Source organism: Nostoc sp. (assembly GCF_036919815.1).
GTDB lineage: Bacteria > Cyanobacteriota > Cyanobacteriia > Cyanobacteriales > Nostocaceae > Nostoc.
Genome location: NZ_JBALCE010000049.1, coordinates 1 through 57,671 on the forward strand (window position 1 = coordinate 1; position 57,671 = coordinate 57,671).

Sequence of the window (57,671 nt, forward strand, 5' to 3'; positions counted from 1 at the left end):
AATGCACGAGCGCAATGCTCACAACTTCCCCCTAGATTTGGCTGCTGGTGATTTTGCTCCTGTGGCTCTAACCGCTCCTGCTATCAACGGTTAATCATAATCTGATATCCGCAGCTCACGCTGATCTATAAGTAAAAAACGCTCTCCCGAAAGGAGGGCGTTTTTGCATTGGGTTAATTGGTACCTTAAGCATGGCACTGGTTTTTTAAGTGCAAAAATATTCATGGGTGTTGCATCAAAAGTAGGCCATAATTATCAAAAAGTAAATTTTACGAGTAAAAATTGTTAGCAGCGCTGATAATTGCCTCAAAGCTCAAGTATAAGGAGAAGCCAAGAATGATTTTACACCGTGGGCGTAGGATAGTAGCTGCTTTGTTGCTGTCAGTGGTACTACTGACAACAGCCTGTACTCCAAAAGCACCGGGACGTTTTGACCAAGTACAAAAAGAAAGCACTCAACAAAAAAGTGGTCAAGCGGTAACTAAGACCGCAACTCAGGGTAGCAAATTTAATAAACTTTTCCCTGATGCAGGTGATGGCTACCAGCGCGTCTATACCCAAGAGAAAAAAGGCTTTGCGGAAGCGAAGTTGAAAAAAGGCGGTAAAGATATAGCGTTGCTGTCTATTTCTGATACTACCAGCACACCGAGTGCAGCAGCAAAGTTCTCGAAGAGTACTAAAAAAATTGGCGGTTATCCCGCAGTAGAAGTTGGTAACACGCAAACTGCAATTTTGGTAGGTAAGTACCAAGTAAAAGCACTTTCCCGTGATCCGTCATTTAAAGCTAGCGATCGCGCCGATTGGCTAGAGAAGTTTAATCTGAATGGTTTGGCTAAACTGAAATGATTTGTACTACGAACATTCAGATAACAAAACCTAAATAAGGAGATTTTTGTGAGTAAATCGATTGTTGAGTTGGTTGATCAATTACCAACTAGCGGCTTGACCATTTCTATGTTGAATTCCCTCGATTTTGTTGCTCCTGGACAGTGGCAAAATACCGTCGGCTTTGTTAACACCATTAAGACTGTTACTGGCGAAACCGACGAAGATTTAATTCAGCAAATTGGTGAAAGAGCGATTTATCTATTTAACGATAAATCCCAAGGATACCAAACAGCCTTGTGGTTATATCAAACCGTTGATGGTACAGATAGAGCGATTGGTGCAGCCGCTTTAGCTAACAAAGTTGGCGAGAAAATTCCTTTGTTGGGTTTTTTAAACTCTATCACTCCCAAACCTGACAAAGCCCAAACCATCGATCTGACATTAAAATTAGTAGCTGAGTTGGTAGCCTTCTGCCAAATTAACGGCATTCCTGGAGATAGTATTGGGGATTTTGTCGCCTCTTTAGGTGAATATAGTGGTGAGTCACTGATCCGCATGGTGGCATTAGTTTGCGTTGATGGTTTAATCCCTCTGGGGCCAGACTTCATCAGTAAAGCGATATCTGGGCTTAATCAAACAAATCCCCAGGAGTTAGAAAAAAACTCGACTTTCCAAAACATTAAAGATGTGATTCCAGGCAACAATGCTGGTAGTAAACTCGCCTTTATTGGCGAAAGCTTTGACTCAGTTAAAGGTTGGATGAGTGGGTTAGTCAGCGCGAATAATTTAACCCCACAAAAGGTAGTTGGCAATTTGCAAAATTTTGTCGATATTGCCGATGATAAGTTAGACTACCTCGCGGCGTTCCTGGATGTAGCAACGAATTATTATGAACATACTGGCACGCAAACTTTAGCACGTCGGTTGATTGAACGGGCGGTGGCTGAGATTTAGGTTGATAGGGAGTGGGGAATGGGGGAGAATAACCCATGCCCCATGCCTATTGGGGTAAATGCAAATCTGCTGCGATCGCATCTAAGTAAGGTTGAAAAATAGTCAAGTTTTCCAGTTTCTCAAACTTACCTGTTTGCGTACCTGGAGCAAAGGCAGTGGTCATTAGGTAAACTTTACTACCATCAAAGGCAACATGACTGATATGTTGCTCTTGTAATCCCCCTTGTTGGTTGAGTCCGGCGAACCCATAACGGATTCCCTGAAGCTTACCAATGGGTACCGGTTGCGGTGGATAAGCTGAGAAAAGAATCTGTTTTCCATATTCACTCTGACGAGCTTTCACAAAAGCAGCGTAGTCATCTGCAACCCAAGCCTTGAGTGCTGATAATACCTGCGTTTGGTATTTGGAACTTTGGTAGTCCACTTCGGAACCAGGTGGAATACCATCTGCTACAAGTTTCTTTTGGAAATCCTCATTCTTTGCTAGTGGGTAAATGTTAATCTCAACTGTACCCAAAAGTTCCCCTTTAGAAGAGACACACAATAAAGGTGCATTTCCTTTACAAGCAGCGACTTGCCAGTTAGTTGGAGCAGCAGCATTTCCCAGGATTTTTTGCCAGATATTTCCCTGGTTATGGTTGGGAAGTTTTGCAGCAGCAGAGGATTTTACTACTTTGGGTGGATAAAATTGGGGGAGAATAAATTTTGCCACCAGTGGTATTGACACCAGCAAAATAGAACCTATTAATAAATGATAAAGTCGTAACATTTTATTTAAAATCTAGAGTCCTGAGAAAGAAGAAAGAGAAGGAAAAAATTGCTTAATTAAACGAACCGCAAAGTACACAAAGTAAAGAGATCAGTCAAGGAATTAATTATTAAGTGTAAGTTTACAGAGAATTGGTATAAATGCCCCATTAGCTATGGTCAAACTGCGCTAAAATCTTTTCTGCTTCCTCACACAGCATCTGGTGATATTCACCGTTACTAGCCAACAAACCTCCCCATTGATTGATATCACCGGTGTTATATCGCAAGGGAGTACCGTCAAAGTGGGTAAATTTACCACCAGCTTCTGTTAAAATCAGTTCTGGGGCTGCCATATCCCAATCTTTGGGCGCAGACTTGCCGGAAAGGGAAATGTAGACATCTGCCTGTTGCTCGACAATTGTGGCGATTTTGCAGCCTACACTACCCACAGCTTTCTGATTTTGACAGGGTAATTTTTGTAGTAAATAATCTAAGCGTTGGTTGCGGTGAGAGCGACTAACGACTAAGGTTAAATCCTCAACTCGTTTACCTGACGACACTTTTAAAGGAACAGAACCATCACGGGTTTCTACAAATGTACCCCCACCTTTGGTAGCATAATATAACTTTTGAGCCTCTGGTACTACTACCACTGCTAAAACTGAGCGCGTTTCCTTGACTAAAGCAATGTGAACTGCATAGTCTCCAGTTTTTTCGATAAAGTCTCGTGTGCCATCCAAAGGGTCAATTATCCATACCCAAGGGGCGGAAGGCTGTGCCTCACTAGTTGGCGATTGGTAAGTTTCTTCACTGATGTAAGCAAAATCTTCGTTACCTAAAGTTGCTTGTAGCCTCTGCAAAATGTATTGACTCACAGCTACATCAGCAACGGTGACAGGCTCATTTTCTTTATATTGTACTTCTAAGTTAGGGTCTTTTGCAGTGCCGTGGTAATACGATCGCAGTATATCTGCTGCACCCCAACCTACCTCACGAGCGATCGCTAATATTTCTTGTAAGTCTTTCATTAATTTGACCTGATCTAAAAATATGTATAACGTGATTAGAGGCGTACAGAGATGCTTACGTTAGGAATAAGAATTAAATATAGCGGTTCTCGGTTGAGTGAGGTACAAGAACCCCACACCCAACCCCCTAAGAGCAAGCGATGAGGGGGCTATGATGTACCTCATGTGATTAGGAAACGCTATAAGATACACGTCACCCTCAATCCCTCTCCGATATATTGGAGAGGGAAGCTAGAGACAGGATGAAGTTTTACATTTTATTTAATCCACGTTCCTTAGCGTAGCGTTAGCGAGTCAACAAGCGTCATTACGAATTACGTAATTATTTTAAATCCATCCAGCGCCGGGTGCCAAAAAATTTACAGGAATCGGCAGCAATATTAGCTGCCAGTGCCAGTGCATCAATAAAACTTTCCCTTAAAATGTAATCACAGAAAGCACCGTGGAAAATATCTCCAGCCCCTAATGTATCAACCGGTTGAATCTGCGGCACATCTACGATACCAGTTTTAGTGCAACTCAAGTATTCAATTGGTTTTTGTCCGTGGGTAATGGCGATGTGAGGAATCTCAAATCCACCCAGATAGGTAAAAACGTCTTCTTTAGTCTGGCAGTTCGGGGGATAAAAATTAGCCGAACAGATGGCATAATCTACAAATGGTAGAATTTGCTCAAATCCAGGCTTCCAACTACCACCATCAATTACAACTGGGATATTCTTGGCTTTAGCAATTTGGGCTATGGAATAACTAACCGTCATCTGATGTCCATCAATCAGTAGTATATTGACATTTTGCAAAATATCTGGCGGGATAGATGCGTTGCTGGCTTGAGTTTTGACAGCATTGATCGAAACCACAGCTCGTTCACCCGTGGCTTGGGTGACAATGATTGAGGATACAGGCGGTGCTAAATCAGTGCTAGGCTCAAGGTCTGCGATCGCAACTTTGTAATTTGCCAAATCACCGCGAATTAGCTGCGTCATGGGATGAGAACCCACCACACCCAAGACTGTAGCTTGATTACCTAAATGCCTGAAAGTCACAGCCGCGTTTGTAGCTGGGCCTCCTGCCGCTACAGTATAGTCAGTAGCAACAATCTTCTGATTATTCTTCGGGGCAGAGTCAGCAAGGTAAATCAAATCTAAGGTTACTAAACCTACAAATAAACCATGATCCGATTTTGGACTTTCCTGCGGAACGCTACGCGTAGCTTGCTTCCCCGGAGGGGTACGGCTACGGTTCCGTCGAGCGAAGTCGAGATGCTCAGTCGAACGATTTTGGACTTTCCTGCGGAACGCTACGCGTAGCTTGCTTCCCCGGAGGGGTAAGGCTACGGTTCCGTCGAGCGAAGTCGAGATGCTCAGTCGAACGATTTTGGATTTTAGATTATCATTTGTCATATATGTTCGTATAGGTGCATAAATTATTATTTTTAACTCCAAACTCCTGTATAGACGGGATTAATCGCGTCTCTCCAAACTCCTGTACAGACGCGATTAATCGCGTCTCTCCAAACTCCTAACTTTTACCTCTCCCTCATGCAAACCGATCCAAAACCAGGAACACTTTACGTTGTCGGCACACCAATTGGCAACCTGGAAGATATAACCTTTCGGGCGGTGCGAATTTTGCAGACTGTGGATATCATTGCTGCCGAAGATACCCGTCACACAGGGAAATTACTACAGCATTTTCAAGTTAAAACACCCCAGGTGAGTTACCACGAACACAATCGTACCAGCCGCATCCCAGAATTATTAGAGCATTTAGTTAACGATAAAGCGATCGCTCTGGTGAGTGATGCGGGAATGCCAGGAATTTCCGATCCGGGATATGAACTGGTGAAAGCCTGTATTGAGGCGGGAATTCCGGTAGTTCCCATTCCTGGTGCTAGTGCCGCAATTACTGCTTTGAGTGCAGCTGGACTACCAACGGATCGGTTTGTCTTTGAAGGCTTTCTCCCGCCGAAAACTCAACAGAGACAAGAACATTTAGAATCTCTGCAAACAGAATCTCGCACATTGATTTTCTACGAATCGCCCCACCGCTTGCGAGATACTTTGCAAGATTTAGCAGAAGTTTGGGGAAGCGATCGCCAAATTGTGCTAGGGCGGGAGTTAACTAAATTGTATGAGGAATTTTGGCGGGGGACAATTGCCGAAGCGATCGCTCACTACAGCCAACGAGAACCCCAAGGTGAATATACATTAGTAGTGGCAGGAATTCCGCCCAGTCAGCCCCAACTGACACAAGAGGAATTGAAAGCCGAATTGAAACAGTTAATTACTCAGGGAATATCGCGATCGCAAGCTAGCCGTCAGTTAGCAAAAGCTACTTTCCTTCCCCGTCGCCAACTCTATCAACTAGCTCTTTCTATAGTCCTCACTCCTGAGTCTTGAACAATTAATAAATAAGTGGCAGTGAATAATCAAAGTTTTGTATTCAGGACTTACGCAAACAATAGCCGAAACCCTTAGAGGTTGTTTGAAAAGTTGCAAAATATACTAGAAACCACGCTTCCATTCCTCTCCCCGTTGGCGTCAGCCTGCCGTTAGGCAAGGGTCGAGAGGCTTTGATGTTACCAAAAATACTTTTCAAACATCCTCTTATACCAAGTTGCCAAAGTTAGTCTTGTTTGGGGCCGCTACTGGACTAACTTTTGAGCAAATAATACTATCTATCGCAACTTGGTATTATTTTTAGATAGGGGCAATTCATGAATTGCCCCTACAGTATGTAAATTTGTACAGTGCCTAATTTCTATAATTAGCGCTTTCAAGGTGGCTCCTAAAATCTGTTTTTTCTCTCTGTGTCACGGACACTTTGTTCAAGTCGGGAAACCCGCCCACGCAAGTGTCTTCTTCTGTGCATCTGCGGTTTAAAAGTAATTTATTTAACCTTACTAGCGCAGATAACACAGAGTTGTAGAGATTAAACAGGGATTTTTTCAGCAAAATTTTTACCTACCTTGAAAGGGCTAGTTTGATAATTTTACATTGCGTAACTTAGTTTGATTTATTCTTGCCCACTTACTTATATAGTTACAGTCAAAAAACTATGATTGCCATACCAAAGACATTATTGTTACTAATTTATCTATTCATCTTCAAATACCACCTAGTGAATATTCAAATGATATCTAAAGATTTTTGATATTAGTTCTCTAGATAGATCAGAAAATTTGTCGGAAAACTTTAAGATAAAAAAGTCAAAAGCAAAGAAAGCAGATTCTCACTAAGGAAAAATTCAATGGGTAACATTATTGCTTGGCTGGTTTTAGGTTTAATTGCAGGTGCATTAGCTAAGTTATTTTATCCAGGAACCCAAGGTGGCGGCATTCTCTCCACCATTGTTTTAGGAATCCTTGGAGCCGTTGTTGGGGGTTATTTGGGTCAGACTTTGCTAGGAAGTAGTTCTGCCGCCGCCGCATCTGTAGGAGCTTTTTCCCTTGGAAGCATTTTATTTGCCGTTCTTGGTGCGATGCTACTGATTTTCATTTGGGGTTTAGTAACTCGTCGAGCTGTGTAATTACCTGAAATTAGCTGACAGTCTTGGGAATCACTTCTAGCTGCAATAAACCGATAAAATGACATTAGAAAAAGAGCGAATAACTATAGGAGTTTTCGCTAGATGTTCGGATGCAGAATTAGCACTTCAGGAACTAAAAGCTTCTAATTTTCCAATGCACAAAGTTTCTGTAATTGCACGGAATGCCGAAGAACAAAATGATATTGCTGGTGTTGAACCTAAAGATAGCACTAGCAATACATTCTCAGAATATGCTGCTAGAACCGTTAATAGTGGTACTTTAGGCGGTCTTATTGGCTTATTAGTCGGTTTAGTGGTTTGGGTAATTCCTGGTATAGGCCGAGTCATCCTAGCCGGAAGAGAAGCAACAGCGATCGCTACAACTTTAGTCGGTGGTTTGCGTGGTTTGTTGCTAAGTTTAGGAATTCCTCAAGAGCAAGCACAGGTTTACAGCGATCTAGTTTATAAAGGTTACTATTTGGTGATAGTAACCGGTATAGATATAGAGATTCGTGTTGCTAAAAGGATTTTTAATAGCCGTGATCTTCAACAGTCTGGTATTTATCAGCCATACTCTACTCCAAATAGTCGCTATAAAAATGCAGTTGGTATTTTTTCTACGCGCCAAGACACAGAAACAGCACTTACTGAACTGAAAAGTGCTGGCTTTCCGATGAGTCAAGTTTCGGTGATTGCTAAGGATACAAACACGCTAAATGGTTTTACTGAGATAGATATCAGCAGTTGCAAAGATAACTACACTATTTTAGGAATTCCTGAGGAGCTAGCCAGATATTATGAACATCAAGTGACCCTTGGCAATTACCTATTAGTCCTAAATAGTACTGATATCTACATGGCAGGTGCAAGAGCTATTTTAGAGAGTAACAAGATTCAACATTTTCGGATCTATAGCCAATCTGAACTTAATGCAGCTAGAAGCGATCGCCAGACTATTACGAATTTATAGTTAAACTACCGTGATTATGGATATCTATAAAAATTTATGTTATCTAATAATTTAATATTTATTAAATTATCTAAATTCTCTGAGAAAAAATTATTTTTTATTATTTAAAGTAACGTTACATTCTAAATGTATTAGAATACAAATGATCATATCTGACGCAATACTGCTCGGTTAAGAATATTCGTAGGTTGGGTTGAGCGATAGTGAAACCCAACAAACCCCGCTCTTAGGTTGGATTTCCTTCCTCAACCCAACCTACACATTTCTATTTTTTAGGCAAAACCTACGCAGGATTGATATCTGAGGTGCAAAAAACTAGGCAGATCAGATGTAAATTAAATATATTACATTTGTTTTGGATAATTAAAAGATCATCATAATAGTCTCAAAAACAGAAATAATTTGAATACCTGCCGGGAATAATGTTGAACAGTTTGAAGATTGGAACCAAGATTGGAGTAAGTTTTGCCCTGAGTTTGGCAACTCTGACCACCATTGGTCTAATCTCCTACCAAAGTACCAACGATCTAATCGAAACTTCGCGCCAAGAAAACCATACCTACCAAGTGTTAAGTCAGCTTGAAGACCTCAACTTGCAACTGATAAATGCTGAGACTGGGCAGCGTGGTTATATTATTACTGGAAAACAGAGCTATTTAGAACCTTATAATGCTGCCACTCAAGTACTGGCTCAAAAAGTTAATGAACTTCAGAGGTTAACAGCAGATAACCCCAAGCAACAGAGTCGGCTTGATGTTTTACAGCCACTAATCGCTCAAAAGCTGGCTGAACTTCAAGAAACCATTGACTTGCGCCAAAACCAAGGCTTTGAAGCTTCTCAGAAGGTCGTTCTGACAGACCGGGGCAAGCTGCTAATGGGTGAAATCCGCAAAGTTATCCAGACGATGAAAATTGAGGAGGATACACTGCTCAAACAGCGCGCTGAGAAGGCACAAGTAGCTGCTCGGCAAACGATCGCTAGCATTGTCTATAGTATCCCTGTATTTTCTTTGATCTTAGCTTTGATCGGATTCATCCTGACCAGACATATTTCAGTACCGCTAAAGAGAGTTTCTGATTTAGCAGAAAAAATGGCGGATGGGGATTTATCGGTGACTTTACCAGATAGCGATCGCCAAGATGAAATTGGCGTGTTGACGCGCACCTTCAACCAGATGATCGTTAATTTGCGAAACACAACTCAAAAAAATGACGAGCAAAACTGGCTAAAGTCTAACTTAGCTGAATTTACCCAGATGCTCCAAGGGCAGCGAAATCTAAATAGTGTGTCTCGGATGATCTTGTCGAATTTAGCACCACTAGTTGGAGCATCACAAGGCGTTTTTTATGCGATGGAATCTATAGACGACGATCCTGTACTGAAGTTGTTGAGTAGTTATGCTTATAAAGAGCGGAAAAACCTCGCAAATCAGTTTCGTTTGGGTGAGGGATTGGTGGGACAATCCGCCCTAGAAAAACAAAGAATCCTGCTCACGCAAGTTCCTAATGACTATATCCGCATCAGTTCCGGCTTAGGTGAAGCTCCACCGCTAAATATTATTGTCTTGCCTATACTATTTGAGACGCAGGTGAATGCCGTAATTGAACTTGCCTCTTTTGGGTCTTTTAAGGAATTGCACTTGACATTTTTAGAGCAATTAAGTGAAATTCTGGGTGTCTTTTTAAATAATATCGCCTCACAATCCCAAACTCAGCAACTACTTCAAGAGTCTGTTGCTTTAACAGAAGAACTGCAAACTCAGCAAGAAGAACTACAGCAAAGCAATCAACGCTTAGAAGAACAGGCGCACGAGTTGCAGGAATCACAATTTCTTGTGAAACAGTCTAACGAGGAATTACAACAACTAAATGAGGATCTAGAAGAAAAGGCAGAATTGTTAGAAGTTCAAAATCAGGAAGTTGCCCGCAAGAACCAGCAAGTTGAGCGGGCGAGGCAGTCTTTGGAAGAGAAAGCGGAACAACTGGCGTTGTCTTCCAAATATAAGTCAGAATTTCTGGCGAATATGTCCCACGAGCTGCGGACACCGCTAAATAGCCTGTTAATTTTAGCAAGGCTGCTAGCAGATAACTCTCTTAGCAATTTGACCGACAAACAGGTAGAGTACAGCCGGACTATTTACTCGGCTGGGACTGATTTGCTGGAGTTGATCAATGACATTCTAGATTTGGCAAAAATTGAGTCGGGTACTATGTCGCTCGATATTGAGCAAATTCTTCTTGCAGATTTGGAGACATCTCTAGAGCAGACTTTCCGGCAACTTGCCCAGAATCAAGAACTCAGTTTTACTATTCAACTGGATGATCAGTTACCCCCGACAATTTATAACGACTCCAAACGTCTGCAACAAGTATTGAAAAATCTCCTGTCTAACGCCTTTAAGTTTACCGAACAGGGAGGCGTAAAGTTACAAATTTACATAGCAACTGAGGTAGACGAAGTTGATAATCCGATGATTGCCTTTGCAGTTAGCGACACGGGTATAGGCATTTCAGCCGAGAAACAGAAGATTATTTTCGAGGCATTTCAACAGGCAGATGGCACAACCAGCCGCAAGTATGGGGGAACTGGCTTGGGCTTGTCCATCAGCCGCGAATTGGCTCAACTGTTGGGAGGGAGAATTGAATTAGTCAGCCAACCAGGACAGGGAAGTACCTTCACCCTTTACTTGCCCAGGCCACAGGAAAACAATGGTCAAAATATTCTCACCACATCACCTTCTGAGCCAATCACCTCTATCCGCACAGCATCGATCATCAAAGAATTGCCAATGGTCGAAAGCAGACCCATAACTGTAGACACATCTGCATCCGTTAAAGTACTTAGTACCTTACCCAGCGAAATTCCAGACGATCGCGAAATAATTCAACCGGGCGATCGCATTTTGCTAATTATCGAGGATGACGATAAATTCGCCCGCATCTTACTAGATATGGCACGTCAGCAGGGCTTTAAAACCATCGTTTCTTTACATAGCAAACAAGGTCTAGCATTAGCGGAGCAAGTTAAACCCAATGCGATTATGTTAGATATCCAGATGCCAGAGATGGATGGTTGGACGGTGCTGGATCGTCTGAAGCATAACCCAAACACTAGACATATACCAGTACACATACTTTCTGTTGATGAAAGACAACAACGGGGATTACAGCTAGGAGCGATTACTTATCTCCAAAAACCCGTTTCTCCAGAAGCGCTAACTCAGGTATTGAGTGAAATTAAAGGCTTTATTGATCGTCAGGTAAGAACTCTCCTGATCGTAGAAGATGACCCCGTACAAGCCCAAAGTATTATCGAACTGATTGGTAATAGTGATGTCCAGAGTACAGCAGTGGGTACGGGGGCAGAAGCACTTTTGATTTTGCGATCGCATCACTTCGATTGTATGGTGCTGGATCTCGGTCTGCCCGATATGAGCGGGTTTGCACTAATTGAGCAGATCAAGCTTGAACCTAGACTTTTGAAACTGCCGATCATCATTTACACTGGCAAAGAACTCAGCCGACAAGAAGAAACCCAACTGCGGGGACTAGCAGAGACAATTATTATTAAAAATGTGCGATCGCCAGAGCGGTTGTTAGACGAAACTGCCCTATTTTTGCATCGGGTGCAAGCAAATTTGCCCCCACCAAAGCGTCAAATGTTAGAGCAACTACATCAAACAGACCCGGTGCTGGCTAATCGGAAAATTTTGATTGTAGATGATGACCTGCGAAACATTTTTGCCCTCACCAGCTTTTTAGAAAGCTATCAAATGCAAGTGCTGTTTGCCGAAAATGGCAGAGATGGCATCGAGAGGCTGCAAGCTAATCCCGACATTAATATAGTATTGATGGATATCATGATGCCGGAAATGGACGGTTACGAAACCACCCGCGCCATCCGCCAGCAACAACAGTTTCGCTCACTACCAATAATTGCTTTAACTGCTAAAGCCATGCCAGGCGACAAGGAAAAGTGCATTGAAGCTGGAGCCTCTGACTACATCACCAAACCTGTAGATACTGAGCAACTGCTTTCACTACTCCGGGTTTGGCTGTATCGTTAAGAGGATGTTTGAAAAGTATTGGGCGAATAAAATTCGCTACTACACAAACTTTGGTCTTCCTCCGTGGACTAACGAAAAAGTAGGGCTTTTAACCCAATACGCTTGAGTTAAGAAGAATAGTAGGTTGGGTTGAGCGTAAGCGTTACCCAACAAAGCCTTGATAATCTTGGGTTTCGTTCCTCAACCCAACCTACGCCAGTTTTAGTTTTTAGCCTTAACCCAAGCGTATTGGCTTTTACACCCAGGTCGGTGGGTTTTGTCTGTATAGCCGCACCTGTGCCAGGGCTAGTAATAAATTAGACTTGTTTATTCAACCTCTAAGCTCGACTTTATCCAAAATTAATAACTTGGATCTCTTGTATCGGCAAAACCCTAGCTTTTTGGCAAAAACTTTTTCCATATCACTGATTTTAGGTGAAAACTAAAAAGTAAAACTACGGTCATACAAAGCTTTCAGCGTCAGCTAAAGCGTTGCCAAAAAATGGATAAAGTCGAGCTTAGAGGATGTTTGAAAAGTCATGATTGATGTATCAAATATTTTTTTACCCCACCCTAACCCTCCCCGATGCATTGGGGAGGGAACTGGATTTTCTTGTTTCCCCCCTTTATAAGGGGGGATTAAGGGGGGTAATAATGTGATTAAAAGCACAAAATACCACTTTTCAAACAACCTCTAAGCTCGACTTTATCCATTTTTTGGCAACGCTTTAGCTGACGCTGAAAGCTTTGTATGACCGTAGTTTTACTTTTTAGTTTTCACCTAAAATCAGTGATATGGAAAAAGTTTTTGCCAAAAAGCTAGGGTTTTGCCGATACAAGAGATCCAAGTTATTAATTTTGGATAAAGTCGAGCTAAGGAGTCATCTTTTTTATTAGCCTTTGCATTAACCTGTGCTGGTGTTCCTAGAAGTGGGGTATGAGTAGCATTCGCACCGCACGAGGAAAAGCCCACACTGTACCGGATCAAAAGGACAGCGTGGGTAATTTATGCTATAACACGAATGACAATCTAGCGGAACATACTACTTACGGAAGTATCTTCATGAATCCGCCAAATAGTTTCTCCTAACAGATTAGCTACTGACAGCACCACTAGTTGGGGAAAGCGATCGCTTTCTGCTATGGGAATCGTATTTGTCACAATCACTTCCTCAAACAAGCCACTGGATAACCTTTCTATCGCTGGTGGAGAGAACACCGCATGAGTTGCACAGGCGTATACCTGACGCGCTCCTTCTTCACGCAGTAATCGCGCCCCTTCTGCGATCGTGCCCCCAGTGTCGATCATGTCATCCACCAACACTGCCGTTTTGCCTTTAACATCGCCGATGATATTTAACACTTCGGCAACATTATGTGCCTGACGACGTTTGTCAATAATTGCCAGTGGAGCATCATTCAGTTTTTTCGCAAATGCCCTAGCTCGTGCTACACCGCCAACATCGGGAGAAACAACTACAAGGTCTGGTAGTTGTTTGCTTGCTAGATAATCCAGCAATACTGGCGAACCGTAAACATGATCAAAGGGGATATCGAAATAGCCCTGAATCTGAGCCGAGTGTAAATCCATTGCTAGAACGCGGTTGGCACCTGCTTCGGTGATCAAGTTAGCAACCAGCTTGGCAGTTATTGACTCTCGTCCTGCCGTTTTGCGATCGGCGCGGGCATACCCATAGTAGGGAATTACTGCCGTTACCTGTCGCGCCGAAGCTCGACGACAGGCGTCAAGCATAATCATTAATTCCATCAAATGATCGTTCACGGGTTGACAACATGGCTGGATTAAATAAACATCACAACCGCGAATCGATTCTTGGATTTGAACGTAAAGTTCTCCATCCGCAAATCTTTTGCGAATCATTGGCCCCAAGTCCATACCCACATAACGAGCGACTTCTTGAGACAGTTGGACATTGGCAGAGCCAGAAAACAGCCGCAGGCGATGATTGTCGTTCAGTCCTGTTGCAGATGGTTGCACTTTGAAAGTTGCAGAACTGAGCACAGCAGATCCTCTATGTGCATTCATAACAATATTATCATTAAAGATTTAATAGATTTAACCGAGAAATTGCCTAAAAAAACATCTGTGAGTTTTGTTGAAGCTTTCATACAAAATTAAAACATTTTTTCATGAAATTATCATTCGCTAAGTGTCTAATTTTCTAAGTTTACAAACTATTGATAGCTTAACGGACATCAAGACCGTCCACTAGGTCTATAGTTAAAATTTTTTGAGTTGAGGTAAATAACCCAATCTCTCAAAGATTGGTGTGCTAGATAGCTTCTGCTAACTACCTCATTTATAACTTAAGTGATATTCAACTTTCTTCTCATAACAGTATAACACTTCTATCTAAGTAGTAAATATGTAGCCTATTATTCTAAAAATTACGCATTTACAAAAAACATTGCCACCGGATTAGTCAGCATCCGTGTTGCTATTGGGATGGCATTGGGGCTATTAGGTAGTGCGCTGATTTTTGCGTGGTTGCGATCGCCCCAGTTGGATGCAGCCATAACTGCATACGCCCGGCGTTGCAGATCGCCTATAATCTGTACCTAAAAAGTTAAGTATGTTTAACCTCTGTACCTTAAAGATTTTACTCACCTTGTGGAGCGATACAAAAGTATCTATTTCTTAGTAGAACCCTATATCTTCTCCCTTCGCGTAGCGTCTCGTAGAGAAGGGGAGAGGCTGCGCGAACAGTTATCGTGGTTCGGTTGAGCTTCGTTTTCGCTATATGCTAAATTTAACACAATATGGAGTGCCTAACTCGTGACTTATAGTCATGAGTGTGCGGCTTGTAGAAATCAATCACTCATGCAACCACCCATTACAGTTGGCACTGTCTTGCAAAACCGTTACCGGATAATTCAAATTCTCGGACAAGGAGGATTTGGTAGAACCTATCTGGCAGAAGACCAGAGGCGCTTTAACGAACTTTGCGCGATCAAGGAATTGATTTCAACAGCAACGTCGGTTTTGGCTTGGGAGAGGGCACAAGAGCTTTTTCACCGGGAAGCTGCCATTTTGTATCAAATACAACACCCACAAGTACCTAAATTCCGGGAAAGATTTGAGCAAGACCAAGGTTTATTTTTGGTGGAGGACTACGTTGCAGGTCAGACGTACCGAACTCTGCTGGCTGAACGTCATGCTGTGGGTCAAACTTTCACAGAGGCTGAAGTCTTGCAGCTGATACAGTTGTTATTGCCTGTTTTAGAGCATATTCACAGTCGAGGGATTATTCACCGGGATATCTCGCCAGAAAATATTATTTTGCGAGATAGTGACGCTAAACCTGTGTTAATTGATTTTGGGGTGGTTAAGGAACTAGCAACACGTTTACGATCGCCAGAGAGTGCAATGCCAGAAACCACTGTGGGAAAATTAGGCTACTCTCCTAGTGAACAAATGCAAACAGGGGGAGCTTATCCTAGTAGTGATTTGTATGCTTTAGCGGTGAGTGCAATTGTTTTGCTGACTGGTAAAGAACCAAGGGAGCTATTTGACGAAAACCAACTAACTTGGAATTGGCAACGGTGGGTAAAAGTTAATCCGCGATTTGCCCTGGTTTTGAATCGAATGTTGAATCATCTACCGAGCGATCGCTACCAAACTGCTGCTAATGTATCCCAAGCACTGCAATCTCTGGCTCAAAGCAGTGTTTCTACCCCCGATGTATCAAACTTACAAACCATGACTGTTGGTCGCCGTCGTGACCTCGTACCACCAGCAGTTTCGCCCAAAAGACCTGCTCCTGTGATTCCACCAAGTAACACTAGCTCAATCTTGGATAATCCTTTAGCGATCGCAGCAATTGGCAGTGCTGTAGTAATCATCGCGGGATTCGGTTCTTGGACACTAGTAAGTTCTATCCGCAGTCAGCCGAAAACATCCTCACAGACGCTTCCACAAAATTTCCCTTCACCAGTCATTTCTGGTGGTACTACATCTCCATCCACACCCACACCCATCAACGAGCAACCTGTTGTATCTACTAAGCGCCTCAATCTGGGAGCATCTAATAACACAGCCACGGTTCAAGATAGGATCAAAACAAATCAAATAATCCGGTACACTTTTTTTGGGACTGAAGGTGACAAGTTAACTGCGTTTATTGACCCAGGAAGCAGCGTTTTGCTCACAGTCTTAAGTCCCAATCAACAACCAATTAATCCTAATGCCCAGCAAGTAACATCCTATGAAAGCCCATTGCTGGTTACTGGTAGATATACTATTGAGTTAACACTGGTTTCAGCAGTTGCCGAAAGCAATTACAATCTGAATGTTGTATTAGAAAAACCAGTCAAACTAACACCTACAGAAACACCGATCGCAATTCCGACAGAAACACCCCTACCAATTCCGACAGAAACACCGATTCCAATTCCGACACAAACACCCCTACCAATTCCAACAGAGACACCGATTCCAATTCCGACACAAACACCCTTCCCAATTCCTCCGAGTGGTGAAATGCCAACTTTCCCGCCGGTTGATGGAACACAACCATTTTCTGGCCAAAGAAATTAATGTTAAACACACTACTGATTACTGGAACTGATACCGAAGCTGGTAAAACTATTTTAACAACAGCGTTAGCAGCCTATTGGCAAAAATATTACCCGCAGCGTAGCTGGGGAATCATGAAACCGATTCAATCGGGAATTGGCGATCGCGAGTGGTATCAAAAGCTATTTGTACTAGAACAAACTCCAGAAGAAATTACACCTTTATACTTTCAAGCACCTTTAGCCCCTCCCATAGCAGCAGCACGGGAAAATCGCCGAGTAGATTTAGCAGTTGTGTGGCAAGCTTTGTCGAAATTGCGATCGCAACGTGATTTTGTGCTTGTAGAAGCCTTGGGAGGGTTAGGTTCGCCAGTAACTGAGGAATTAACGGTAGCCGATTTAGCCGGAGAATGGCGTTTACCAACGGTATTGGTGGTACCCGTTAGATTGGGTGCGATCGCTCAAGCAGTGGCAAACGTAGCATTAGCTAGACAATCGCGCGTCAATCTCAAAGGCATTGTTTTGAACTGCGTACAACCTCGAACGGATGCAGAAATAGCCGACTGGACACCACACCAATTGATTCAATCACTCACTAACACACCAGTTTTAGGCTGCTTACCCTATTTAGATAACCTGACTGATTTAGATAAACTTGCTCAAATAGCATCAGATTTAGATTGGGAAACACTGACATTTTAAATTGGGCATTGGGCAATTCAATTTTGGATTTTGGATTTTAAATTTTGGATTAAATTTCAATCTAAAATCCAAAATCTAAAATCTAAAATTCTTGCTCCCCCACTCAGCACTCAGTACTCAAAACTCAGCACTAATCAGGGGCATTGGATAAAAAGTAGCGTGGTGCAGTCACAGTTCTGACATAACTTGGTAATAGCTTTGTCAATAAGACGTGCAATGGTGAGGAAGAATGGAATTAACCTAACTCTAGTGACACACCAGGCAGGATTTACCTGCCTTATTTCATCTTTGGTGAGTAAAACACCACTTCATTAGCAGCTTTCGTCTGTGCCAAATAGAGCAGATTGCAACAAGCGCCTCTGTACAGATTATTGTAGGGGCACAACATTGTTCATACGTGTCAACTTCACGTAAAAACCAGTCTAGACAAAGCTTTGATAGATTCCCTCGTTCCCAGTCGGAGACTGGGAATGCCGTTCTAGAGGCTCCGCCTCTTGAAAAGCGGCAGAGCCGCCAAGAGCAGCATTTCCAGCCAGAGGCTGGAAACTAGGTTTTAAAGGGGTTTGCGCTTAAGTTGACACCAATGAACATTGTTGTGCCCCTACCTGTGTACCTCATTTAAGTAAGTGGGTCAAATTAAATATAAAACCTCACCCTGCCTCCGGCTTCCCTCTCCGATACTTTGGAGAGGGATTGAGGGTGAGGTTTGATATTATATTTAATTACGCCTACCTACTTACCTGAGAAAAGCTGTATGAATGTTTTATGAATGTTTAAAGACGTTTTTAGAATTAGCAAATGGTATTTTCTTGTCTGACGATACCCGGCGCGAACACACGATATATAAATGTCATCCAAGTGGCATATCTTAGTCACAGAAACGTCACTAGCATAAGTTAATTTGTCGATATTTGATTAAAACTAAATTGTTTATTTACGCCTGACATGATGATGCTTTCTTTTGTGGTGGCGAGTGCAGTCTGTGGCAACGGTAGCGAAGTAAATCTAGACTTTGCTAACTTTAGCTGGATTGACGTGATTATTTTAGGCATCGTTCAGGGAATTACAGAACTACTACCAATTAGCAGTACTGCTCATTTGCGGATAGTGCCAACTCTACTGGGACTGAAAGATCCGGGATCTGCTTTTTCCGCAGCAATGCAGTTAGCTAGCTTAACTGCTGTTTTAGTCTATTTTTGGCAAGACTTAAAAAAATTAACCGGAGAGACAGTTAGAGCAATTAGCAGGCAAGACTATCAATCTAGTTCTTTGCAACTGATGTTAGGCTTATTGTTAGGAACTTTGCCGATTGCTGTGGCTGGTGTGCTACTCAAACCAATTCTTAACGCCTGTAACTCACCAATACGAGGGTTAGTAGTTATCGGAGCGGCTTCAATTATTATGTCAGGATTGCTGGCGATCGCCGAAAAACGCGGAGGACGCGATCGCACTTTCGACAACCTCACTCTCTGGGATGGCATTTGGGTAGGGGTTGCTCAAGCTTTTGCCCTGATTCCTGGCGTTTCTCGCTCTGGTTCCACCCTCACTGCTGGGTTATTTTTGGGCATGAAACGGGAGACATCTGCCCGATTTTCTTTTTTGTTGGGCTTACCAGCCGTGATTTTGGCGGGTGCTGTAGAACTCCACACACTTACGAAAGCCGGACTGAGTGCAGCTGGTTGGTTGACTTTATTAGTGGGCTTAATCTCCGCCAGCATTTCCGCTTTTCTAGCAATTTGGGGACTCCTACGCTACCTAGAAAAACACAGTACCTTGATTTTTATTTTCTACCGCTTGGCGATGGGTGTATTTTTGATAGTTGCTGTGATGGCTGGTTGGTTGCAAAATTGATTTTAACTGATAATGGGGTATTAGTAACATCGGAACAGAAAACTAGGAGCATCGGTATTAAGCTGTTGGACATTTAACTTGTATATCATCTGGAAGTAAAACTCTTGTCGGGTGGGCAGCGTTCGACTGACTTGTACTGACTTGTACTGAGCGACGTCGTTGGCGCAGCCTAAGAAGAGAAGTAGCGCTCACGCCGTACCCCTCCGGGGAAGCTACGCGTAGCGTTCCGCAGGAAAGTCTTGCCCGCCCTAGTTATGCAAAATAATACAAAAGTTTTTTGGCACTGAAACCGTTGTTTTATCTTTAAGTGAAATGGACATAAACCCGATTGACCAAGTTGAGCAGGAAAACGATGAACCCGAAACGTCAGCTAACCGCGAAAAACGCAAAAGTAGTCTAAATAATGCTGTTGCAATTGCAGTTGCATTGATTGCAACCTTTATGGGAATCTGCAATGTCAAAGACGATAATCTGGTTCAGGCAATGCAGCAAGCTCAAGCAAATAAAATTGACGATTGGGCGTTATACCAGTCTCGTAATATTCGTGAAGAAATAGCTAAATCAAATATAACGCAACTGAAATTGCAATCTGTTTCTCAATCTTCTGCTGTCAGGGCTGACTATGAAAAACAGATTGCAGCTTATCAAGTCATTGCTGATAAAGAAGACCAGAAAAAGCAGGAACAGAAGGTAGTTGCCGAAAAAGATCAAACAACCTATGACCAGCTGAATTACCATGACGACCAGTTTGACCTAGCTGATGCCTCCTTATCGCTCTCTGTCTCCCTATTTGCCATTACATCTCTATCTCAGAAAAAATGGTTGTTCTACCTCGCCTTGGTTCCAACTATATTTGGCTTGGTGATGGGGTTATCTGGATTATTAAACTGGCAACTACATCCCGATGCTTTGACCAAATTACTATCCGAAAACTTCTTAGAAAAGCCAGCCGAAAAAAAAATAGTGCTTTCCACTCGCACTTCCCCAAATCCCAAAGTGTTCTGAAGTCCTATTGGCAAGCTGGCGGGATGATCAACTACTTGTTCTCTACTAAGGAATAAGAATTAAATAACATACAATTTATGTCCCTGGCTTACCTCACCCTCAATCCCTCTCCTTATAAAGGAGAGGGAAGCTAGAGATAGGATGAAGTTTTGCATTTTATTTAATCCACGTTCCTAACTGAATTATTAGCAATGTTGCCACCATAAAAGGGAACAAACTCCCCACTCCCGACGATAAACTGGGAAAATAAACTAAGTTACCTGTACTTAACTAGTTTGTCTTCATAATGGTTTCTACCTTTCCCAATCCCTCTTCTGTTGACCTATCTCGCATCCGACTGGCAATCCGTTCATTGCAACCGCAATTAGTAGAGTGGCGGCGGCGATTGCATCAACAACCAGAGTTGGGTTTTAAAGAAAAACTGACGGCTGAATTTGTATCACAAAAGCTCCAAGAATGGGGAATTGAGCATCAAACTGGTATTGCTCACACTGGTATTGTTGCCACCATAAAAGGCAAGGGGCAAGATTCAGAAACAATCCAAAATCCCAAAGTTTTGGCGATTCGGGCAGATATGGATGCTTTACCAATCCAAGAACTCAACGAAGTGCCTTACAAATCGCAGCATGATGGAGTGATGCACGCTTGTGGACATGATGGACATACTGCGATCGCATTAGGTACAGCTTACTATCTCCAGCAGCATCGCCAAGACTTCTCTGGTACCGTGAAAATTATTTTTCAGCCAGCAGAAGAATCACCAGGAGGCGCAAAGCCGATGATTGAAGCTGGAGTTCTGAAAAATCCTGATGTTGACGCGATTATCGGTTTGCACTTGTGGAATAATTTGCCCTTGGGAACAGTGGGTGTACGGGCTGGGGCTTTGATGGCAGCTGTAGAGTGCTTTAACTGCACGATTTTGGGCAAAGGTGGACACGGCGCACTACCTCATCAAACTGTTGACTCTGTTGTAGTTGCTGCCCAAATCGTGAATGCTCTGCAAACCATTGTCGCTCGGAATGTTAATCCCATTGATTCAGCAGTGGTGACAGTAGGCGAACTTCATGCTGGAACCAAGCGGAATGTGATTGCTGATACAGCGAGAATGAGTGCCACTGTCAGGTATTTTAATCCTAGTTTGAAAGGCTTTTTTCATCAACGCGTCGAGCAGATTATTGCCGGAATTTGTCAGAGTCAGGGGGCGAATTATGACTTAGAATACTGGGCACTTTATCCACCAGTCATTAATGATATTAAGATAGCAGAATTGGTGCGAACAGTAGCAGAAGAAGTGGTAGAAACCCCAATGGGTATTGTACCAGAATGCCAAACTATGGCTGCTGAAGATATGTCATTCTTCTTGCAAGAGGTTCCTGGTTGCTATTTCTTTTTAGGTTCTGCTAACCCCGCGAAAGACTTAGCATATCCCCATCATCATCCCCGGTTTGATTTTGACGAAACGGCATTGGGAATGGGTGTGGAGATATTTGTCAGATGCGTGGAGAAGTTTTTTAGTTGAGTCAATGGAAATTAGATGTTTTTAATTTAATACAGTTCAGTTAAGCATTTCTTTCTTCTCTTTCTTCTCTGCGAGACGCTCTCGCGTTTGCGTCTACGTTAAAAAAATTACTTCGATAAAGAATTAAGCCTTAACTGAACCATATTGGTTTTTAATTAAGTTAAATTTATTTGACTTTTTATGATAAATAACTATATAACAAGCCGGAGTTTTTACCTCCGGCTTTATCACTTTATAGTTGATCGACATCTGAAATTAATTACTTTCCTGCCCATCTAACCAAATAAATAAATCAGCTAGAGATGAAATTCTCAAAAGTGCCCTTCCTAATGCTTCTAACTTTTCCTTGTTTAAAACTTGAACTCTCTCAATAATTGTATTTGCCGTTATATATTAGCTGTCCGTCTTGCCAGAACATATACTCAATTTATTGATGGCTAATGTTGATTCTGACACGCTTTTTGTTGGTTATAGTGGTTTTCCATCAGTAGGTATGGAGAATGTGGCGTTGCTGAATTAGGCTATAAATAGCTTACGCAGAGGCGCGAAGAGGAAGATTGAGTTTTTGTAAATTCCGTAATGTTAAGAATGTTAACCTGAGTTCGACAAACGTATTGCCCTCGCAAAAGCAACAAATGCGACTGCTGATCTAACAAATGCCCTCGCAAAAGCAACACATGCGACTACCGTTCTAACAAATGCCCTCGCAAAAGCAACACATGCGACTACTGTTCTAACAAATGCCCTCGCAAAAGCAACACATGCGACTACCGTTCTAACAAATGCGATCGCAAAAGCAACTAATGCGACTGCTGATCTAACAAATGCGATCGCAAAAGCAACAAATGCGACTACCGTTCTAACAAATGCGATCGCAAAAGTAACTAATGCGACTGCTGATCTAACAAATGCGATCGCAAAAGCAGCAAATGCGACTACCGATCTAACATTTGCGATCGCAAAAGCAACTAATGCGACTGCCGATCTAACTATTGCGTAGGCATAGCTAGCCGTTATTACCTATTTTGTGGTTGAGTGGGGGATGATGGCGTTTGTTGTGTTGGGGAATTGGTCGGTGTTGATGGACTTGAGAAAAATCTATCAATCAATTGAACACCATTATTAAGTGCTGAAATCAAAGGTTCTATCTTAGTTGCAAGTGCGCCAGCTGCGAGGATTGCTGCTAGCAGTACCTGTAAATGTTTATTTCCCAAACTAGGAAAAGTAAATCTCCTTCTCCAACCCAATTCTTTTAACCAGTCTTCTACTGTTTGGGGACGGTTGTCGGGTTGTAGTTCCATTGCGTGGAGAATGGCTTGATTGACGCGATCGCTAATCTTAGGATTCGATTGCTTAGGTGGAATTAAACGCTTATTGTTATCTTGGCGCTCAATAGCACTTTCTGGCAGTTCTCCTGTTAATAAAAAATATAAAGTTGCAGCAAGAGAATAAATATCAGTCCAAGGCTTACGTCGCGCCTGTTGTCTAGGAGAGTTAGAATACAGTTCAATTGGTGTAAATTTATCAACCAAGTTACCACGACTTGAAACTGGGTTATCAACAAATCTTCGTGCTAAGTCGAAGTTTATCAAGACAACCTGATGCGTACCTGCCCGCAGAATGATATTTTCTGGTTTCACATCTCGATGCAAGAATCCTTGTTTATGAACTGCAATGAGTGCTTTTCCAATTTGTTGGATGTAATCTAAAGCCTCTTTTTCTGGGAGAAATCTTCGCGGTTGGACTATGTTGGCTAAATTATCTCCTAGAATATGCTCCATAACCATGCATTTTAAATCACCTGACTCGAAGGTATCAATGACTTGGACAATATTCGGATGTTTGCATATTGCTAGTTTGCGGGATTCATCTGCAAAACCTGATTTTAAGCGATCGCGGTCTTCGTTACTTAATTGATTAAGTAAATTGGAATCCAATGTTTTAATTACAACATTCTTGCCATCCCGATCCTCAGCAAGATAAGTAATAGCGAACTGTCCCTGTCCTAACTGTTGTTTAATTTCATACTTATCGCGGTGTAACTTTTGTCCAGATGCCCAAGTCATTGGTTGATTATCTCAGAGACTTGTATTAATTTTTGCATATAACAATTCTGCTGTGAATGTAATACACCTTTTTCTAAAAAATGTGCTGTAGCTTGTACCCTGATATCTAATAGTGAAGCTGTTATGCTTCAAAAAATACAAGATGACGCGATCGCAGAAGTTGTGTTATAAAAACGGGCAACTTCTGAGGATTTCTGTATTTTTGCCTGATCGCTGACGTATACTCGAATTTTTCGTGAATGCGTAATTTCTACACCAATGGAATCAAATGCTACTGTAAGCAATCAACTTTTAGGGTTTAATCATCAGTAATATGCAAAAAAATCTAAAAAATTATGTTAGCTATCCCTATTAATCTAAATTTACCTCGTACACCCAGCCTAATAACTTCCTTACCTGGGCCTCGCGCTCAAGCAATTGTACAACGCGATCGCGCCGTAACTTCCCCTTCTTACACCCGCGATTATCCCTTAGTTGCATCTCGCGGCCAGGGCTGTATGTTAGAAGATGTAGATGGCAATGTATTTCTGGATATGACCGCAGGTATTGCCGTTACCGCCACGGGACACGCCCACCCAGAAGTTGTTAAAGCAATTCAAGAACAGTCGGAACGTCTGCTGCACATGTCGGGGACGGATTTTTATTATGAACCGATGGTGGAACTAGCGGAACAATTAGCGATTCGCGCCCCCTTTCCCCACCCACAGAGTCACACCGGATTTCCCGCAAAAGTATTTTTCACCAATTCCGGGGCAGAATCTAACGAAGGAGCCATCAAACTAGCTCGATATTACACCAAGCGATCGCTAATCGTAGCATTCTTAGGTGCATTTCACGGACGCACCTATGGGGCAATGTCTCTCACTGGTTCCAAAACAGTACAGCGAGCTAATTTTGGGCCTTTGCTTCCTGGGGTGACTCATATCCCCTACGGCACTCACGCTAGCTTAGATTACTTGGAACAACAGGTATTTAGCACAATTTTACCACCGCAAGAGGTAGCGGCGATCGTCGTTGAAGCAATTCAAGGAGAAGGTGGGTATATCGTCCCCGAAGATGGTTTTTTAAAACGGATTCGGGAGATTTGCGATCGCCACGGTATTCTGATGGTAGTGGATGAAGTGCAAGCGGGAATGGGGCGGACTGGTCGCTTATTTGCGATCGAGCATTGGGGTGTCATGCCTGATATTATTACTACAGCTAAAGGGATCGCCAGTGGTCTGCCATTAGGAGCAATACTTGCTAGACCAGAGTTAATGACTTGGCCTCCTGGTTCTCACGCTACCACATTTGGCGGTAATCCCGTAGCTTGTGCTGCCGGTATTGCTACTCTGCGACTGCTGGAAAGTGGTTTGATGACTAACGCTACCCAGATGGGAGAATTATTACAAGCTAGTCTTACCACGTTGCATCAAAAATTTCCTAGAGTATCGCCGCCACGAGGTAAAGGTTTGATGGTTGCGGTGGATTTATTGGATGAACAGGGTAATCTTGATTATAAATTGCGCGATCGCATTATCCAAGAAGCTTTTTTACGCGGTTTATTATTACTAGGTTGCGGTAAAGCCGCAATTCGTTTTTGTCCACCTCTAGTTATTGACAGTGAACAAATTCAAATTGCCCTTCAGATTATCAGCGAGATTTTAAAAAATGAGGGAGAGTAGGGAGTAGGAGAGAAATGACAAATGACGAAATTGCCCTTCATTTATGGAAATTACTTTGGCAAGAATACAGCGCTAGGGTAAATCATGCCCATACCTACCAGCAAATGATTACTGCTGCGGGTGGGACTGTCGCCAACGACCACATCGCCTTTCGGTCTTTGCGTTTATTAGTAGATAGCCCACAAGGTAAAATTAACCTGGGAATTGACTATCTTGGACAACTTGCAGAAGCTTTAGGTTACGTGACGGCTGGAGAATATACTTTTGCTCAAACCCATTTATATGCCCGTTATTATCGTCATCCACAACAAGAGGAATTTAACTTACCCAAGCTGTTTATCAGCGAGTTGATTGTCGATGAATTGCCTATTAATATTGCCCAACTAATTTCTAAAACAGTATTTTCAATCCCAGACAAACTGACCTCACCCCGGACTCTTCTACAAAAAGACGGGAATATTGAAACCATCGCCAAAGAACTCCAGCAAGTCTTCACCCGCCCTTGGCTACCTCCCCAGCGTTCTGTTGTCGAAGAGGTGAATCAGGTTACTCAGTATGGGGCTTGGGTGTTGCTGCACGGATATGCAGTCAACCATTTTACAGGCTACATCAACAGCCAGAACACTCCAGAATATCCAGACATTGAGACTACCGCCGATGGTTTGGCTAACCTGGGTGTACCAATGAAAGCAGAGATAGAGGGAAATATTGCTTGTGGTTTGCGGCAAACTGCAACTCAAGCAGCAACAGAAATGGTGACAGTATTAGATGATAATAGTGGTGCAGAAATTCAGATTCCTTGGACTTACGCCTATTATGAAATTGCCCAGCGTTATTCTGTGGAAGTGGAATCTGGAGAGCAAATACTTTTCGATGCTTTTTTAGGAAGTAATGCCCAGCAATTGTTTGAAATGACTCGTTTATTTAATTAACTTTTCACGATATCTGGAAAACCTCTTTTTTTCATCTCTCTCCTAGAAGGCTACAGTGTACACACAAGTTTTAAAAACCTAGCTTGATAAGGTTTGACTCGTTCCCATACTCTGTATGGGAATGCATTCATTGAGTCTCTGACTCAATTCTGACTCAATATTTAACTGGAGTCAGCAGCCATTCCCATGAACATTTTATTTGGAAGTCCCCAACCAAACCCAATATTTGCGTGTTTGTTGGATAAAGTTTGCCTTTAATCAATACCTTAGCCAAAATGAGAGGGTTAGAGCTAGACAAAAAAGCTAAATACTTTAGACAGTAAGGGTTTCAAACTTTTGAATTTAGTTTTAAACCCATAGCCCGAAAGCTTTATTCTGCGGGCATTCTAAAAAATTGGCGAAGGTATTGTTTAATATAACTTAAATCACGATGTTTCTCATGAACATCACGATGTTTCTTATGAATATCACGATGTTTCTTATGAATATCACGATGTTTGTCATGAACATCACGATGTTTGTTATGAATATCACGATGTTTGTCATGAACATCACGATGTTATAGCGTTTCCTAATAAAAGTGAAGTACAGCTTAACCTGCCACCAATAAAACTGCGCTCCCCTCTCCTTAGTAAGGAGAGGGGTTGGGGGTGAGGTTTTTATATGTGCCTGATGCACTTGGGAACCGCTATAAGTAGGCAGGCATAATTCAATATAATATGTCATTGCGATCGCGTAGTGTCTCCTAGAGAGAAACGAAGTAATCACAGTCGATATTATATTTATACCGATCTATTTAGTCATCAAGATTACGCTTTGCCAAATATTGGTACATCTGCCAACGTGCATCTACCTCAGCTTGCGCTTGTTCTAACAAGTGCTTGGCAACGTCGGGTTTGCTCTTGGTGAGCATTTTGAAGCGATTTTCTTGATACATCGAATCTTCTACCGATTGCTTAGGCGATCGCATATCCAATTGCAATGGATTTTTACCCTGTTTGAGCAACTCTGGATTATGCCGATACAGCAACCAACGACCTGATTCTACCAGAGTTTTCTGATGATTCATCGCTGTAGTCATATTAATCCCGTGGGCGATGCAATGGCTGTAAGCAATAATTAGTGATGGACCATCATAAGCTTCTGCTTCCAGAAACGCTTTTAGGGTATGTTCATCTCTAGCGCCAAGCGCTACACTCGCTACGTAGACATTTCCGTAGGTCATGGCAATCATACCCAAGTCTTTTTTAGGTGCAGGCTTGCCACTGGCGGCATATTTGGCAACTGCGGCTCGTGGCGTAGCTTTGGAAGATTGACCGCCTGTATTAGAATACACTTCTGTATCCATCACCAAGATGTTGACATTTCGACCACTAGCGATTACATGATCGATGCCGCCAAAATCAATATCATAAGCCCAACCGTCACCGCCAACAATCCAGACGCTTTTTCTCACCAAGTAGTTTGCAAGGGATTTGAGATTTTGGATTTTGGATTTGAGATTGGGTTCGAGAGTTACAATTTCATCTAACTTTTGCTGCAACAGTTCTATCCGTTCGCGCTGTTCCCAAATGTCAGCCTCAGATTTTTGTTCAGCTTTGAGGATCGACTGAGCAAGGTTTTCATCTATTTCACTCCCCAACTGTTGCAACAATTCCGCCGCAAACTCAGCTTGTTTGTCTAAGGAAAGGCGGAAGCCAAAACCGAATTCGGCGTTATCTTCAAATAAATTATTAGACCACGCAGGGCCGCGTCCTTGGGCATTTGTTGTCCAAGGAGTTGTGGGGAGATTGCCACCATAAATTGAGGAGCAACCTGTAGCATTGGCAATGACGGCGCGATCGCCAAACAATTGTGTTAATAATTTTAAATAAGGTGTTTCACCACAACCTGCACAAGCACCAGAGAATTCAAATAAAGGTTCTTGCAGTTGTTGTTGGCGAATCTGATTTAATTTTAGCGATCGCCTGTCAGGATTGGGTAAACTTAAGAAGAAATCCCAGTTTTTCCGCTCTTGTTCTTGTAAAGGCAGCTGCTCTGCCATATTAATCGCTTTCCGCAATGGCTCAAACTTATTTTTAGCCGGGCAAATATCTACACAAATGGCGCATCCTGTGCAGTCTTCTGGGGCAACTTGAATGGTAAATTTTTGATTGGCAAAGTCTTTATCTTTTGCACCAGTTGATTTAAAGGTTTCTGGTGCATTGACTAACTCATCTGATTGATAAGCCTTGGCACGGATGGCACTGTGGGGACAAACCATGACGCACTTACCACACTGAACGCAGACATCCAGATCCCACACAGGTATCTCTTCAGCAACGTTACGTTTTTCCCACTTGGCAGTACCTACAGGAAAAGTGCCATCAACTGGTAGTGTGCTTACAGGTAAGTCATCACCTTCCCATACCATGATTTTGCCCAGAACTTCCCGCACAAAATCGGGAGCGGAGTTAAGAGAGACGCGATGAATCGTCTCTGTACAAGTAGAGACGCGATTCATCGCGTCTCTTAATTGATTCATCGCGTCTGTTAATTTGACCTGATGCAAGTTTTCTAAGGTGTTGTCTACAGCTTGCAAGTTCATGCGGACGACTTCTGCACCTTTTTTACCGTAGGTTTTGTCAATCGCTTGTTTGATTTTAGCGATCGCTTCTTCTTGTGGCAAGACACCCGCTAAAGCAAAGAAGCATACCTGCATAATAGTGTTAATTCTTCCACCCATGCCACTTTCACGCGCGACTTGGCTAGCATTGATTACGTATAACTTCAAATGCTTATCGATAATTTGCTGCTGCACCTTAAGCGGTAAATTTTCCCAGACTGTATCTGCATTATATGGACTGTTAAGCAGCAAAGTCGCCCCAGGAATAGCAGCCTTCAGAATATCTATGCGTTCCAGAAATCCCCAATGATGGCAACCAATAAAGTTAGCTTGGTCAATTAGGTAGGTGGAGCGAATTGGCTCTTTACCGAAGCGTAAGTGAGAAACGGTCATCGAGCCAGATTTCTTGGAATCATAGACAAAATAGCCTTGGGCGTAATTGTCGGTTTCTTCACCAATAATCTTAATAGAGTTTTTATTAGCCCCAACAGTACCATCAGCGCCCAACCCATAGAACATTGCGCGAACAACATTATCTGATTCTGTGGAGAAGTTAGAGTCAAAGCTTAGAGAAGTATGACTAACGTCGTCATTAATTCCAATAGTAAAGTGATTTTTTGGTTTAGCTTCAGCAAGGTTATCAAAAATGCCCTTCACCATCGCCGGAGTAAATTCTTTGGAAGAAAGACCGTAACGACCACCAATAATTTTGGGGAATGAGATAAAATTATCTCCCTCATCTCCCCACGCTTCATGAATAGCAGCCACAACATCCAAATACAACGGCTCACCGGCGCTACCTGCTTCTTTGGTGCGGTCAAGAACAGCGATCGCTTTTACACTAGTTGGTAATACTGCAACAAATCTTTGAACATCAAATGGGCGGTAAAGTCGCACTTTTACAACACCAAGTTTTTCACCACGGGCGTTAAGGTAATCTATTGTTTCATGAACGGTTTCACAGCCTGAACCCATAATAACGATAACGCGATCGGCATCGTTAGCCCCGTAATATTCATAGATTTTGTAATGCCTTCCCGTGCGTTCTCCAAATTGATCCATAATGCGCTGGACAATTTCTGGACAAGCCTTGTAGTAAGGGTTAGCGCCTTCACGTCCTTGGAAGTAGACATCAGGGTTTTGGGCAGTACCGCGCAAAACTGGACGATCTGGGGTCAGCGCCCGGCTGCGGTGGGCGAGTATTAGGTGATCGTGGATTAGCGATCGCAAATCGTCATCTGAGAGCAGTTTAACCTTCTGTACTTCATGCGAGGTGCGGAAACCATCAAAGAAGTGCATAAACGAGACTCGCGCTTCTAGGGTAGCAGCATGGGCGATGAGAGCAAAATCTTGACTTTCCTGCACCGAAGCGGAACACAGCAAAGCAAAACCAGTTGCACGAGCTGCCATCACATCGCTATGATCACCAAAAATTGATAACGCGTGGGTAGCCAGGGTGCGGGCGGCAACGTGAACCACAGCGCTAGTCAACTCACCAGCTATTTTGTAAAAGTTGGGTATCATCAACAATAATCCCTGAGATGCCGTGAAAGTGGTACTCAGGGAACCTGTTTGTAATGCTCCATGCACAGCGCCGGCGGCTCCTCCCTCGCTCTGCATTTGCACGACGCTGGGAACAGTACCCCAGAGGTTAGGACGACCTTCTGCCGACCAAGCATCAGCCCATTCACCCATCGCCGAAGAGGGGGTGATGGGATAAATCGCAATCACTTCATTTAATTTGTAAGCAACACGGGCGACAGCCTCATTCCCGTCAATGGTTGCAAAGGTTTTAGTCATAATATAATTTTTCTCTCCGCCTCTAAGCTGCATTATCAGAACGTGTGAATATAAGAATCAGAAATAGTCACAACTCAAAAGTGAGTTATATGGATTAAAGATTTATTGGTAGGATTGACTCCGTGTTTAAAGGAGAATTTATTGATGACTTTCGGCTTTTAAGTTAACTTTAAATAAATACTGCATCTATTAATATCGCATCTGCAATTCTGCATCTATTAATATCTATTAATAATGTACTCAATCACTAAAGTCTCTGTTTTATAAGACTTTAAAGCAATTTATTCTTTTTTGTGGGGTATAGGGTCGGGAATATCTGATACAAAATATTCCGCAAATCAAGAAATTACCCGAAGATAGAAAATATGATTAATTTTTGACTTCTCAATTAGCAATTGGAGGAAAACTGATGCATTATACAGCAAACATCTCCAGAAATTAAATATGCGTTACCCAGAACCCTTGTAGAGACGTAGCACTGCTACGTCTCTACATTCTTTTTCACTCCTATGTCTAATGGAGGTGAGTGCCGATCGCTACTTTTTATATTTCATCTCACTTTTTTGCATTGCTGCCATAAAGTTTAACCAAAGGTAAACCTCTGTTAGGAATACTACTAAGAAAAAGTTGCTTAATATCATTCGACTTATATGATAAAAATGAACTTAATAGTGCAATGAGCGTTGATATCAACACTAAACTAAAGTGAACACCTGTCAAGATAAAAACCAATGTTAAGAGTGCAAATATTAGAGTGCAAATATTACCAAAGCTTTCTACCTTTTCAGTAAAAATCAGAGAATTCCGACAACTGGGACAATGCTTTGTATGTCTATGCCATCGGTCATATAGTTGTTCATCATTCAATTGTTTAACACCGCCTTGTACACACCCTTGCCATGAAGGACTACCTCCAGCAAATTCGTCTAGCCATTTTCTAAAAGTTATGATACCCACGTCAGAGAGAGAAGGCATAAAGTATGCCCTTTGCCATTTTTTATCTAATGATGACTGATTCACTTCCTGGGAATGCATCGCTGATAAATCTTGGTCACTTAGCTTGTATCCCGATAAATGCTGTAACCCAGTTTGTAAATCCTTTGGTAGAATCTCAAACCAAAAATTTCTTTTAACTAAACTTTCATCAGAAATAAACTTGCCAATGTACCTACAGTAACCTGGTTGTGTAGGAACAAAATACAACTGAAAAATATTAGTTTTCCCGTTGGGGTAACTATATATCGTAGTATTAGAAGACGGTGGAGTAAACTTCCGCATCGCCTGCATATCTTTGTTGAAGAGATTGTAGCCTTGATGTTTGAGAGTAAAACCTTCTTGGGCAGATATTTCTCCAACAAATTCAAAATATTCCATAGGCACAGATGTTTTAGGTGAAAAAAGACCTATTCCCTCATGAAGAAATTCTGCATGAGAAGGATCAAAAGTACTTTCAACAGATACCGTATAACCAACCGGAACTTCTGTCATGTGCCAAGAGGTGGAAGATATATCTAGTTCGGACTCTGGTATGGTAGCTGGCTGCTTTGAGTTACAATCCTCAAAGGCTGTTGAACTGTCATCTGGCCACACCCAAAGCAATTCTTGGATAATTTGTGTAGGATATTTAGTAATTCTTGACCTTAAACTATCACAAGCAGTTACTTCTGCTTGGCTACCAGCAGCCAACATAGGAATTTTAGTGCATTTCCCCTCACCGTTAAAACACCAACCATGATGTCTACACATTAAGTTTCCATCTTCAGTGATGGTTCCCATAGATAGTCGCGCCAACTTATGAGGACAAACATCATCCATTACTATCCACTTTTGATTTTTGTCTCTCCAAATCACCAATTTTTTCCCCAGAAGAGTGACAGGAGTAGGATTCAAAATATCTAAGTAGCTTAAAGGAATAATAGGATACCACTGTTTAGCCCATAAAAACTGAGTTGTCATAAGAAAAGATAGAAACCTAATTGATAAAACTATAGCGTTTCCTAGTCTACTGAGGTACATCATAGCCCCCTCATCGCTTGCTCTTAGGGGGTTGGGGGTGGGGTTCTTGTAGCTTAGTCAACTGAGAACCGCTATATATCTATATTAATAAGCTAATTTGCCAATATAAAATAAATCTCACGTTTTTAGTTTATACCTTTAAACCCCTAGCGATCGCCGATTCAATCGACGAGCAAATAGAAGCAGCAGTAAGCCGTTGAACGATTCTTGTTTTTTCACCTGGCGATGAATAGAAATTTTGGATGAGCAAATTGGGTAAACCATTAGGTAGAAGCAATTCTTGTCTACTCAAAAAAACCAGAGCCAAATTCCTGACTTGCCTCACAAAATTAATTTAGTTATTTAAAATACAATAGTAGCTAGTGATAATACTTATGTTTTGTTTACTTACTTAATATTCATTTTACATTTTATAGCGTTTTTTAATCAGCTGAGGTAAATTATAGCCCCCCTACTCGCTTGCTCTTAGGGGGTTGGGGGTGGGGTTCTTGTACCTCACAAAGGCCAAGAACCGCTATATTTATCATTACTAGCCTATAAGTAGCTAAACTTCACACTTGAGAATATACCCTACCTCTTCACTCTTGCTTAGACAAATATCATATCCTGCTTCATGATTACTTGAAGTAAATGTCATTACTTATACCATTGTAATAGCAGTTTAAAAGATTGATATTAGAGAAGTAGTTTAAAAATATCGCTTGTCTCTCTAAAATATGAATAAAAAATGGGCTGCTAAACGACTTACAATCAATCTCACATCAAGCGAGGCACAGAAGCTTGAACAATTCTGTTCAATCACGGGGAGACCAGCAACAGATGTAATTCGGGAGTTAATTCGCTCTCTTTCTCCTCAAGAGGAAAAAGCCTCCCAAACCTAGTAAATCATACTGAACAAAAACAAAACCATGATTAGCATATCTCAATTTGTGAGGGAAATATAGTGTTTTACAGTTATTAGTTATTTTGCTGCAAACACGCGCTATAGGTGAGTCAAATCACCAGAGGAGTTTAGAGGCAGGGGTAACAGCATTCCTGCCCAAACGCCTCCAGATCCGCGAACAACTCAATAGGCTGCGATCGCTGTTGGCACTGGATGTATGCCAAATGTAGTAAAGTCAGCATAGCGATCGCTCCTTCTACTTAAGAGCTAATAATCTAATTAAGTCAAGTATGTTAAGCGGGGTTTAAATCCCCGTTACAAAACTGTACTTCCGACTTGTTTAACTGTTAATACTGTTAAAGGCTAGAATCCCACGGCTTTAAGTGGGAATGAGCGTAGCGATATTTCCGTAGCCGTGGGAGCATCCAATTGCCCATTCCATAATAAGTTAGTAATGGCTTTGCCAAAATCTACCCTTTAGATTCAAATGCAGGAGTATAGCGATCGCCTCTTCGACAGCGGAGAATCTAATGAGAGAGTGCAATCGCTTGTTCTCAATTACGACGGAAATTTCTCTTGCGTTGTTTGTGCCTTGCGACTTCTTTACGCTTGTGTTTTTCCAAAGGCGTTTCAAAGTGACGATTCTTTCTCATGTCTGGAAAAATACCTGCTTTGGAAACTTCCCTCTTAAATCGACGTAAGGCTGACTCAATTCCTTCATTCTCGCCCACAAATACTTGGGTCATTTTCATCTCCTACTTAATTGGTACTGGGCAATTTTAAGCCATCCAGTAGACCGGAGCGCAAAAAGGGCAGATAATGATTCTGCCCTTAAGACCTTAAAACTGAATTTTTTATCTTAAAGTTTAGTAGCGTCCTCGAGAGTATCCTCCGCCACCGCCACTATTGCCGCGACGATCGCCACCACCACCACCAAAGGAACCGCCTCTATCTTCCTTGGGTTTAGCCTTATTCACTTTGAGATCGCGTCCCATCCACTCAGCACCATCAAGAGCTTCAATAGCTGCTGTTTCCTCGGCTTCAGTACCCATCTCTACGAAAGCAAAGCCGCGTGGACGTCCTGTTTCACGGTCAGTAGGCAACTGAACCCGTTTTACAGCACCATGTTCGGCAAAAACAGAGGTGAGGTCTTCTTGTGTGACCTCGTAGGATAGATTACCTACGTAAATTGACATGCATTATCTCCAAAACCATAAGTGTGTAGAGATTTAGATTTCGGAGACAAGCTTGTTAAGACCAAAAGGGAAAAGCCTGTCAATACTAAAAACAAACACTGTAACCGAATTTTATTCTCACTTGATTATCTTAGCACATGATTCAGTTCTTACCCACCGTAAAAAATGAAGTACTAAGAGTCAGAGTGCTACGTGCCAAATTGGGTATTGGGCATTGGGTATTTTCTCCCCTGCTCCCCATCCTCTAGATCAGGGATTCATAGGCAACTCCGATATTGAGTAGGATAAATTTCCCAAATAATTGCAAAATAAATGCAGTTCGTCATTGTTAGTATCTGAAAATGCCGACTACACTTGCTGATGCCCAAAATTTGCTTTCTGACCTGATCGCCCGCTACTCAAAGCGTGTAGATTATCTGATGATTCGCCTTGAAGAAGCAGAAGGGACTGATATCTTGTTGCGTGGCGACAAGGTAGAAACCCTGACTGAAGGCGTCTCCATTGGTGGACATATTCGCGCTTGTTATAAAGGTGGATGGGGGTTGAGCTGCTTTAACCAACTGACGACAATTAAGGATCGTATTGAAGAAGCGATCGCTGCGGCGCGGATGGTTGGTGATGAAGAAACATTACTTGCACCCATTGACCCGGTGCAAGCAATATGCATTCTCCCCTTAAAAGGCACCGACCCCCGAAAAATCTCACTCTCAAACAAAAAACAATTGTGCGATCGCTATGCCGAATTGCTCAAAAGCGTTGATCACCGGATTACCACTACCTCGGTGCGTTACGGTGACAGCGCCCAAAAAGTGATCATCGCTACCTCAGAAGGCACTTTAATCGAGCAATCTTGGGTGGATATGGAAATGCGCTTTGCCGCCACCGCCAGAAATGGCGAAACCGTACAAACTGGACGGGAAACTACTGGCTCTCGCAAAGCTTACGAAGATTTAACCGATTTGGATGAACAGGTCAAAGGTGCCGCTCAAAGAGCGATCGCCGCTTTGTCTTTGCCATCGGTGAAAGGGAATACTTACACCGTAGTCATTGACCCAATTCTCACAGGTTTATTTGTCCACGAAGCCTTCGGACATCTTTCTGAGGCCGATATGGCTTATGAAAACCCCGATCTGCTGGAAGTGATGACCATCGGCCGACGGTTTGGCCCAGAAGAACTGCAAATTTTTGATGGTGCAGCCCCAGAAGGACATCGCGGCAGCTATTTTTACGACGATGAAGGCACGCCTGCTAGTACTACTCAACTAATTAAAGATGGAGTTTTAGTTGGACGTTTACATTCTCGTGAAACTGCTGGCAAATTGGAGGAAGCGCCTACTGGTAATGCACGTTGTCTCAACTATCACTTTACTCCCATTGTGCGAATGACAAATACCTGGATTGAACGCGGTAAAACGCCAGTCGAAGACTTATTTACCGATATCAAAGAAGGAGTTTATGCCCGTAATTGGTTGGGTGGGATGACGAATGGGGAAATGTTTACCTTTAGTGCTGGGGAAGCGTGGATGATTAGGAACGGCAAAATTGCTGAACCTGTGCGGGATGTGACGCTTTCGGGAAATGTATTTCAAACTTTAGCGGATATTGAGGCACTTGGTAATGACTTTTACTGGGATGAATCTGGCGGTTGTGGTAAGGGAGGGCAAAACGGTTTGTCAGTGGGTTGTGCTGGTCCTAGTCTGCGAATTCGAGATGTAGTAGTTGGTGGGGAAACGTGAACCAACCGCCGCTATAACCCAAAATACTGGGTATAGCGGCGGACTTAGGGACTGACAAATAAAAAAATATCCAATTATTTATTGTGGGGTGGGCATCTTGCCCGCCTTTAATTACTGGGCAGGCAAGATGCCCACCCCACAAGATTGGATAATTTTTTTCTTGGAAATCCCTGACGGCAATTAATAAAAAAATCAATTTGCTAGCCAGAAAGCGACGTTACGCACATAGGTTTTGATATCTTGTAAAGCGCGTGGCTCTTTTTTCATGCCATCTCCTGGTGGCTCATCGACAAAAGTGGGACAGCCTTTGTTAATATCCCAGTTGTAATCTACTAAATGATGGAAGCTAGAGTTAGCTACTGCTCGTCCTAGTATATTCCCCTGTTTATCTTGATGATGCTCGATCGCTACAACCAAATTGAAGTTACGATTTGTAACTAAGCTTTTACCCAGAGCAATTACGCGTGTGTTTGGATTGCCCGGAGGCACGCCAATACCGCCTTCATGCGGATGTGTAGGGAAAAACTCGATACTTCCCGAAGGAGAATTGGGATTTTTTAAAAGTTCGTGAATGGGTTCAACAATGGTAATTTTTTGATAATCGCCGTTAGCTCCAGAATGATAGTTAGGCCAGGAGATATAAGTTGTGTATGAGTCATCTCGGCTCCAGCGAGATTCATCGGGATCGGGATTTTTGGTGTTGAAATAGTTGACATCACCAATGTCAACTAAACCACACATCGAACAGCCCATATCCTGATGATCGCGTGTTGTCAAAATCCCGCCGCCACGTTGCCGAAAAGCATTAATTGCTGCAATGTCTTTTTCGGTTAAACCGTGATTTACCTCTAAGCCAAATAGCCAAAGTTGATCAAAATCTGATTTGTCGAGACTACTTAAAACTGAGTCACTACCGACTGCATCTGATTCGTAATCGCGTCCGGTAACTTCAAATAAGCAGTTTCCGGCTTCGTCTTGAATCGATGCTAAATAATCTTGTAACATCGAAAAACGAAAAATGCTCCAGTCATTTTCAGTCGTAGGAATCGTAGTCTGCAAAAGAATACGAATTGGTTTTGCCATAATCTCTGCCAGACGAACACCACAATTGAGTATAGCGATCGCTTTGCACTAATAGTTAGTTAAATTTTTAAGGAGAGCAACATCCCTCCCAAGTATGAAAGTAACTCACAACTCTAGGTAGTAGCGCCAGTAGTTAAGGATAGCTAATCTAGATAAAATTGATTAGATGTTCACTCTGGTTTGATTCACCACACCAATCCCCCGTAGCGCGGGCTGGGCATTTATTGCCTGTCTGAGTAAACTGGATGAAAAATCAAACGTTCCTAAGCACAGTGACAGATATGAAAGCAGATCAACTCCTGAAAAACTATGCCGCAGGTGTCAGAGACTTTACTGGTGTCAACTTGAGCGAGGCAAACTTAAGGGAAGCCGATCTTAGTGGCGTAATTTTAGATAGAGCAATTTTAGATGGAGCTAATTTGAGTCACGCTAATTTAGCCCACGCCAGTTTGATTGAGGCAGACTTAAATGGAGCAGATTTGAGCAATGCTAACCTCAGTGGTAGCAACTTAAGCGGCGCTATTTTAGATGGAGCGATCTTGGATGGAGCCGCAATGGAAGGAGCGAATTTAAATCACGCTAATTTGACGGTTGCGAAACTGATTGAAACTAACTTGAGTGACGCGGATTTGCACGAAGCCAGCTTGATAGCGGCGAATCTAGATGGAGCCGATTTGAGTGGTGCAGACTTAACTGTAGCCGACTTGTCCCAGGCAAATCTCACTCAAGCAGATTTGAGCCAGACAAATTTGAGTGGAGCAAATTTGGAAGGAGCCAATATAGAAGGAACAGTCCTAGATGGGAATGTATGATATCTGCCGCCGCTAAGGAACGTCGATTAAATAAAATGCAAAACTTCATCCTGTCTCAAGCTTCCCTCTCCTTTATAAAGAGAGGGATTGAGGGTGAGGTAAGCCAGGGATATAAATTGTATGTTATGGCGGTTATCAGTTGAGTGAGGCATAAGAACCCCACCCCCAACCCCCTCCCCGCTCTTCGAGAGGGGGCTATGATGTACCTCATTTGATTAGGAAAAGCTATATTTAATTCTTATTCTTAAATAGCAGTACCGACTATAGGGGCGGGATATATGGTAATTAGGTAAACTATTTACACTGAATAAAGTAAGAGCAGTTTAGGGACTTCCAACACATAAATTATCCAATCTTCTACGGTGGGCATTTTGCCATTGGTGTCAGCTTAAGCTGAAATGTTCTGACTTTATGAGTTTTGCCCTCACCCCCAGCCCCTCTCCCATTTTTGGGAGAGGGGAGCAAATGATTGTCATAATTAAAACAATTGACTCTCAACTATCAATGGTGAACTCTACCCTCGTTGTCAGACTCTATGTCAACCCTATGACAGGGAATGATACTAATACTGGTTCACGGTTGAGTCCGTTTAAAAGCCTCACCCGCGCCTTAAAAGTAATCAAAATCCGCACGATAATTCATCTGGAATCGGGGACTTACAGCGCCGCTAGTGGTGAGGTGTTCCCACTGCTCATCCCTGGAGGGGCAACAGTGGTGGGTAATGAAGCGAAAAAAGGTGCAGGGATTTTAATTTCCGGGAGTGGCAAGTATCAAAGTCCCAGCTTTTATATGCAAAATATCACGCTGCTCTTGGTAGATAATGCCAGTCTTTTAGGTGTAACTGTGACTAATCCCTCAGCCAAAGGTACTGGTATCTGGATTGAATCGGCTGCACCTACTTTAGCTAACAATACTTTGAGCAATTGTGGGCGGGAAGGTGTGTTTACCACTGGTACTGCCAAACCCGCAATTTTAGATAATATATTTGTGCAAAATACTGCTAGTGGGTTAGTGATGGCACGTCATAGCCAAGGAGAAGTACTGCGGAATCTATTTCAAAGAAACCCATTAGGCATCGCAATTAGTGACTTTGCCGCTCCAGCGATCGCCAATAACAAATTATCAGAAAATGGCACAGCGATCGCACTTTCTCGCAACGCCCAACCTGTGCTACGTCAAAATCTCATTGCCAAAAATACCCAAGGTGGTCTATTAGTCAATGGGAATGCAATCCCCGATTTAGGTAATACCCAATATCCCGGTAATAATATTTTTCGTGATAATAGTGAATTCGATTTATACAATGCCACTACACAAAAGCTGGTTTCCGTAGGTAATCAATTAAATCCTTCTCTAGTCAAGGGCTTGGTCGAATTGATCCCAAGCAATCGAGTAGCGGTTAGCACCAGTTTCTCTAACGCCTCGACAGAATCCCGCTCTCAAAAACTCCCTGCGTCTCCCCAACTAGATGGACATTGGGCAGAACCATTTATTCAGGCATTAGTGAGCATGGATTTAACTCAGGGTTTTGCTGATGGTAGCTACCAGCCAGATAAACCCATGACTCGCGCCCAGTATGCAGCTTTGGTGGCGATCGCCTTTAACCCACTTCCCAAAGTCCCGGCACCTGATTTTACAGACGTACCCAAAGATTTTTGGGCTTATAGCGCGATCCAAATTGCGGCTAGCGGTGGCTTTGTTGGCGGATTTAGCGATCGCACTTTCCGCCCCGATCAAAATGTCCAACGGCTACAGGTGATTGTCTCCCTAGTAAATGGACTGGGACTACCAGCTACTGATGGCGGTGTTTTAGAAGTATATAGCGATCGTCATCGGATTCCCGACTATGCCCGGATAGCTGTTGCCACTGCTACACAACATGGAATAGTTGTCAACTATCCAGATCCGAAAGTGCTTGCACCTTCACGTTCGGCAACACGCGCCGAAGTTGCAGCGATGATTTATCAAGCGTTAGTTGCCATTGGGAGAACACCTGCGATTAAATCAGTCTATGTAGGGTTGCATTCTAGAAGTTCACAAGTAGAATAGGAAACACTGCCTCTCGGCTTAGTAACTCGTGAAAAAAAACCATGTAGTTAAAAGCACGCTAGGCTAATATGCGATGGGTGACAATTCTGAGACCTATTGCCTAGAGCTAATAGCCCCATGTTAAGAACACTTCCAGACACATCTGCCAACTTAGCGATCGCCTTATTAATTAACTATAGTTTCGATCTCAGTGGATATAGTGCCAATGAGCTAGTTGAGCGTTGGCAAACGCAATACCCCCTTAATTGGCTACACCTGGCAGTGATTGAGGCACTATATCAAGGTCGTTATAAAGGGGTTTCCGTGCAGCAAATCTTAGTATTTTGGCAGCGCCGGGATCAGGCTACATATCATTTCAACATGGAATTTGAACGGATGATTTGTAGCAAATTTCCCCAAAGCTTAACCTCATTGGCTGCACCAGCCCTACCAGCAGCCCAGAAAAACCCGACTCTAGAAAAAATAACGAGTCCTCAATTACCACCAGCTAAGATTCACAACGGATATCAACACACTAATACTGCAACTCTACAACTGAAAAGTTCCGAACCAAAGACATCTTTGAGTGAAGAAGAGGGGAAGCAGGAAGATAGAGATCATCAAACCGTCTTGAAGTCTCCGCTTTCTGGGAAATTTGCCTCTTCGGCAACGCTTCAGCTATCATCTGCTGTCAGCCAAAGGCAAACTTCACAAGAAAGTCCACCGCCTTCTGCATCACCATTGCATCATAAACGGGCAAAGCTGCTTCCACCTGCTGCTATTCATGCGCCAATCGGACAATTTACTCCAGAAAAAAGCGATCGCTCTGAGTCTTTTACATCTAAACTCAAAGCGATGTCTGGTGAACAGAATCGAATTGTGGGGAATGAGGAGAGACACGATTAATCGCGTCTGTACTGGGGAATGGGGGTAGTAATGAATGTTTTTAGGTTTTTACTCTGCCACTAACTCCTTAAAGCGCTGATCATCGGCAATCTCATCAAAATCTAGGTCAGTTGCTGCGTCTTCTTTATACCTGGGATTAAGTTCAATTGCTTGTTGTAGAGTTAGCAGAGATAGTTCAACTTGTCTTTGCAGTGCGTAACAGGCTGCTTTGTTGTAATAGGCACTGGCATAATCTGACTTAATTTCTAAGGCTTTGTTAAAACTAGCGATCGCTTCATCATCGCGTCCCAATCTTACCAAAGTATAACCGCGTTTATCCCAGGTTTTGGGAGAATTGGGTTGGAATTCCAGGGCTTTCTCTAAGGATGCCATTGCTTCTTCGTATTCTTCTAATGCTACTAAGGAAAGACTGCGATTCAACCAAGCAACTGGATCATCAGCTTTGATTTGTATAGCTTTGTCAAATGAGGCAAAGGCTTGCTGATGCTGTTGTAAATTTCCGAAAGCAACGCCGCGATCGCACCAAGCTTGATGATAATCTGGTTGAATCGCAATCGCTCGATCATAGGATGCGATCGCCTCTTTGTAGCGTTTTAACCTTCCGAGAGTTAGACCTCGTTTTAACCAAGCCACAGGTTCATCTGGTTGGATTTTCACTGCTTGGTTGTAAGCTGCGATCGCATCTTCATAGCGCTTTTCAGAAAACAGCCCATCTGCCTGTTTTACATATTCATCAGCAGTGAGTTCTGGTTGTTGTGGCTGTTCTTGTATTTCTTGCTCAACTTCAGAATTTACAATCTCTAGGATGGATTCAGGTGTAATTTCAGTTAGTTCTTGAAGGATGAGATCCTTTCTTTCTTGGGCATCCAATTGTAACTCAGAGAGTTGAGAGACAAACTCCGTTTCTAATCTTTCTAACTTCTCCAAAATTATCATCTTTTGCTGTTGAGCATTCCATTGTAATTCGGAGAATTGCGAAGTAAACTCAGAACCAGATTTTTCTAAATTGTCAATGATTAACTCTTTGCACTTTTGAGCATCTGTTTTTAATTCTGATAGTTGTTCAGTAAACTCTGACTGCAATGTTGCTAAACTCTCAACAATTTTATTTTTTTGTTCCTGAGCATCTATCTGTAATTCCGATAATTGAGACTTCAGTTGATTATCTAATTTTCCTAAACTTTCAAATGTGATCTCTTTTTTATTTTGAGCATCCACCTGTAATTCCGATAATTTATCAGCAAATTCTGACTGCAATTTTGTTAAACTTTCAAAAGCTATATCCTTTTGCTTTTCAGCATCAGACTGCCATCCAGAAAGTTGAGATATGAACTCAGCCTTTGATAGTTCTAAATCAGAAACCGCAAGTTCTTGCTGTTGTTTCACACCTGACTTTAAATTAGACAGTTCCTCTGCCATGACGGATGCTAATTTTCCCAGATTCTCCAGTGCTATATCTCTTTGTTGTTGAGCATCAAACTCTAACTTAGATAGTCCAGAAGCAAATTTTGACTCTAAAAGTTTTATATTTTCTTGAGATTTTTTGAGTTCAGTTTCTAATCTACTTAATACCTGTGCTTTAGCTAAAGCTAGCTCCGATGTAAAAATAGATAGATTTTCTTCTTCACTTTTAATTTTTTGTTGTAAAGCAACCGTTTCCTGTTCTAATTCATCAGTGATTTTTTTAGCTGATTGAATAACATTTTCAGCATCTTGCTTAACGCTGGTTAGCTGATTTTGTAATTTTTCCATTCCCTGTAGTTGTTGCATTGCTCTTTCAACAAGTTCACGGATTATCACCCGTCGTAATAGCCAAAGTAAAGCAATGATTGCGACTGGAAATATACTTAATATAACTAGCCAGATATTGAGTAAGATAGTTGTACGGCTAAAAGCGCTATTAAAATCAGATTGGACTTGCTGTTGAATTCGCTTTTCGGCTCGTAGTCGTGCTAATTCTTGCCGTTCCTGATTCGATAAGACTGGAGCAGGAGTTATTGCTGGTTTAAGTGATGGTGCAGATTGTCCGCTGGCAATACTAGCGCATAACAGTAAGGGTAAAAAGACAATAGTGCTTTTTCCAATTAAAGCGAAAACAGCTTGATTTTTGCTCTTCATAACAACCATTTCAGTCTGTTGGTCAGTTTTTGAAGCGGCGTGCCTCTCTCCAATCTATAACAGAATTAAGTAGTGAAATGTTGTAGAGGCAGTGGGAAATCTTGAACAATCCTTAATTAATCCGCTCCTCGTCCCTTATTGTACGTAAAACTTCAGTGGGGGAATGCAGTCAAGTTTTTGACAATGCTTTTTGGCTTACTGATTATAACACGGACTTTGTTGCTACAAATGGGAGGGCGTTGAAACTAGAAGTTCTACCTGTGCGCGAACTGTCAGGTGTGGATACTTCGCACTAACATTAGATTATCTAGGGTAAGCAGATTACTTGTCCTAAAATTAACTTAACAAAGGCGGTAGAAAATGGGTCGCTTAAATCCTTATACATTGCAATTGCATATTACCCGAATGTTTGAGCAAGGTCAATCATTTTTTGCCACAACCAAGGTACAAGAATGGTTGAAAGAACACAAACACAATCCAGAAGATTATGACATTATTTTCCATAAAAAACCCGCGCCTCCTGGTTCAAAAGAAGTGATGATAGTGGAAATTGAATTACGCCGCAAAGATGGAGAGCCTGTAGATACTTGGTTACAGGAACAAGCAAATCTCCATGCCTGATTTTAGCAACTAGCAATTTTCAATTTAAATTGATTATCTTAACAGAATTCAATAAAATATAGCGTTCCCAATTGCGGAACGCTTTTTGTTATCTAGATATTCTCTGTACGATTGCCCATATCAAAAACATTAAATTCAATCCCGTCCAACTTCAGCGTCAAAGCCTCTAATAAGAGATTTACCCTTTCTTCAATAAAAATACTCAGGGCGTGTTCAGGAAGTGCATCGGCTCTTGACCATTCAAGAATAATCATAGGTATAAGATGAGAGCGTAGGACTATCTCTAAATCAGGCTGGTCATATTTTTTGGGTTAACCGAACTGGATTGGATTTTCTTCTACGTATTCTCTGGTAGTCTTTTTCAAAAATCAAATCTGATCCCCATATAAATATATTAATTATTTTGCTATGGGTAACATTCAAGGCTGTGATTATTAATAATTTTTTGGGCAATCTAAATATAGCCCTTTTTTCTAGTTAGTGAACCAATTGTTTAAGGAAGGAACCTTTGATAAGAGCCAACTCCAGGCTATCTGACACCAAAATGCATTCCTCGCACGATTTACTGATCCGATTTCTTGTCGGTGGCACTACTCTTATTGTGAGTATTTCTGCTTATTTTAGCTATCAAACAGCTCGGAAAATAACGCTAGAAGAGTTGAGAGGAAGAGCTTTTTTAGAGGTACAAAGAGGGGTTGATGAAATTGAAGAGTGGGTGCATGTTCGTAAAGTCGAGGTGGAAACCCTTGCTCATACTTCAACTGTACGCTCCTTAGACCAGTCTGTAGCAGAACCTTATTTAAAGTCAGAAGTTTACCGGATCAATGAATTTTTCGTTTTCCAAATAGCTACCCCGGATGGTTCGTATTTTAATACTATGGTTGGTCGGTCAAATAAGAATATTAAGGATCGAGACTACTTTCAAAAAGCACTAGCCGGAAAAAGCAACATTTCCGATCCCTTTATCAGCCGTTCCACAGGCATTCCTTTAATTGCGATCGCTACCCCCATTTGGTCAAATTCTTCTCAGAGTCGTTCACCAATTGGTGTCTTCAACGGCAACGTTAAGGTCGATCACATTGTTGAAGTTGTCAACTCGTTGCGTTACGGCAAAAACAGCTATGCATTTGCTCTAAATTCCCAAGGAGAAGAGATTATCCATCCTAACTCAACTTTAATGTCAACACTAGAAAAACCTGCATCCAGCCTGCTGAAAATTCCCGATCGCGATTTAAATGCGATCGCGCAGCGGATGGTAAATAAACAACAGGGAATTCAGTTGATGGAAATTGACGGCACTAAAAATTATGTTGCCTATCTGCCGTTGCGAGAAGCTAATTGGTCTGTGGCTCTGGTAATTCCGCGCGAAAATATTGAATCTCAACTGCAATTCCTCGATTTTATCGCCTTAATTTTGGGCGGACTAACAGTGACGATGATCACTGTCTTGTGGAGGGTGCAAGCGTTTGAACAGGCTCAACTGAAAAAGTCGAAAGCGGCGGCTGATACCGCAAACCATGCTAAGAGCGAATTTTTAGCTAACATGAGCCATGAACTGCGAACGCCCTTGAATGGTATTTTGGGTTGCGCTCAAATTTTGCTACGTTCTAAAAATTTACCAGAGCCACAGCAATATCATGTAAACATTATTGAACAGTGCGGCTCTCATCTGCTGACTTTAATCAATGACATTTTGGATCTTTCTAAAATTGAAGCGCGAAAACTGGAACTGCATCCTCATGATGTGCATTTCCCGTCTTTTTTACAGGCGATCGGGGAAATTTGCCAGATTCGGGCAGAACAAAAGGGCATTTTGTTTGTCTATGAACCCCCGATCAACTTGCCCACTGGGGTTCATGTCGATGTCAAAAGATTACGTCAAGTTCTCTTGAATCTGCTGGGGAACGCGATCAAATTTACAGATGAGGGTAAAGTTACTTTCAAGGTTGAGGTAATCGAGCAACTTCCTGCTGATCAGCAGACGGTGAAATATTGCATTCGTTTCAGTGTAGAAGATACCGGAATTGGGATAATTCCCAGCGAGTTGGGCAAGATTTTTTTGCCATTTGAACAAGTAGGTGAGAAAAAGCGTCAGACCGAAGGGACAGGGTTGGGTTTAGCTATTACTCAGCAGTTGGTGCAGATGATGGGTAGCGATATCCATGTTAAGAGTCAGATCGGTCAAGGTAGTACTTTCTGGTTTGAGATTGCGATCGCCGAAGCCAGCCAATGGGTGCAGTCTGTGATGGCTGTATCAAAGAGACAAATCATTGGCTTTGAAGGTAGCCCGCGCACCATCCTGATGGTAGACGATCGCTGGGAGAATCGGATAGTAATTACAAACTTACTGCAACCACTGGGTTTTAATGTGGTTGAAGCTACCAACGGTAAAGAAGGTTTAGAAAAAGCGATCGCTCTTAAACCAGACTTGATAATTACAGATTTGTTCATGCCAGAAATGGATGGGTTTGAATTAATTCAACACCTGCGTCATATCCCAGATATCCCAGATATCGCAGATGTCAAGATTATCGTCTCTTCCGCTAGTGTCTTTGAAACTGACCAAAATCGCAGTCTGGAAGCAGGAGGTGACACTTTTTTGAACAAACCTGTACAAGCAGATGAATTACTGCATCAATTAGAGTTCCACTTAGGTTTGGCATGGATTTACCAACAGTCTCAGTCTGAGGAACAGAGAATAAACTCTTTGGCTGATAGCCCATTAAATCAATTCACTCCTCCTTCCCCCGATGTATTGCAGGAACTGCTGATTTTAGCCAGTAAAGGTAACTTCAATGCAATTCTCAAATTAGCTGATCAACTAGAGGAGAAAGACACAAATCTCGCTCCATTTGCTAACAAATTGCGACACCTAGCAAGGCAGTTTGACGAAGATTTAATCCTCAACTTATTGACTCAATATGGGTTAGAAACAGTATGACAGAGACAATAGACAATCAAAAAAATTCCCTGACTTCCGATCCTGCTAGAGGAATTATTTTAGTCGTTGACGATAACGCTGCTAACTTACAAGTTTTATCTAGCTTTTTGGATCAATCTAACTTTGAAGTTTGGGCAACTCGTAGTGGTGAAAAAGCCATTAAAAAATTAGACGACGAGCATTTACCTGATTTAATTTTGCTTGATGTAATGATGCCGGGCATGGATGGCTTTGAAACTTGTAAACACCTAAAAAGCGATCCTCGTATTCAGGATATTCCAATCATTTTTATGACTGCTCTTTCAGATACTGCTCATAAAGTTAAAGGATTACAATTGGGAGCCGTAGACTACATTACCAAACCTTTTCAGTATGAAGAGGTCTTGCTGCGAATAGAGCATCAACTGAAACTGAGAAATTTGACGAAAACTTTGATTGCCAAAAACGCCGAATTACAACAGGCTCAAACCCAACTAATCCAAGCCGAAAAGGTAGCAACCTTGGGCCATCTGACAGCAGGAATTGCCCATGAGGTGAATAATCCGATTGGTTTTATAGCTGGCAACTTAAATTTTGTGGAAGAGTATGTTCAGGAGGTTGTTAATTTACTCAAGCTATATCAAAAGTATCTGCCCAACCCACCTGTTGAAATTCAAAATGCTATTAAAACAAAAGATATTAGCTTCATATTAAATGATTTATCTAAAATTATTCAATCCATGCAAGTTGGTACAGATCGCGTTAGAGAAATTGTGTCATCTTTGAATAACTTCTCTCGGCACCGAGAAGCAGGCAAGAAACTGGCTAACCTACATGAAGGTCTAGAAAGTACGCTACTCATTCTCGGTCATCGACTTAAACCAAATGCTCGTCGTCCGACAATCCAACTAATCAAAGAATATGGTGAATTGCTACCTATTGAGTGCTATCCAGGCGAAATCAATCAGGTCTTTATGAATTTGATTTGCAATGCGCTCGATGCAATTGAAGAAATACAAAAAAATCAATACTTTCAGGAAATCTCCCAATATACTGGTGTGATTCGGATTCAAACTGAATTAATTGAAGAACGAGTTATTCTGCGAATTGCAGACAATGGCTCAGGAATCAGCGAAGTAGAGCGGACAAAAATATTCGATGCTTTCTACACAACAAAAAGCATCGGTAAAGGAACAGGGTTAGGTTTATCTATTGCTTACCAAATTATAGTTAATAATCATCATGGCAAGCTAACTTGCCATTCAACACAAGGTGAGGGCACAGAGTTTGTGATTGAATTACCTATTCGATAAATTAGAATCTGTATAACCTAGATTAGACATTTCCAGAAATTAAATATGCGTTACCCAGAACCCTTGTAGAGACGTAGCACTGCTACGTCAAAACAATTCTTTTTCACCAGCCAAGATAATTGGTATAGCGGTTCTCAGTTGACTGAGGTACAAGAACCCCACCCCCTACCCCCTCCCCGCAAGCGATGAGGGGGCTATGATGTACCTCAGTAGACTAGGAAACGCTATAAGATCTGGACAGTTTTACGCGAACCGGATTGCAGTCTATCTGGTTTTTGGCTTAACCTGCGATCGCTCTTCTATCCCAATGTTACCCTGTAAACCTCCTGTGTGTACTAGTAGCAATGAATCGCCTTGACAAAAAAATCCTTGCTTTAGTAAATCCATCACTCCGTAAAACATTTTTGCGGTATATACGTAATCGAGGGGTACGCCATGTTTCTCTCTGAACTGCTGGCTAAACAGTAGCAACTCGTCGTTCACCTTTGCATAGCCGCCGAAGTGGTAATCACACACTAATTCCCAGTTAGCCGGAGAGGTATATGGCGAAGGTAAACCAGAGGCGAGATAATTTGTCAATAAGCTTTCGATTTCTTGGGCGAGAAAAGCCCCATTTTTCAATACTGGAAAAGCGATCGCTCTTTGCTTATGATCTAACGATAGTGTAATACCAGCCAGTGTGGTAGCCGTACCGCAGGCTACGCATATATGATCAAATGCGTAGGCGTAGCCAGCCGTAGGTCTTACCCTGAGCCTGTCGTTGGCGTAGCCTCTCGTAGAGAAGGGCATCGCATTACTAACTATCTCTGTGCAGCCGCGCACACCATTTAAATTACTACCGCCTTCGGGAATGATAAACACCTCACCGAAGCGTTGTTGCAGATATTCCTGTAGCGCTGGTGTGTTGCGCTGTCGATACGTCTCGCGGTTCAAGTACACAAGCTGCATACCCTGTTGTAGAGCGAAACTCAGCGTCGGGTTGAGTGGTAGCCTCTGTTCCCCACGAATTACACCAATGGTACGAAAACCAAAAAGATTACCAGCCGCCGCAGTTGCATAGATGTGATTGGAATAAGCGCCGCCAAAAGTAAGCAGCGTCGTGAAATTTTTCTCCTTAGCCTCCAAAAGATTGTATTTCAGCTTGAACCACTTGTTGCCGTTAACCCACGGGTGCATGAGATCGAGGCGCAGCACATACAGATTAACACCAGCGTTGCGGGTGATTTGGCTGTTGATTTGTTGTAGAGGAGGAGGATAAAAGATTAACGACATCCGTAAACATTGTAACTTAGAATTTACATTCTCTCACATTCATTATTGAGCAAAAAAATAATGATAAACATTGAGTAATTCAATGGTAAATCTATCAAATGAAGAATAAATCTTTCTGATGATTACCTTTAGAAATTGGCATTTTACTAATTGAGTATTTCAGGTAAACATAAGAAACATAACACTCGCTCCAGATAATATTTTTTGGGGGAAAACAAATGGTTTCACTCACACAGCTTACTCAAGTTATTCCCAATTCAGGGCGTTTGACGATTCAAACTGTTGAAATTGCTCCTCAAACGACTGCTATCCGTTGTCTCGACTGGGATAGAGAACGTTTTGATATCGAGTTTGGTTTACGCAATGGGACGACTTATAATTCTTTCTTAATTCAGGGAGAAAAAGTTGCCTTAGTTGACACATCTCACCGGAAGTTTGAGCAGCTCTATCTTCAGGTACTGATCGGGTTAATTGATCCGACTAAAATAGATTACTTGATTATTAGCCACACAGAACCCGATCACAGTGGCTTAGTGAAAAATATTTTAGAATTAGCTCCCGCCATTACTGTTGTCGGTGCTAAAGTAGCTATTCAATTTTTAGAAAATATGGTTCACCAGCCTTTTAAATCAATGCAGGTGAAAAGTGGAGAGCTATTAGATTTAGGCAACGGACACAAATTAGAATTTATCTCTGCACCTAACTTACACTGGCCTGACACAATCTTGACTTATGACCACAAAACTTCCACTCTCTACACCTGTGATGTATTTGGGATGCACTACTGCGATGACCATACCTATGATGAAAATATTAGCTCAATAGAGGAGGATTTTAAATATTACTATGATTGTCTCATGGGGCCTAATGCCCGGTCTGTTTTGACAGCTTTAAAACGGATTGAAAATTTAGAAATAGTCACAGTTGCCACAGGACATGGCCCTTTATTACAACACTATATTTCCCAATGGCTCGGACGGTATCAAAACTGGAGTTTAGAACAAGCAAAAACAGAGACATTAGTAGCTCTATTTTATGTTGAAGATTACGGGTATAGCGAACATTTAGTCCGTACCATAGCACATGGATGCGCGAAAACAGGCGTGGCAGTAGAATTAGTAGCTCTCAATAGTGCCGAGCCTCAAGAAGTTCGAGAATTAGTTGTACAAGCTTCTGGTTTAGTAATTGGAATGCCAGCCCAATCTTCTGTGATGGCTCAAGCTGCTTTAAGTACGATTTTAGCTGCTGTTCACAAGAAACAGGCAATTGGTTTATTAGAGTCAGGAGGGGGAGAAGATGAACCCGTTTACCCCTTACGCAATAAGTTTCAAGCATTAGGATTAACTGAAGGTTTTCCCCCTATATTAGTCAAGGAAATTCCTACTCAAGCAACGGAACAACTTTGTGATGAAGCGGGGACAGATATGGGTCAATGGTTGACACGCGATCGCACCATTAAACAGATTAAATCTATCAATACCGAGCTAGAAAAAGCTTTAGGGCGTATTAGCACAGGATTGTATATTATCACTGCCAAAAAAGGAGAAATTCAGAGTGCAATGTTTGCTTCGTGGGTGACACAAGCGAGTCTTGAGCCTTTAGGAGTAGCGATCGCAGTATCCAAAGATCGGGCAATTGAATCCTTGATGCACGTTGGCGATCGCTTTGTTTTAAACGTTTTAGAAGAAGGCAAATATCAAGGATTAATGAAACATTTTTTGAAGCGTTTTGCTCCTGGTGCAGATCGCTTTGCGGGAGTGAAAACATATCCAGCCACCAATGAATCGCCCGTTTTAGCTGAAGCTTTAGCTTACATGGAATGTGAAATTACTAGCCGCATGGATTGTGGAGATCATTGGGTAATTTATAGCACAGTTCAAACTGGAAGAGTTGCCAAGCTAAATGCACTTACCGCCGCCCATCACCGTAAAATTGGCAATCATTATTAAATGGGGCATTGGTTATTTCCCCCTTGCTCTCCAACAGACGCGATTAATCGCGTCTCTACCCACTCTTATACGCGATTAATCGTGTCTCCCAAAAGCTATGTATAAATCTCCTGAAAATACCCCAATTAGTATGTACGAAATAAATCGGGGGCGCGTCGTGCGCTCCTTGGAATTTATCCAAGATATAATTGTAATTTCTTTGTGTATCGGTTTATTTAGCTTCATGGTGCTTCAGGTGAGAGATATGTTTCTCTCCCTACTTCCGCCTCTAGATTTTCATGCTGTTACTGCCGATATTCTGTTTTTACTTATCTTAGTTGAGCTATTCCGATTGCTGATTATTTATCTACAGGAACATCGAGTATCTATTGGGGTAGCTGTTGAAGTCTCTATTGTTTCCGCCTTGCGAGAAGTAATTGTTAAAGGTGTTCTAGAAACTAATTGGAGTCAAGTTTTAGCAACTTGTGCCTTTTTATTAGTGCTGGGAATACTACTGTTCCTCAGAGTTTGGCTACCCCCGACCTTTGAAGGTATCGACCCGGAACAAGAAGCATCTAAACGCTATAGAAGCCGACCCAAGTCTGAATTAACACAAACCAATAGTCATTAAGAGTAGGGAGTGGGGAGTAAGAATTTTAGATTTTAGATTTTGGATTTTATTCAATCTAAAATCCAAAATCTAAAATCCAAAATTGAATTGCCCAATGCCCAATGCCCCATTATTAAGAGAGGTTATTATGTCTGCAAATACTTTAACTACCAGCCATGCTAGAGATGTACAAGTTGCTGAAATTGGTAAAAATACTCTGATTCTGCGATCGCGGACTTGGGAACGACTAAAATTTGAGGTTGAGTATTCCCGCCAAAAAGGAACTACGGCGAATTCTTATCTGATTCAAGCTGATAAAAAGGCTTTAATTGACCCTCCTGGTGAATCTTTTACCGAAATTTACCTTCAGCAACTTGCACAACATCTAGACTTTACCACCCTAGATTACATTGTTCTCGGTCATGTCAATCCCAACCGTAGAGCCACCTTGCAAGTATTACTTTCTCAAGTTCCTCAAGTTACTTTAATTTGTTCTCGCCCCGCCGCCAATGCTCTAAAAACCGCCTTTCCCGAATGGGCATCACGTATTCAAGCGGTGCGATCGGGAGATACTTTAGATTTAGGACAAGAACATCATCTATCATTTATCACCGTACCAACTCCTCGCTGGGCGGATGGACTTTGTACCTACGATCCCACTACAAAAATTCTCTACACAGACAAACTTTTTGGCGCTCATATTTGCGAAGATATCTTATTTGATGAAGATTGGAAGGGATTAGATGTGGAACGCCGTTACTATTTTGAATGTCTCCATGCGCCCCAAGCCAAACAAGTTGAAGCAGCCTTAGATAAAATATCGGTTTTGGGAGGCAGATGTTACGCCCCAGCACACGGCCCGGTTGTTCGTTACAGCCTTAGTCGTTTTACTTATGATTACCGTCAATGGTGTCAAGGGCAAAAATCTCAGGAGTTGAGTGTTGCTTTGCTTTATGCTTCTGCTTATGGTAATACAGCAACTTTGGCGAATGCGATCGCTCAAGGTTTAATTCAAAATGGAATTAATGTCGAATCGATTAACTGTGAACTAGCAGATTCGGCAGAAATTAGCCGCATTGTAGAAACCTGTGATGGCTTGATTATCGGTTCACCCACTTTAGGCGGTCATGCACCGACTCAAATTCAAACAGCTTTAGGAATAGTTCTCTCCGCAACGGCTAAAACTAAGTTAGCAGGGGTGTTTGGTTCCTACGGTTGGAGTGGAGAGGCAATTGATTTACTTGAAAGCAAGCTTAAAGATGCTAATTATCAACTAGGGTTTGAAACAATTCGGGTGCGTTTCAGCCCTACTCCTGAGATTCTCCAGCAGTGTCAACAAGCAGGTGCTTCTTTTGCTCAAAACTTAAAGAAAACCAAAAAACTGCGTACTTCCCGGCAGATTGTCACAGAAACCCATGTAGATCGTACCGAACAAGCTGTGGGGCGGATCATTGGTTCTCTATGTGTTGTGACAACTCGTGATCAAGAAACTCACAAAGGCGTTTTAACTTCTTGGATATCTCAGGCAACTTTTAACCCGCCAGGAATTATGATTGCGATCGCTAACGAGCAGAATGCAGATTTAATGCATCATCCTGGTGATAATTTTGTGCTGAATATCCTCAAAGAAGGCAGAAATGTGCGACGCTATTTTTCTCGTCATAGCACTTTAGGCGATAATCCTTTTGCAAATCTTGCCACACAAACTGCTCTGAATGGTTGTTTGATTCTAAATGAGGCATTAGCCTATTTAGAATGTACGGTGCAAAATCAGCTTGAATGTGGTGATAGATGGTTAATTTATGCCGTTATCAATCACGGTGAAGTGTTGGAAAATGATGGTGTCACTGCTTTGGAACATCGGAAATCTGGCAGCTATTATTAACAGTTACCAGTAAAGGCTAGTGGGGACTGGGGACACTTGTTGAATCCAGTTCCCAACTAATTAAATTACGAATTACTGTTTTCTTAGCATTAGCGAATCTTACCTACAGCACGTTGCGCGTAGCAAGCTTTAAGCTGATTAATTTTGAAAACATCCTTTCTTAATTTTACTAAAAATAAAAGGTCTCTCAAAATATTCTCCTAACCTAGACTTGCAAGCAGGTAGTCCTAACTTGGCGCGAAATTTTTCGTCGTATACTGCTTCTTGCCAATTTTCTGCCGATTTAATTTGCTCGGTGGTCATATTTTTAGCATGACGAAAATCTGTTATATCTACATTACTTTGAGTCAAGTCAACATCACGGAGGTTAGCACTTCTTAAATCTACTCCCTGTAATTTTGCAACATTTAATCTAGCACCACTAAAATTCATATTTTTTAAGTCTAAAAAGGTTAATTCACTATATGTTAAATCAGCATTTTGTAAGTTTGCTGATTGAAGATTGACATTACTAAAGGTGACATAAGATAAATTAGCGTTGTTGAGATTTGCTCCCGCTAAATCTACATCTGCAAGGAAAGTACTTTTTAAGTTAGCACTACTTAAATTCGCAGCACGTAGATTACTATCAGAAATAAATAAGCCAGAGAGATTAGTATCAGCAAAGTTAGCTGATTGTAAGTTAACTTTCTCTAACGAAACTTTATAGTCTGCATTACAACTAAAATCAATATCACCGATTTCTGAGAATCCAGATTCTCCATGATCATCAGATTTATCATTCCAAGTCCATCGCATCTCTGCTTGGCGTAAATCAGCCCCTTGTAAATTTGCACCATCTAATTTAGCATTTGTCAGTTCTGCTTCTCTTAAATCGGCTCCAGCTAAATCAGCATTTGTTAAATCTGCACCACCTAAATCACACTTGGGACATTTTTTAGTTGTCAGCAACTGCTTTATGTGATTGGGATTTGAAGTTCTTTTAGCCTCACAATCTGTACAAGCAGAAAGAAAACTTATTAATATAACTGATGCACTTAGTACTTTTAATTTTATATACATACTCAATAATTAGTTGTAGTTATTTTTATGAAAAAATTAAGATATATAGCAATCTTACACCGACAGACTCAGATCCCCGACTTCTTCAAGAAGTCGGGGATCTTTTTGTTCGTAAATCTTTGAAACTCAAATTCCAAATTCTGAAACTCAAGTTCCGAGTTTTGAGGGCGATCGCAAGCATTTGGTTAAGGCAAATAGCCCTTAGACTATTGAGTTACCCATCTTCTTGCCAAGCTGATAAAAATGTTTAGCTCTGTGCTTGAATTGCCAAATCTTCTACTTGCCTAATTTGATTCCAGTCAATGACAGCAACCCACATAGTTTCCTTCTGAGAATACTTCACTACTCCATCTACCTCCAAATCTTCGCTGTAAAAAGTGAGTAACTGACCGTCTTGCAACTCAATACTTTGACTAGCCAAATCCTCAATAGTACCGATGCAATTCAGACGTAAGCGACCTTCGACATCAGCATTATGAAAATCTGCAAAGACTCTGAGTCTGCTCATGTGTTTCTTTCGATTATGAATTTTGCCTTGCTGGGTTAGCAATTGTGGGCGTAAGCAGGCTGTTAACTTGCTCTGGATTTAAGCCAATTAAGGTGGCATGATTTGGACTTCTGCCAGATGTTCGGATTACATCTCCACCTAAAGAGCGAATTTCACTCACTGTTGTTACTCCAACCAGCCCATGAGGAATGCATACTGCCAACTGTGCTACTGACAATCCTACTGCACATTCCACCGAAATTCCTGTGAAGCCACTGGGATGGGTTCCTATTCCACGTTTAATATCTTCTGGAAGATTGCGACCCCCTCGAACCACTAAAGCTTCATCTGGAATTTTTTCCACAAGTGTAGATTTATTTGAATCCAGTAACCGCTATACTTTACCAGAAATAAACGAAAAATCTAGGTTCTTGGCTTTAGGTTCTGGCCTCATGTTCCATACCCAAAATCGTGATCTAAGATTGTTGGATATCCTATAAAGTGCGATCGCCACTATACCGATGATTGAAGTTGAGCATCTAAGTAAAATATACGGCTCTACCCCAGCGATTACTGATGTCACTTTTAGCGTCGAACCTGGGGAAATTTTAGGGCTTCTCGGCCCTAATGGGGCTGGTAAAACCACAACCATGCGGATTCTGGCTGGTTATTTACCGGCAACAAATGGTAATGCGCGGATTGCTGGTTATGATGTCCATGAGAATTCCCTCGCTGTACGCCAACGAATTGGTTATTTACCCGAAACACCGCCGTTATATCCAGAAATGACGGTGGAGGGATTTTTGCATTTTGTCGCCCGAATTAAGGGAGTATCAGCAGGCGATCGCACCAATAAAGTCACAGCCGCCATCGAACGCTGTAATTTAGAAGATAAGCGGCGAGTGATTATTCGCAAACTCTCTAAAGGATATCGCCAAAGGGTAGGAATTGCTCAAGCGATCGTCCACGATCCACCAGCGATCATTTTGGATGAACCCACCGTCGGACTCGATCCTCGACAAATAATTGAGGTGCGGAATTTAATTAAAAGCCTCGCTGGGACTCACACAATTATTCTTTCCACGCACATTCTGCCAGAAGTAAGCATGACTTGTAGCCGCGTCGCCATCATCAATCGCGGTAAAGTTGTGGCAACTAATACACCCGAAAACTTGATGACCCAGTTGACAGGTGGCTCAGGGTATGAATTGGAAATAGAAGGAGAAGCAGCTCTAGCGAAACAGGTATTGCAAAAAGTCGCGGGTGTGAGTCTGGTAGAATCAATTCCGACAGCCGGAATGCATAGTCATCAACCCCAGGAAAACCGCGCTTATCTGCGGGTGATATCGCAACCGGGAAAAGAACCAGGACGCGATATTGCCACAACATTAGTACGTGCAGGATTCGGTTTACATGAACTGCGGCGTGTTAACGCCACCTTAGAAGATGTATTCTTGCAACTGACCACAGAAGAAAAGAATTTCGAGACTGAGGTAGACTTAGCAGCAGACAACGAAGGAGAGGCAGCGTAAATGGGTGTAGTGCTGAGTAATATTATTGCCATTTATCGCCGAGAGTTACAGAGTTATTTTGTATCACCTTTGGCTTATGCGATCGCAGGCATATTTTGGTTCATCGCGGGGTTATTCTTCGTGATGATTTTGCTGGGGCCAGATGGCATTTTAACCGGAGTCGCGGCAATAGATTTACAAGGACAACAACAGGGAGTACCAGTACCACTGATAGATGTCCCCTACGAATTTGTGCGAGCATTTTTGGATCGTATGGGGTGGCTATTGTTGTTTATCTTGCCAATTCTCTCAATGGGACTCTATGCCGAAGAACGTAAGCGCGGCACTTTAGAACTTTTAGCCACATCACCAATCACCAATTGGGCGGTAGCTTTAGGTAAATTATTAGGCGTGATCACATTTTTTACCACGATGGTTGTACCGATGCTAGTGTTGGAAGCGATCGCAATCAGTGGTTCAAATCCACCAATGACGCTT

At 42.1% G+C, this 57,671-nt stretch carries 45 protein-coding genes and 2 pseudogenes (1 of these 47 running past the window's edge); 28 read left to right on the forward strand and 19 right to left on the reverse strand.

From position 1 onward, the window contains the following. The 3 genes and pseudogenes from V7K15_RS12370 to V7K15_RS12380 form a co-directional block, all read left to right on the forward strand. Nucleotides 1-94 (forward strand): annotated as a pseudogene (locus V7K15_RS12370) (photosystem II protein D1); the annotation flags it as partial. 242 nt (nucleotides 95-336) lie between these two features. After that, a complete protein-coding gene (locus V7K15_RS12375) occupies nucleotides 337-846 on the forward strand; it encodes a hypothetical protein (RefSeq protein ID WP_334905796.1) in 510 nt (169 codons plus the stop codon). Between the two features lie 48 nt (nucleotides 847-894). Beyond that, complete coding sequence (locus tag V7K15_RS12380) at nucleotides 895-1,782, forward strand: hypothetical protein (protein ID WP_334905797.1); 888 nt, start codon at nucleotides 895-897, stop codon at nucleotides 1,780-1,782. Nucleotides 1,783-1,828: 46 nt separating this feature from the next. Here V7K15_RS12380 and V7K15_RS12385 read toward each other — a convergent pair whose 3' ends face one another. From V7K15_RS12385 to V7K15_RS12395, 3 genes and pseudogenes are all read right to left on the reverse strand, one after another. Then, entirely contained in the window at nucleotides 1,829-2,551 is a 723-nt protein-coding gene (locus V7K15_RS12385; protein ID WP_334905798.1) for a hypothetical protein, read from the reverse strand. 148 nt (nucleotides 2,552-2,699) lie between these two features. Next, complete coding sequence (locus V7K15_RS12390) at nucleotides 2,700-3,560, reverse strand: 3'(2'),5'-bisphosphate nucleotidase CysQ family protein (protein WP_334905799.1); 861 nt, start codon at nucleotides 3,558-3,560, stop codon at nucleotides 2,700-2,702. Between the two features lie 322 nt (nucleotides 3,561-3,882). After that, nucleotides 3,883-4,740 (reverse strand): annotated as a pseudogene (locus V7K15_RS12395) (sugar kinase); the annotation flags it as partial. 360 nt (nucleotides 4,741-5,100) lie between these two features. Between V7K15_RS12395 and rsmI the strand changes: the two are divergent. The 4 genes from rsmI (at nucleotide 5,101) to V7K15_RS12415 (ending at nucleotide 12,127) form a co-directional block, all read left to right on the forward strand. Further along, the gene (gene rsmI / locus V7K15_RS12400) at nucleotides 5,101-5,961 is read left to right on the forward strand and encodes a 16S rRNA (cytidine(1402)-2'-O)-methyltransferase (protein ID WP_334905800.1); all 861 of its coding nucleotides are present in this window, start codon (nucleotides 5,101-5,103) and stop codon (nucleotides 5,959-5,961) included. Between the two features lie 850 nt (nucleotides 5,962-6,811). Then, the gene (locus V7K15_RS12405; RefSeq protein ID WP_334905801.1) at nucleotides 6,812-7,090 is read left to right on the forward strand and encodes a GlsB/YeaQ/YmgE family stress response membrane protein; all 279 of its coding nucleotides are present in this window, start codon (nucleotides 6,812-6,814) and stop codon (nucleotides 7,088-7,090) included. A gap of 58 nt (nucleotides 7,091-7,148) precedes the next feature. Next, on the forward strand, nucleotides 7,149-8,060 hold the full coding sequence (locus V7K15_RS12410) for a hypothetical protein (RefSeq protein WP_334905802.1): 912 nt from the start codon (nucleotides 7,149-7,151) through the stop codon (nucleotides 8,058-8,060). A gap of 422 nt (nucleotides 8,061-8,482) precedes the next feature. Beyond that, entirely contained in the window at nucleotides 8,483-12,127 is a 3,645-nt protein-coding gene (locus V7K15_RS12415) for a response regulator (RefSeq protein WP_334905803.1), read from the forward strand. A 1,009-nt stretch (nucleotides 12,128-13,136) separates the two neighbouring features. On the opposite strand, the gene V7K15_RS12420 is transcribed toward V7K15_RS12415, so the two are convergent. Beyond that, nucleotides 13,137-14,153 (reverse strand): ribose-phosphate pyrophosphokinase, encoded by a 1,017-nt coding sequence (locus V7K15_RS12420; RefSeq protein ID WP_334905804.1) that lies wholly within the window; start codon nucleotides 14,151-14,153, stop codon nucleotides 13,137-13,139. Between the two features lie 362 nt (nucleotides 14,154-14,515). Further along, on the reverse strand, nucleotides 14,516-14,644 hold the full coding sequence (locus V7K15_RS12425) for a hypothetical protein (RefSeq protein ID WP_334905805.1): 129 nt from the start codon (nucleotides 14,642-14,644) through the stop codon (nucleotides 14,516-14,518). A 304-nt stretch (nucleotides 14,645-14,948) separates the two neighbouring features. Here V7K15_RS12425 and V7K15_RS12430 point away from each other — a divergent pair, with 304 nt between their 5' ends. The 5 genes from V7K15_RS12430 to V7K15_RS12450 all read left to right on the forward strand — a co-directional run bounded on the left by V7K15_RS12430 (nucleotide 14,949) and on the right by V7K15_RS12450 (nucleotide 21,719). Further along, entirely contained in the window at nucleotides 14,949-16,664 is a 1,716-nt protein-coding gene (locus V7K15_RS12430) for a protein kinase domain-containing protein (protein WP_334905806.1), read from the forward strand. Next, complete coding sequence (bioD, locus tag V7K15_RS12435) at nucleotides 16,664-17,344, forward strand: dethiobiotin synthase (protein WP_334905807.1); 681 nt, start codon at nucleotides 16,664-16,666, stop codon at nucleotides 17,342-17,344. Before V7K15_RS12430 ends, bioD begins: the two co-directional genes overlap by 1 nt. A 945-nt stretch (nucleotides 17,345-18,289) precedes the next feature. After that, a complete protein-coding gene (locus V7K15_RS12440) occupies nucleotides 18,290-19,195 on the forward strand; it encodes an undecaprenyl-diphosphate phosphatase (protein WP_334905808.1) in 906 nt (301 codons plus the stop codon). 312 nt (nucleotides 19,196-19,507) lie between these two features. After that, nucleotides 19,508-20,200 carry a DUF4337 domain-containing protein gene (locus V7K15_RS12445; RefSeq protein ID WP_334905809.1) on the forward strand — a complete coding sequence of 231 codons (693 nt, stop codon included), beginning with the start codon at nucleotides 19,508-19,510 and terminating at the stop codon, nucleotides 20,198-20,200. Between the two features lie 286 nt (nucleotides 20,201-20,486). Beyond that, nucleotides 20,487-21,719: a M20 metallopeptidase family protein gene (locus tag V7K15_RS12450; RefSeq protein WP_334905810.1), complete on the forward strand. Its 1,233-nt coding sequence runs from the start codon at nucleotides 20,487-20,489 to the stop codon at nucleotides 21,717-21,719. A 255-nt stretch (nucleotides 21,720-21,974) separates the two neighbouring features. On the opposite strand, the gene V7K15_RS29975 is transcribed toward V7K15_RS12450, so the two are convergent. Next, nucleotides 21,975-22,109, reverse strand: a complete 135-nt coding sequence (locus tag V7K15_RS29975; protein ID WP_442949668.1) for a DUF4351 domain-containing protein — start codon at nucleotides 22,107-22,109, stop codon at nucleotides 21,975-21,977. Nucleotides 22,110-22,735: 626 nt separating this feature from the next. Further along, nucleotides 22,736-23,785 carry a serine/threonine protein kinase gene (locus V7K15_RS12455; RefSeq protein WP_334905811.1) on the reverse strand — a complete coding sequence of 350 codons (1,050 nt, stop codon included), beginning with the start codon at nucleotides 23,783-23,785 and terminating at the stop codon, nucleotides 22,736-22,738. Between the two features lie 335 nt (nucleotides 23,786-24,120). Here V7K15_RS12455 and V7K15_RS12460 point away from each other — a divergent pair, with 335 nt between their 5' ends. Both V7K15_RS12460 and V7K15_RS12465 read left to right on the forward strand, forming a co-directional pair. Beyond that, on the forward strand, nucleotides 24,121-25,449 hold the full coding sequence (locus tag V7K15_RS12460) for an acetyl ornithine aminotransferase family protein (RefSeq protein ID WP_334905812.1): 1,329 nt from the start codon (nucleotides 24,121-24,123) through the stop codon (nucleotides 25,447-25,449). Between the two features lie 14 nt (nucleotides 25,450-25,463). Next, the gene (locus V7K15_RS12465) at nucleotides 25,464-26,381 is read left to right on the forward strand and encodes a DUF1338 domain-containing protein (protein ID WP_334905813.1); all 918 of its coding nucleotides are present in this window, start codon (nucleotides 25,464-25,466) and stop codon (nucleotides 26,379-26,381) included. 796 nt (nucleotides 26,382-27,177) lie between these two features. On the opposite strand, the gene nifJ is transcribed toward V7K15_RS12465, so the two are convergent. The 3 genes from nifJ to V7K15_RS12480 form a co-directional block, all read right to left on the reverse strand. Then, on the reverse strand, nucleotides 27,178-30,786 hold the full coding sequence (nifJ, locus tag V7K15_RS12470) for a pyruvate:ferredoxin (flavodoxin) oxidoreductase (protein WP_334905814.1): 3,609 nt from the start codon (nucleotides 30,784-30,786) through the stop codon (nucleotides 27,178-27,180). A gap of 555 nt (nucleotides 30,787-31,341) precedes the next feature. Continuing rightward, nucleotides 31,342-32,742, reverse strand: a complete 1,401-nt coding sequence (locus V7K15_RS12475; RefSeq protein ID WP_334905815.1) for an aromatic ring-hydroxylating dioxygenase subunit alpha — start codon at nucleotides 32,740-32,742, stop codon at nucleotides 31,342-31,344. Between the two features lie 198 nt (nucleotides 32,743-32,940). Then, a complete protein-coding gene (locus tag V7K15_RS12480; protein ID WP_334905816.1) occupies nucleotides 32,941-33,066 on the reverse strand; it encodes a hypothetical protein in 126 nt (41 codons plus the stop codon). A 452-nt stretch (nucleotides 33,067-33,518) separates the two neighbouring features. On the opposite strand from V7K15_RS12480, the gene V7K15_RS12485 reads away from it, so the two are divergent. Both V7K15_RS12485 and V7K15_RS12490 read left to right on the forward strand, forming a co-directional pair. Next, nucleotides 33,519-33,683 carry a CopG family transcriptional regulator gene (locus V7K15_RS12485; RefSeq protein ID WP_292791092.1) on the forward strand — a complete coding sequence of 55 codons (165 nt, stop codon included), beginning with the start codon at nucleotides 33,519-33,521 and terminating at the stop codon, nucleotides 33,681-33,683. A gap of 85 nt (nucleotides 33,684-33,768) precedes the next feature. Continuing rightward, complete coding sequence (locus tag V7K15_RS12490) at nucleotides 33,769-33,915, forward strand: hypothetical protein (protein WP_334905817.1); 147 nt, start codon at nucleotides 33,769-33,771, stop codon at nucleotides 33,913-33,915. A 324-nt stretch (nucleotides 33,916-34,239) separates the two neighbouring features. Here the strand turns inward: V7K15_RS12490 and rpsU are convergent, their stop codons facing one another. Continuing rightward, the gene (rpsU, locus tag V7K15_RS12495) at nucleotides 34,240-34,431 is read right to left on the reverse strand and encodes a 30S ribosomal protein S21 (RefSeq protein ID WP_069073774.1); all 192 of its coding nucleotides are present in this window, start codon (nucleotides 34,429-34,431) and stop codon (nucleotides 34,240-34,242) included. A gap of 120 nt (nucleotides 34,432-34,551) precedes the next feature. Further along, a complete protein-coding gene (locus tag V7K15_RS12500) occupies nucleotides 34,552-34,881 on the reverse strand; it encodes an RNA recognition motif domain-containing protein (protein WP_334905818.1) in 330 nt (109 codons plus the stop codon). A 341-nt stretch (nucleotides 34,882-35,222) separates the two neighbouring features. Between V7K15_RS12500 and V7K15_RS12505 the strand changes: the two genes are divergently transcribed. Next, nucleotides 35,223-36,617, forward strand: coding sequence for a TldD/PmbA family protein (locus V7K15_RS12505; protein ID WP_334905819.1), 1,395 nt, complete (start codon nucleotides 35,223-35,225; stop codon nucleotides 36,615-36,617). 192 nt (nucleotides 36,618-36,809) lie between these two features. On the opposite strand, the gene V7K15_RS12510 is transcribed toward V7K15_RS12505, so the two are convergent. Further along, a complete protein-coding gene (locus V7K15_RS12510; protein WP_334905820.1) occupies nucleotides 36,810-37,700 on the reverse strand; it encodes a hypothetical protein in 891 nt (296 codons plus the stop codon). 245 nt (nucleotides 37,701-37,945) lie between these two features. Between V7K15_RS12510 and V7K15_RS12515 the strand changes: the two genes are divergently transcribed. The 3 genes from V7K15_RS12515 (at nucleotide 37,946) to V7K15_RS12525 (ending at nucleotide 41,446) form a co-directional block, all read left to right on the forward strand. Then, on the forward strand, nucleotides 37,946-38,512 hold the full coding sequence (locus V7K15_RS12515) for a pentapeptide repeat-containing protein (protein ID WP_334905821.1): 567 nt from the start codon (nucleotides 37,946-37,948) through the stop codon (nucleotides 38,510-38,512). Between the two features lie 504 nt (nucleotides 38,513-39,016). Then, entirely contained in the window at nucleotides 39,017-40,561 is a 1,545-nt protein-coding gene (locus V7K15_RS12520; protein WP_334905843.1) for a DUF1565 domain-containing protein, read from the forward strand. A 117-nt stretch (nucleotides 40,562-40,678) separates the two neighbouring features. Then, nucleotides 40,679-41,446 carry a hypothetical protein gene (locus V7K15_RS12525; RefSeq protein WP_334905822.1) on the forward strand — a complete coding sequence of 256 codons (768 nt, stop codon included), beginning with the start codon at nucleotides 40,679-40,681 and terminating at the stop codon, nucleotides 41,444-41,446. A 48-nt stretch (nucleotides 41,447-41,494) separates the two neighbouring features. On the opposite strand, the gene V7K15_RS12530 is transcribed toward V7K15_RS12525, so the two are convergent. Further along, complete coding sequence (locus tag V7K15_RS12530) at nucleotides 41,495-43,564, reverse strand: tetratricopeptide repeat protein (protein ID WP_334905823.1); 2,070 nt, start codon at nucleotides 43,562-43,564, stop codon at nucleotides 41,495-41,497. Nucleotides 43,565-43,924: 360 nt separating this feature from the next. Between V7K15_RS12530 and V7K15_RS12535 the strand changes: the two genes are divergently transcribed. Next, a complete protein-coding gene (locus V7K15_RS12535) occupies nucleotides 43,925-44,185 on the forward strand; it encodes a hypothetical protein (protein ID WP_334905824.1) in 261 nt (86 codons plus the stop codon). A gap of 92 nt (nucleotides 44,186-44,277) precedes the next feature. Here the strand turns inward: V7K15_RS12535 and V7K15_RS12540 are convergent, their stop codons facing one another. Beyond that, entirely contained in the window at nucleotides 44,278-44,439 is a 162-nt protein-coding gene (locus V7K15_RS12540) for a hypothetical protein (protein WP_334905825.1), read from the reverse strand. A 290-nt stretch (nucleotides 44,440-44,729) separates the two neighbouring features. Between V7K15_RS12540 and V7K15_RS12545 the strand changes: the two genes are divergently transcribed. After that, nucleotides 44,730-47,126 (forward strand): hybrid sensor histidine kinase/response regulator, encoded by a 2,397-nt coding sequence (locus V7K15_RS12545; protein ID WP_334905826.1) that lies wholly within the window; start codon nucleotides 44,730-44,732, stop codon nucleotides 47,124-47,126. Continuing rightward, complete coding sequence (locus V7K15_RS12550) at nucleotides 47,123-48,418, forward strand: sensor histidine kinase (RefSeq protein ID WP_334905827.1); 1,296 nt, start codon at nucleotides 47,123-47,125, stop codon at nucleotides 48,416-48,418. Before V7K15_RS12545 ends, V7K15_RS12550 begins: the two co-directional genes overlap by 4 nt. Nucleotides 48,419-48,682: 264 nt before the next feature. Here the strand turns inward: V7K15_RS12550 and V7K15_RS12555 are convergent, their stop codons facing one another. Then, entirely contained in the window at nucleotides 48,683-49,690 is a 1,008-nt protein-coding gene (locus V7K15_RS12555; protein WP_334905828.1) for a 1-aminocyclopropane-1-carboxylate deaminase/D-cysteine desulfhydrase, read from the reverse strand. 218 nt (nucleotides 49,691-49,908) lie between these two features. Between V7K15_RS12555 and V7K15_RS12560 the strand changes: the two genes are divergently transcribed. The 3 genes from V7K15_RS12560 to V7K15_RS12570 all read left to right on the forward strand — a co-directional run bounded on the left by V7K15_RS12560 (nucleotide 49,909) and on the right by V7K15_RS12570 (nucleotide 54,113). After that, on the forward strand, nucleotides 49,909-51,639 hold the full coding sequence (locus V7K15_RS12560) for a diflavin flavoprotein (RefSeq protein ID WP_334905829.1): 1,731 nt from the start codon (nucleotides 49,909-49,911) through the stop codon (nucleotides 51,637-51,639). Nucleotides 51,640-51,736: 97 nt separating this feature from the next. Then, nucleotides 51,737-52,249, forward strand: a complete 513-nt coding sequence (locus V7K15_RS12565; RefSeq protein WP_334905830.1) for a phosphate-starvation-inducible PsiE family protein — start codon at nucleotides 51,737-51,739, stop codon at nucleotides 52,247-52,249. Between the two features lie 127 nt (nucleotides 52,250-52,376). Continuing rightward, entirely contained in the window at nucleotides 52,377-54,113 is a 1,737-nt protein-coding gene (locus tag V7K15_RS12570; RefSeq protein WP_334905831.1) for a diflavin flavoprotein, read from the forward strand. Between the two features lie 138 nt (nucleotides 54,114-54,251). Here V7K15_RS12570 and V7K15_RS12575 read toward each other — a convergent pair whose 3' ends face one another. The 3 genes from V7K15_RS12575 to V7K15_RS12585 all read right to left on the reverse strand — a co-directional run bounded on the left by V7K15_RS12575 (nucleotide 54,252) and on the right by V7K15_RS12585 (nucleotide 56,026). Next, nucleotides 54,252-55,175 carry a pentapeptide repeat-containing protein gene (locus V7K15_RS12575; RefSeq protein ID WP_334905832.1) on the reverse strand — a complete coding sequence of 308 codons (924 nt, stop codon included), beginning with the start codon at nucleotides 55,173-55,175 and terminating at the stop codon, nucleotides 54,252-54,254. Between the two features lie 247 nt (nucleotides 55,176-55,422). After that, nucleotides 55,423-55,683: a hypothetical protein gene (locus V7K15_RS12580; RefSeq protein WP_334905833.1), complete on the reverse strand. Its 261-nt coding sequence runs from the start codon at nucleotides 55,681-55,683 to the stop codon at nucleotides 55,423-55,425. 13 nt (nucleotides 55,684-55,696) lie between these two features. Continuing rightward, nucleotides 55,697-56,026, reverse strand: coding sequence for a flavoredoxin (locus tag V7K15_RS12585; protein WP_334905834.1), 330 nt, complete (start codon nucleotides 56,024-56,026; stop codon nucleotides 55,697-55,699). A gap of 157 nt (nucleotides 56,027-56,183) precedes the next feature. On the opposite strand from V7K15_RS12585, the gene V7K15_RS12590 reads away from it, so the two are divergent. Together V7K15_RS12590 and V7K15_RS12595 are read left to right on the forward strand one after the other, a co-directional pair. After that, on the forward strand, nucleotides 56,184-57,194 hold the full coding sequence (locus V7K15_RS12590; protein ID WP_334905835.1) for an ABC transporter ATP-binding protein: 1,011 nt from the start codon (nucleotides 56,184-56,186) through the stop codon (nucleotides 57,192-57,194). Then, nucleotides 57,195-57,671, forward strand: the 5' portion of a protein-coding gene (locus V7K15_RS12595; RefSeq protein ID WP_334905836.1) for an ABC transporter permease. 336 nt of this gene lie beyond the right edge of the window; the window shows 477 of its 813 coding nt (coding positions 1-477); its start codon is at nucleotides 57,195-57,197; its stop codon lies beyond the right edge, outside the window.

Bases quoted from the DNA above. Each gene is read 5' to 3' on its own strand.
- V7K15_RS12525 (WP_334905822.1), top strand. From the start codon at position 40,679: ATGTTAAGAACACTTCCAGACACATCTGCCAACTTAGCGATCGCCTTA.
- V7K15_RS12375 (WP_334905796.1), top strand. From the start codon at position 337: ATGATTTTACACCGTGGGCGTAGGATAGTAGCTGCTTTGTTGCTGTCA.
- V7K15_RS12460 (WP_334905812.1), top strand. From the start codon at position 24,121: ATGTTAGCTATCCCTATTAATCTAAATTTACCTCGTACACCCAGCCTA.
- V7K15_RS12570 (WP_334905831.1), top strand. From the start codon at position 52,377: ATGTCTGCAAATACTTTAACTACCAGCCATGCTAGAGATGTACAAGTT.
- V7K15_RS12565 (WP_334905830.1), top strand. From the start codon at position 51,737: ATGTATAAATCTCCTGAAAATACCCCAATTAGTATGTACGAAATAAAT.
- V7K15_RS12535 (WP_334905824.1), top strand. From the start codon at position 43,925: ATGGGTCGCTTAAATCCTTATACATTGCAATTGCATATTACCCGAATG.
- V7K15_RS12390 (WP_334905799.1), bottom strand. From the start codon at position 3,560: ATGAAAGACTTACAAGAAATATTAGCGATCGCTCGTGAGGTAGGTTGG.
- V7K15_RS12515 (WP_334905821.1), top strand. From the start codon at position 37,946: ATGAAAAATCAAACGTTCCTAAGCACAGTGACAGATATGAAAGCAGAT.
- V7K15_RS12520 (WP_334905843.1), top strand. From the start codon at position 39,017: ATGGTGAACTCTACCCTCGTTGTCAGACTCTATGTCAACCCTATGACA.
- V7K15_RS12560 (WP_334905829.1), top strand. From the start codon at position 49,909: ATGGTTTCACTCACACAGCTTACTCAAGTTATTCCCAATTCAGGGCGT.
- V7K15_RS12550 (WP_334905827.1), top strand. From the start codon at position 47,123: ATGACAGAGACAATAGACAATCAAAAAAATTCCCTGACTTCCGATCCT.
- V7K15_RS12555 (WP_334905828.1), bottom strand. From the start codon at position 49,690: ATGTCGTTAATCTTTTATCCTCCTCCTCTACAACAAATCAACAGCCAA.
- V7K15_RS12445 (WP_334905809.1), top strand. From the start codon at position 19,508: ATGGACATAAACCCGATTGACCAAGTTGAGCAGGAAAACGATGAACCC.
- V7K15_RS12465 (WP_334905813.1), top strand. From the start codon at position 25,464: ATGACAAATGACGAAATTGCCCTTCATTTATGGAAATTACTTTGGCAA.
- V7K15_RS12455 (WP_334905811.1), bottom strand. From the start codon at position 23,785: ATGACTTGGGCATCTGGACAAAAGTTACACCGCGATAAGTATGAAATT.
- V7K15_RS12440 (WP_334905808.1), top strand. From the start codon at position 18,290: ATGATGATGCTTTCTTTTGTGGTGGCGAGTGCAGTCTGTGGCAACGGT.
- V7K15_RS12480 (WP_334905816.1), bottom strand. From the start codon at position 33,066: ATGGTTTACCCAATTTGCTCATCCAAAATTTCTATTCATCGCCAGGTG.
- V7K15_RS12530 (WP_334905823.1), bottom strand. From the start codon at position 43,564: ATGAAGAGCAAAAATCAAGCTGTTTTCGCTTTAATTGGAAAAAGCACT.
- rsmI (WP_334905800.1), top strand. From the start codon at position 5,101: ATGCAAACCGATCCAAAACCAGGAACACTTTACGTTGTCGGCACACCA.
- V7K15_RS12425 (WP_334905805.1), bottom strand. From the start codon at position 14,644: ATGGCTGCATCCAACTGGGGCGATCGCAACCACGCAAAAATCAGCGCA.
- V7K15_RS12580 (WP_334905833.1), bottom strand. From the start codon at position 55,683: ATGAGCAGACTCAGAGTCTTTGCAGATTTTCATAATGCTGATGTCGAA.
- V7K15_RS12420 (WP_334905804.1), bottom strand. From the start codon at position 14,153: ATGAATGCACATAGAGGATCTGCTGTGCTCAGTTCTGCAACTTTCAAA.
- V7K15_RS12540 (WP_334905825.1), bottom strand. From the start codon at position 44,439: ATGATTATTCTTGAATGGTCAAGAGCCGATGCACTTCCTGAACACGCC.
- V7K15_RS12430 (WP_334905806.1), top strand. From the start codon at position 14,949: ATGCAACCACCCATTACAGTTGGCACTGTCTTGCAAAACCGTTACCGG.
- bioD (WP_334905807.1), top strand. From the start codon at position 16,664: ATGTTAAACACACTACTGATTACTGGAACTGATACCGAAGCTGGTAAA.
- V7K15_RS12450 (WP_334905810.1), top strand. From the start codon at position 20,487: ATGGTTTCTACCTTTCCCAATCCCTCTTCTGTTGACCTATCTCGCATC.
- V7K15_RS12575 (WP_334905832.1), bottom strand. From the start codon at position 55,175: ATGTATATAAAATTAAAAGTACTAAGTGCATCAGTTATATTAATAAGT.
- V7K15_RS12475 (WP_334905815.1), bottom strand. From the start codon at position 32,742: ATGACAACTCAGTTTTTATGGGCTAAACAGTGGTATCCTATTATTCCT.
- V7K15_RS12405 (WP_334905801.1), top strand. From the start codon at position 6,812: ATGGGTAACATTATTGCTTGGCTGGTTTTAGGTTTAATTGCAGGTGCA.
- V7K15_RS12500 (WP_334905818.1), bottom strand. From the start codon at position 34,881: ATGTCAATTTACGTAGGTAATCTATCCTACGAGGTCACACAAGAAGAC.
- nifJ (WP_334905814.1), bottom strand. From the start codon at position 30,786: ATGACTAAAACCTTTGCAACCATTGACGGGAATGAGGCTGTCGCCCGT.
- V7K15_RS12505 (WP_334905819.1), top strand. From the start codon at position 35,223: ATGCCGACTACACTTGCTGATGCCCAAAATTTGCTTTCTGACCTGATC.
- V7K15_RS12590 (WP_334905835.1), top strand. From the start codon at position 56,184: ATGATTGAAGTTGAGCATCTAAGTAAAATATACGGCTCTACCCCAGCG.
- V7K15_RS12415 (WP_334905803.1), top strand. From the start codon at position 8,483: ATGTTGAACAGTTTGAAGATTGGAACCAAGATTGGAGTAAGTTTTGCC.
- rpsU (WP_069073774.1), bottom strand. From the start codon at position 34,431: ATGACCCAAGTATTTGTGGGCGAGAATGAAGGAATTGAGTCAGCCTTA.
- V7K15_RS12510 (WP_334905820.1), bottom strand. From the start codon at position 37,700: ATGGCAAAACCAATTCGTATTCTTTTGCAGACTACGATTCCTACGACT.
- V7K15_RS12410 (WP_334905802.1), top strand. From the start codon at position 7,149: ATGACATTAGAAAAAGAGCGAATAACTATAGGAGTTTTCGCTAGATGT.
- V7K15_RS12545 (WP_334905826.1), top strand. From the start codon at position 44,730: ATGCATTCCTCGCACGATTTACTGATCCGATTTCTTGTCGGTGGCACT.
- V7K15_RS12385 (WP_334905798.1), bottom strand. From the start codon at position 2,551: ATGTTACGACTTTATCATTTATTAATAGGTTCTATTTTGCTGGTGTCA.
- V7K15_RS12485 (WP_292791092.1), top strand. From the start codon at position 33,519: ATGAATAAAAAATGGGCTGCTAAACGACTTACAATCAATCTCACATCA.